Raw genomic sequence first — 56,627 nt, 5'->3', positions numbered from 1 at the left:
TGCTCGACGAGTACGGCATCGAGCAGGCGGCCCTGGTCGGAGCCTCGTTCGGCGGCCGGGTCGCCGGGGAGGTCGCCGCCTGGCGGCCGGAGCGCGTGTCGACCCTGGCGCTGGTGTGCGCGGCGCTGCGGGGCCACCCGCCGACCCCGGCCATCGCCGCGTTCGGCGCGCGCGAGGACGAGCTGCTGGAGGCGGGCGACGTCGACGCCGCCACGGCGCTGAACGTGGAGACGTTCGTCGGCCCGCGCGCGGACGAGGCCACCCGGCACGCGGTCTACGCGATGCAGCGCCACGCGTTCGAGGTGCAGCTCGCCGGCCCCGAGGTGGCGGGCGACAACACCGAGCCCGACCTGTCCGCGATCACCGCTCGCACCCTGGTCGTGTCGGGAAAGCTCGACGTCGACTACTTCGGCGAGATCGCCGAGGTGCTGACGGCGCGCATCCCCGGCGCCCGGCACGTGATCCTCGACTGGGCCGGGCACCTGCCCAACCTCGAGGACCCGGCCGCCTTCAACCCCGTCCTGCTCGACTTCCTCCGCGGCTAGTCATGTCTCGCGCCGCCACGGCCCACAGGTGGTGAGGCACCGCTGCTGCGGTCGTGGCGGCGCGCGGGACGTGCCCGCCCGCTCACAGGACGGCGCGTACGGCGTCCACGGCGTGCCATGCCAGGACACCGAGCGCCGCGCTGGGCGCCAGTGACATCGCGTAGACGGACCAGCGACGGGGCCTGCGGCGCGACACCAGCAGGGTGACGATCGCGACGGCCAGCAGCACGGTCGCGGCGTACATGGCGAGGCGGGTCAGGTAGAAGGCGTCCGACAGACCGGCGCTCCGCCACGGCTGCATCACCCACAGGGTGTGCAGGCCCTCGGCGGCCAGCAGGCCTCCCGCGACCCCGGCAGCGACCGCCGCGAGCCGGGGCCCGCGCTCGCGGATCAGGTTGCCCAGCAGACCCAGCACCAGCCCGGCGACCACGGACATGGCCAGCCAGAACGCGGCCGCACGGGCCACCGACAGCAGCCCGAGGGGGTCGTGTGACGACCCGTCCTCCTGGTAGCCGCCGCTCCAGCGCCGCGACACGACCAGGATGAGCTGGTAGTACACGGCGGTGGCGACCAGCAGCAGGCCGGTCGCGACCCCGGCCGCCCGCCGCGCGCCCCGCACCAGGTATCCGGTGACCAGCGCGGCCGCGCCCCAGGCGAAGCCGTTGCCGAACAGGGTGAACACGGCGTCCCCGGCCAGGCCCGGCAGCTCGTCGCCCGTGAAGGCGAGTGCGCCCAGCGCCGCCCCGGCCGCGAGGGTCCGGCGCAGCGTCCGGCCGACCTCGGCCGGTGACTCGACCTCGGCCGGCGAGGCCACCTCGGCCGGTGACCTGACCAGGGCCTGCGAGGCGACCTCGGCCGGTGAACCGGTCACGGCCGGTCGTGCGACAACGGCCGTGGCGTTCTCCGCTGTGGCCATCGTTATCCACTCCTCCGCTCCGGCGCCGACCGCTGACTGCGGTTCTACCATCGCCGGTCGTCACGGTGGGGGCGACAAAGGGGTCAGGCGGTGCGCACCGCCGCGGCGACCAGCCGCGCGGCACCGCGCAGGGTCTGCTCGTCGAGGTGCCCGTAGCCGAGCACGAGCCCGTTGCCCGCGCCCGGCCCGGCGTGGAAGTCGGCGAGCGTGCGCACCGTGACACCGCGCGCGGCGAGCCGGCCGGCGACCTCGGCGGCGGGCACGGCCGGATGCAGCTCCAGCACGGCGTGCGCGCCCGCGTGCAGGCCGCGCAGCCGGGCCGTGGGGGCCAGCCCGTCCAGCGCCTCGCGCAGCAGCTCGCGCCGGACCTCGTACGCGCGGGCCGTGCGGCGCTGATGGCGCGCCACGGTGCCGGAGGACAGCAGCTGCGCCAGCGCGTGCTGGGCGGGCGGCGCCGGTTGCTCGCCGGTGAGCTGCAGCAGCTCGCCGATCCGGCCGACCACCTCCTCGCCCGCGATCAGGTAGCCGAGCCGCAGGCCGGACCCGAGCATCCAGCAGAAGCAGCCGAGGTGCACGGCGTGGTCGATCCCGGCCGCGCTGAGCAGGTCCGGCACCGGTGCGGGGTCGGCCGGGAACTCCCAGCCCTCGTCGCTGTGCAGGAGCAGGCCGTGCCCGGCGGCGGCCCAGCCGGCCAGCGCGGCGCGGCGCACCGGCGACAGCGCGGCCCCGGTCGGGAAGTGGTGCACCGGGGTCACCACGCAGGCGTCGACGTCGGCGGGCAGGTCCTCGATCCGGGCGCCGTCGGCGTCCACCGCCAGCGGCACCGTCTCGACGCCGCGCTCGGCGAGGATGCGGCGGGTGCCGGGCCGGGCCGGGTTCTCCACCGCCACCCGCATTCCGGGCTTGAGCGCGGCGCGTACGGCCAGGTCCAGCGCGTGCCGCGCGCCGGAGGTGATCACGATCTGCGCGGCGGTGCAGGCGATGCCGCGTACCCGCCGCAGGTGGTCGGCGACGGCCTCGCGCAGGGCGAGGCTGCCCGCGGCGGGCTGCGCGCCGTCGGCGTGGGGCGGGCGGTGGCAGGCGGCCCGCCAGGCCGAGCGCCACTGCGCGACCGGGAACCCCTCCATCGCGGGCCGGCCGGGCACGAGGTCGACGCGGCGCGCGGGGTCGGCGGCGGCGACCGCGGCCACCGGCCCCGTCGCGGGCCTGGCCACGTACGTGCCGGAGCCGGGCCGCGCCCGCAGGTAGCCCAGGGCGAAGAGCCGGTCGTACGCGGCGACGGCGACCGAGCGCGACACCCGCAGCACCGAGGCGACCGTCCTCGTCGACGGCACCCGACCGCCCGGGACCAGCACATTACGATCGATGGCGTGGACGATCTGCCGCACGATCTGGTCCTGCAGCGTCTCGGCGGCGGCCCGGTCAACCTGGATGCAGACGCTGAGCCGTTCGGGATACCGCATGGTTCGCACCTCCTTCCGCGGGACCGGCCTGTCTCCCATGCTGCAACCGGGTGGGGGCGGCGACTTCAGAGAAACCACTGGTCGCCTCCCAGTGGTGCCGCCGGGCCCTGCCTGAGCGCCACCCGATCCGCCTAGGCTGACCGCACCGCGACGCCGCACGGAGGACCACCATCGACACGGACACCCTGCTGCACGGACGTGACGACGAGCAGAGCGCGCTGCGCCGCCTGGTCGACGGGGCCGCCGCGTCCCGCAGCGGCCTGCTGCTGCTGCAGGGCGAGCCGGGCTCGGGCAAGAGCGCCCTGCTGCGGTACGTACGCACGTACGCGACATCACGGGACGTGCCGGTGGTGCAGGCGCTCGGCGCGCAGTCGGAGTCGGAATTCGCCTTCGCCGGGCTGCATCAGCTGGTTCATCCCCTGCTGAGCCACCTGTCCGCACTGCCCCAGGCCCAGGCCGACGCGCTGCGCGCGGCGCTGCGGCTGGGGCCGGGGCACGGCGACGACCGTTTCCTGGTGTCGCTGGGGGTGCTCACCCTGCTCGCCGAGGCCGCCACCCCGCAGGGGCTGGTCTGCCTGGTCGACGACGCGCAGTGGATGGACCAGCCGACCGTGGACACGCTGCTGTTCGTGGCCCGGCGGCTGCAGGCCGAGGGCGTCGTGCTGCTGCTGGCCCAGCGCGACCCCGGCCTCGACCTGCTGGCGGACCCGGCGCTGCCCCGGCTGAGCCTGTCCGGGCTCGGCGAGCAGCCCGCGGCGGCGCTGCTGGCCGACCGGGCCGCGGCGCCCGCCGACCCGGCGGTGGTGCGCGAGCTGGTGGCGCGTACGCACGGCAACCCGCTGGCCCTGGCCGAGCTGGGCAGCCTGCTGGACCGCGCCCAGCTGGCCGGGCGTGAGGCGCTGCCGGTGCCGCTGCCGCTGGGCGCGGGCGTGGAGCGCGCGTTCCTGGACTGGGTGCGCGCGCTGCCCGCCGCCACCCAGACCGCGCTGCTGGTCGCCGCGGCCGAGGAGCTGGGCGACCTGACCGCGGTGCTGGCCGCCTGCCGCCGGCTCGGGCTGGAGCCGTCCTGCCTGGACGACGCCGAGCAGGCGAACCTGATCGCCATCGCCGGGCCGCGGATCGCCTTCCGCCACCCGGTGGTGCGCACCGCGATCTACAGCGGGGCGCCGTTCACCGCCCGGCGGCAGGCGCACGAGGCGCTGGCCGCGGTGCTGCATCCGCAGGCGGGGGACGGTCGCCGGGCCTGGCACATGGCCGCCGCCACGGTGGAGCCGGACGAGGACGTCGCCGCCGAGCTGCAGCGCACCGCCGAGCACGCGCAGGCGCGCGGCGGCCACGCGTCGGCGGCGGCGCTGCTGGACCGGGCCGCCCGGATCACCCCCGATCCGGACACCCGGGCCGACCGGCTCTACAAGGCCGCACGCTCCAGCTGGCAGGCGGGCAACGCGACGCGGGCGGTGGAGCTGACCGACGAGGCCGAGGCGCTGGTACGCAGACCCGCCACGCTCGCGGTGATCCTGCGCCTGCGCGGCATCATCCAGCTGCGCACCGGGGTGCTCACCGACGCCGAGCGCACGCTCACCCGGGCCGGGGAGCTGATGGCCGAGCACGCCCCGGACGAGGCCGCCCGCTGCTTCCTGCAGGCCGCCGACGCCGCCTCGCAAGCCGGTGACCTGGACCGCTTCCCGCGCCTGTACGAGCTGGTCGGACAGCTGCACGGCGGCAGCCCGGTGACCGACTGCACCCGGCTGCTGCTGCACGGCATGGAGCGCATCGCCTCCCGGGACTTCCCGCGCGGCCGGCAGCTGCTCGGCGAGGGCATCGCCGCGGCACGGGCGCTGGGTGATCCGATGCTGGAGGTGTGGGCCGGCGTGGGCGCGCTCTACCTCGGCGAGGTCGGGCAGACCACGGACCTGCTGCACCGGGTCGGCGGCATCGCCCGCTCCATCGGCCACCTGGGCGCGCTGCCGGGGCAGCTGGAGTTCATGTCGCTGGAGGAGATCCTCAGCGGGCGGCTCGACAACGCCGCCTCGCTGATCGACGAGGGCCTGCGGCTGTCCCGCGAGACCGGCCAGGAGAACATGTCCGCGGTGCACCTGTCCCGGATGGCGATGGTGCACGCCGTACGCGGCGAGGACGAGCCGTGCCGGGAGTCCGCCGCGGCCGCCCTGCGCATCGCCACCGCCCGCCGGATCGGGGTCGCGGCGGGCACCGCGCGGCACGCGCTGGCGGCGCTGGCGATGGGCCGCGGCCGGTGGGCCGAGGCGGTGCGGCTGCTGGACCAGGTGGTGGCCCCGGAGGCGGGTTCCGGGCATCCGCTGCTGGCGTTCTTCTCGGTGCACGACCGGATCGAGGCGGCGGTGCGGGCCGGGCAGCCCGAGACCGCCCGCGAGGCGCTGGACAGCATGGAGTCGTGGCAGGCCGGGTCCACCCGGGGCGAGGCGCGCGCGCTGCTGGCCCGCTGCCGCGCCCTGCTGGAGCCCGACGACGACCGCGCGATCGCGCAGTACGAGCAGGCGCTGGCGCTGCACGACGGCAGCGTGCCGCTGGAACGGGCGCGCACCGAGCTGCTGCTGGGCGACGCGCTGCGCCGGGCCCGCCGCCGGCTGGACGCCCGCGGTCACCTGCGCACGGCGCTGGACGCGTTCGAGCGGCTGGGCGCGTCGCCCTGGGCCGAGCGGGCCCGGCACGAGCTGCGGGCCACCGGCGAGACCGCGCGCAAGAAGGAGGCCGCGCCGGAGGAGCGGCTGACCGCGCAGGAGCTGCGGATCGCCCGGATGGCGGCTGAGGGCGCCCCGAACAAGGAGATCGCGGCGCAGCTGTTCCTCAGCCACCGCACGGTGGAATACCACCTCTACAAGATCTTCCCCAAGCTCGGCGTCGCCTCCCGCACCGACCTCGCCCGCCTCTTCTACGAGAACCCCGGCATCCTGTCCTGACCACCGCCCCGCCCTCCCGTGGCGGGCGGGCGGGGCGGGCGGGTCAGCGGACGGATCTGATGGGCAGGATGGTGATCGTGGCCACGGCCGCGAGCGCGATGGCCGTGACGAACAGCGCCTCGTAGCCGCCCAGCGTGCTGATGATCAGGGCGGCGAACAGGGGCGACAGCGACTGGGCGCCCGCGTTGGCGATGTTGAGCACGCCCATGTCCTTGCCGTTGTCGGCGGCGCTGGGCAGCACCAGCGTCATCAGCGCCTGGTCGACGGCGGCGTAGACGCCGTAGCCGAGACCGCAGACGCCGACGAACCAGTACATCGCGGGGAGGGTGGGCCAGATCAGCGGGATCAGCGCCGAGGTGCCGATGACGATCGAGGACACGACGACCATGCCCTTGCGCCGGTCGAGCCGGTCGGAGATCACCCCCGCCGGCAGGATGCCCAGGATGATGCCGGCGACCAGCACCAGGTTCAGCCCGGCGCTGGTCCTCGCGCCGTCGGCCAGCGACATGCCGATGTAGTCGGTGAGGATGTAGAGCAGGTACACCTGGATCGCGTTGAAGCCCAGCGTCATCGCGAACCGGGCGACGAACGCCCAGGCGAAGTCGGGGTGGCGGCGCGGGCTGATCCAGAACCCGGCGGCGAACCGGCGCCAGTGCCAGGGCGTGCGCTCGGCGTCCGCGCTGGACGCGTCGCCGGACCGGGCGGCGAACCACAGCGCGGACAGCACCGAGCCCAGCGCCAGCACGCCGTACCCGAGCAGCGGCCGCCCGACCAGGGCGGCGGCGGCCACCGAGCCGAGCACGACGCCGACGAACGCGGACAGCCCGGTGACCGTGGAGGCCACGCCGCGCCGGTCCGCGGGGACGCGGTCGGGCACGTACGCCAGCGTCGCGGCGAGCGTGCCGGTGCCGAAGAGGTTGGCCACCGCCCACCACCCCGCGATCACGACGAGTGTCGTGCTCAGGCCCATGAGCATGATGCCGGCGGCCGCGCCGAACGCGCCGAGCACGACCCACGGCGTACGCCTGCCGAACCGGCTGCGGGTCCGGTCCGACAGCGCGCCGAGCAGCGGGTTGGCCAGCATCACCACGACCGAGCCGACGGCGGAGATCAAGCCGAGCAGCTCGACCTTGCGGTCCGGGGCGATCTCGGCGAGCTGCGCCGGGATGAGGATGCCGTTCACCCCGCCCTGCAGCATCGCGTAGGCCAGCAACGTGACGAAGATCGACGAGAGCACGGACCCGGACCGGACCCGCGGCGGCGCAAGAGTGGTGGCGGTCATCGATACCCTTCCTTGTCATCAGAGAGAGGAAGGGCACCTCCTCCACGCGGTGCGTATGGGAAGGCGCCCTTCGTGACGGCGTTCAGGCGGGGAGGTTCACCAGCCCGGCCAGGGCGGCGCGGTGCCGGTCGGCGGTGCCCAGCGCCAGCGACGTGCTCTTGGCCCGCTTCAGGAACAGGTGCATCGGGTGCTCCCAGGTGAACCCGATGGCGCCGTGCAGGTGCAGCGACTCCTCGGCGGTGCGCACGACCACGCCGGACACGAACGCCTTGGCCAGCGCCGTCTCGGCCGCGACGCCCGGCGACCCGTCGGCCAGCGCCGACGCGGCGTTGCGGGCCACCGCGCGGGCCTGCGTCACGCCGATCCACAGGTCGGCCAGCCGGTGCTTGACCGCCTGGAACGAGCCGATCTGCCGGCCGAACTGGTAGCGCTCCTTGGCGTAGCCGACGATCGCGGTCAGGCACCACTCCGCGACGCCGAGCATCTCCGAGGGGAGCAGTGCCGCGCCCGCGGTCAGCCCGGCCCGCACGGCCCGCTCCGCGTCCGGGCCGAAGGCCAGCGTGGTGTACGGCGTGCCGGCGAAGTCCAGATCGCACAGCGGCCGGGTCAGGTCCAGCGAGGTCACCGGCGTACGCAGCACGCGGGCCGCCTCGACGGCGTGCAGCGCACCGCCCGCGTACACCAGCAGCAGGTCGGCGTGCCGCGCGTCGGCGACGCCCTGGACGCGCCCGGTCAGCGTGCCGCCGTCGATGCTGAGCCGGTCCGGCAGCGGCGCGTCCGGCCAGGTGGCGAACGGCAGCGCCAGCGCGGCGATGCGCCGCCCCGCGGCGACCTCGGGCAGCAGCTGGGTCTCCCCCGCCGCCAGCAGCACCGCCGTGGCGATGACGCTGCTGCCGAGGTACGGCACGGGCGCGAGCGAGCGGCCCAGCTCCTCCAGCACGACGGCGGTCTCGCGCCAGCCCGCCCCGGCGCCGCCGAGGTGTTCGGGCACGGCGAGCCCGGCCACGCCCAGCTCGCTGCCGAGGCCGTGCCAGACCTTGGCGTCGTGCAGGTCGGGCTGCTCGACCCGGCCGAGCAGGGCCTCGGGCGCGCAGTGCGCCGCCAGCAGGGCCCGTACGCTCGCCCGCAGGTCCTCCTCGACCTCCGAATACAGCAGCGCGCTCATGCCTTCTCCTCGCTGCGCCCACCGGCCGCATCAGGCGCGGTCATCCTCGACTCGCTCATCGCGGCAGGTCCTTCCACGGGACGTTCTTGTCGGTACGGATCTCCGGCGGCAGTCCCAGCACCCGCTCGGCGATGATGTTGCGCTGCACCTCGGTGGTGCCGCCCTCGATGGAGTTGCCGCGGGCGCGCAGGTAGTGGAAGCCGAACGGCCGGTGCTCGGCGGCGCCCTCGGAGTGCAGGTCGGGGCGGCGGAACGTCCAGTCGTCGTAGCCCAGCCCCTCCTGGCCGAGCAGCTCCAGCGCGAGCCCGGTCAGGTGCTGGTTGACCGTGCCGAAGAGCAGCTTCGCCGCCGAGCCCTCCGGGCCGGGCTGCCCGGCCACCAGCTGCTGGCGCAGCCGCTCGGCGGTGAGCCGCAGCGCCTCGGCGTCCACCCAGGCGCGCAGCACCGCGTCGTGCAGGCCGGGCGTACGCAGCTCCGGCCGCTGGCGCCACAGGTCCATGAGCGCGCCGATCACCCCGCCCTCGCGCGGGATCGGGAGCGCGCCGATGGCGACGCGCTCGTTCATCAGCGTGCCGGTGGCGACCTGCCACCCTTCGCCGACCGCGCCGAGGCGGTGCGCGTCGGGGATGCGCACGTCGGTGAGGAACACCTCGTTGAACTCGGCCTCCCCGGTGGCCTGCCGCAGCGGGCGCACCTCGACGCCGGGGGCGTGCATGTCGCACACGAAGTAGGTCAGGCCCCGGTGCTTGGGCACGTCCGGGTCGGTGCGGGTGACGAGCATGGCCCAGTCGGCCTCGTGCGCGATGGACGTCCACACCTTCTGGCCGTTGACCACCCACTCGCCGGTGTCCTGGTCGTACACGGCGCGGGTGCTCAGCGCGGCGAGGTCGGAGCCGGCGCCGGGCTCGCTGAACAGCTGGCACCAGACCTCCTCGCCGGTCCACAGCGGGCGCAGCCAGCGGTCGCGCTGGGCGTCGGTGCCGAACGTCAGCACCGTCGGCGCGCCCATGCCCAGCCCGATGGTGTGCAGGGTGTGGTTGTGCTGCGGCGCGCCCGCCGCCTCGAACCCGGCGTCCACGGCCGGCTGCAGGTCACGGGAGGCGCCCAGGCCGCCGCGGCCCGGCGGGAAGTGCACCCAGGCCAGGCCGGCGTCGTAGCGGGCGCCCAGGAACGCGGCGGCCGGCATCGAACGGGGATCGTGCGCGGCCAGGAACTCGTCGACGGCGGCGCGGAGCCGCTGCGCCGTCCACGGTGTGGTGACTTCCATCGAATACTCTCCTGGAGGGGTGTCGGCGGTCTTAAACGCTCGCAGAAAGCCGCCCGACCCGACCCGTCCACTCAGCCACGAATAACTTCTCAGAGTGGCCCGGTAATACCCTTGAGCTGCACAGATGATCTATTTCACGTCTGCCGGAAGGGCTATACAAAGGCCCTGTCGGCCCCTAGCATTCCGAAACATCGCTGAAGTCGGGGGTGCTTTTCCAGGACATGTCGCGTCCGGCCGGCCGTGTGACCGTTGCCGCGTCGCGGCCGCGGGCGAGCCGTGCGACGATCTTCTTTCATGACACTGTCCGAGCTGGCCCGTGAGGTCGACGCGCGATGCCGCCTGAGCGGTGAGTTCCTGCTCCGGTCCGGGCGCACCGCGACCGAGTACTTCGACAAGTATCGCTTCGAGGCCGACCCGGTGCTGCTCGACGCGCTCGCCGGGCACCTGGCGGCGCTGGTCCCGCCCGGCACGCAGGTGCTGGCCGGGCTGGAGATGGGCGGCATCGCCGTGGTCACCGCGCTGGGACGGCACACCGGGCTGCCGTGCGCGTTCGTCCGCAAGACCGCCAAGGCGTACGGCACCGCGCGGCTGGCCGAGGGCGCGGAGATCGCCGGGCGCCGGGTGCTGATCGTCGAGGACGTCGTCACCTCCGGCGGACAGATAGCCGTCTCCACCCGGCAGTTGCGCGAGCTGGGCGCGATCGTCGACAGCGCGCTCTGCGTCATCGACCGCGCGGAGGGCGGCGCCGCCGCGCTGGCCGCCGACGGCATCGCGCTGCACGCCCTGCTGCACCGCTCCGATCTGGACGGCGCGCTACATTCCTCTCGCTGACTCTGTCGGGAAGGGAGCGGGGATGATCCGGCTGACGCGGCGGAAGCTGGTGGTGATCCTGGCCGCCCTCGCGGTGCTGGTCGCGGGCGGCGGCTACGCGATCCACCGGGCGGCGCGGTTCGACCTGGCGGCCACGGCGGCACGGCTCGACGCGCTCACCGTGCGGATCTACGGCTCGGTCGAGGAGCTGCGCGCCAACGAGCTGCTCAACTACCACCGCGTCGAGGGCGGCACCGCGAACTGCATGCGCGAGCGCGGGCAGCCGTACACGCCCGCGCCGTACTTCAGCGGGTACGAGGAGTTCACCGATGCCGACCTCGGCTACGGCACGGGCGGCGCGACCGTGCTCGACTCGGTCACCGAGCACGGCCGCCGCTTCGCGCTCAACGTGATCGCGTCGGCGTACGCCCCGCCGGGCTACGAGTACGGCGTCACCCGGGCGCCCGCTGGGGCCGACCAGGAGCGCTGGGTGGCGGCGGTCAACGCATGCCGGGAGCCGTACGAGCACCGCGACTACCACGACACCGACCGGCCCGCGGGCACGGACGCGCTGGGCGGCCTGCCCGGCCTGTACGAGCGGGTGACCAGGAACCCGCTGGTGCTGGCGTCCTGGCAGCGGTACGAGCCGTGCATGCGTGAGCGAGGCCACGACGTGGACTGGAACCGGCGCGACGACTTCCTGTTCCGCGACTGGGGGCTGCGGGTCGAGGACGCCCCGGCGCGCGAGCGCCCGGCCACGGCCGCCTGGCACGCCGCCGAGAACGAGATGACCAGGGTGTTCACCGACGACGCGGAGTGCCGGATGCCGGCGTACACGGCCGCGATGCGGCTGGTGTCCCGGGGGCTGGACGGCTGGGAGGCCGACCACCGCGCGGAGCTGGACCGGGTGCGCGCCGACTGGCGCCGCCGGGTGGCCGAGGCCGCGCTGCTCACCCCGGAGATCAGGGTCACCGCGACGCCCCGGCCGTCACCGCCCGCGAGCTGAGCCGACCACAGGACGGCCTCGCCGCCCCACACGGCGGCGGAGCCGGCGCGGAGGCGGCCCGGAGGCGGACTCGCCACGGCCACAACGTTAAGAAGGGCACCTTCTGCTACGCATGGCGTTAAGAAGGTGCCCTTCCTTTCAGTCGTACATGGCGGCGATGGTGGGGGCGTGGTTGCGTTCGACGGCGGCGCGGCGGACCTTCATGCTCGGGGTCAGCTCGCCCTCGGCGAGGGAGAGCTGGCGCGGGAGCACGGTGAACCGCTTGACGGTCTGCCAGCGCTGCAGCGTCGCGTTGACCTCGGCGACGTAGCCGCCGATCAGGGCGTGCACCTCGGATGAGACGCAGACGTCGGCGTAGGGGCGGCCGGGCAGGCCGTGCGCGGCGGCCCAGGCCAGGATCGCGGGCTCGTCGAGGGTGATCAGCGCGCTGCAGTACTGGCGGCCGTCGCCGACCACGATGATGTCCGCGACGTACGGGCACACCGCCTTGAAGCGGCTCTCGATCTCGATGGGGGCCACGTACTTGCCGCCCGAGGTCTTGATCAGCTCCTTGATCCGGCCGGTGATGCGCAGGTAGCCGTCGGGCGTCAGCTCGCCGGAGTCGCCGGTGTGGAACCAGCCGTCGGCGTCGAGCACCTGCGCGGTCTGCTCGGGCAGGTGGTGGTAGCGCATGAGCCCCGGACCGCGCAGCAGGATCTCGCCCAGGTCGCTGATGCGCACCTCCAGGCCGGGCAGCGGCTTGCCGACCAGGCCGGTGCGGTACTCGTACACCGCGATGGTGGCCCCGGCGCAGGTCTCGGTGAGGCCGTAGCCCTCCAGGATGTTCACCCCGGCGCCGCCGAAGAACCCGGCGATCTCCGGCGACAGCGGCGCGCTGCCGGACAGGCAGCCGCGCAGGCGCCCGCCGAACGCGGCGCGCACGCCCCGGTAGACGAGCAGGTCGGCGAGCGCGTGCCGGAGCTTGAGCCCGAGCGGGACCAGGGGTTTCCCGGTCTCCATGCCGCCGCCGCGGGCCGCGCCCCGCTCCTGCGCGACGCGGGTGTACTCGCGGGCGACCCGGGCCGCCCACCGGAAGACCGCGTCGTACGTCCTGCCCTTCGCGCGGGCGTCGGCGGCCAGGGCGATGTAGACCTTCTCGAACACGCGCGGCACCGCCGCGGTCACGGTCGGCCTGATCAGGCGCAGGTTGTCGGCGAACCGTTCCAGCCGCCCGTCCACCGCCATCGCGTACCCGGCGGTGATCTGGTTGTTGAGCTGGCTCTTGCCGAACGCGTGCGCCATCGGCAGCCACAGGTACTCCAGGTCGTCGGCGCGCGCGCCGTCCAGCGCGACCGTCGCCACCGACTGGTACGTCCAGCAGTCGTGCACCAGGCGTACGCCCTTGGGCCGGCCGGTGGTGCCCGAGGTGTAGATCAGCGTGGCCAGGTGCTCGCGCTCGATGCCCTCGATCGTCCTCAGCACGGCCGCCGGGTCGTGGGCCAGCAGCCGCGCCCCGGCCGCCTCCAGCTCCGCGAGGCTGAGCACCCCGTCCTGCCCGACCTCCTCGAAGGTGATCACGGCGGTCAGCTCGGGCAGCCGCTCGCGCTGCCCGGCCACCTTGGCCAGCTGCGCCGCGTCCTCGGCGAACAGCACCCGGCTGCCCGAGTCGGCGAGGATGTACGCCGTCTCGTCGGCGTCGGTGCTCGGGTAGACGGTCGTGGTCGCCGCTCCGGCGCACAGGATGCCGAGGTCGGCGAGGATCCACTCGACACGGGTGCCGGCGGCTATCGCCACCCGGTCCTCCGGGCGTACGCCCAGGCTGATCAGGCCGGCCGCGATCGCCATGACCCGCTGCCCGGTCTGGCCCCAGGTCAGCGACTCCCAGTGCTCGCCGCCACCGGCGGACGGGCGGGGGAAGCGGTACGCCTCGGCGTCGGCGCTGTCGCGGATGCGCGCCAGGAACAGGTGCGCCACCGACGCGGGCCGGGCGGCGATGAGTGCGGCGGTATCGGTCATGGGTCACCTCGGGGACGGAGCGGGGGGAGGGTTCGCCACCGGTCAGGGCGGCCTTGGTCGGGTCGGCGACTCGGCGCCGCAACGGCCGGGTCAGCCCTGCGGGCCGCCGGCGACGTAGAGGACCTGTCCGTTGACGAAGCCCGCACCCTCGCTCACCAGGAACGATACGGCGTGCGCGATGTCCTCGGGGCGGCCCGCCCGGCGCACCGGCAGCTGCGCGGCCAGCGTCACCTGCAGCTCGCCGAAGTCGACGCCCATCCGCTCGGCGGTGGCCCGGGTCATGTCGGTGACGACGAACCCCGGCGCGATCGCGTTCGCCGTGATGCCGAACCGGCCCAGCTCGATCGCCAGGGTCTTGGTGAAGCCCTGCAGGCCGGCCTTGGCCGCGGAGTAGTTGACCTGGCCCCGGTTGCCCAGCGCCGAGGTCGAGGAGAGGTTCACGATCCGGCCGAAGCGGGCCTGCGTCATGTGCCGCTGGGCGGCGCGGGTCATCAGGAACGCGCCGCGCAGGTGCACGTCCATGACGGTGTCCCAGTCGTCCTCGCTCATCTTGAAGATCAGGTTGTCGCGCAGCACGCCCGCGTTGTTGACCAGCACCACCGGCGGGCCCAGCTCGTCGGCGACCCGGGCCACCGCCTGCTCGACCTGTGCCGGGTCGGCGACGTCCGCGCCCACCGCCAGGGCCCGGCCGCCCACCGCCGCGATCTGGTCGGCCACGGGCTTCGCGTCGGCCTCGGTCAGGTCCAGCACGGCCACGGCCAGGCCGTCGGCGGCCAGGCGGCGGGCGGTGGCGGCGCCGATGCCGCGGGCGCCCCCGGTGATGAGGGCGACGCGCCCGGTGCTCGATGACATGGGGTTCCTCCTGGGATTTCGACGACGAGGCCATCCAACGGCGGCCACCGGTGCCGGGCATCAGTAGGACCACTGGTGGCCTCACCGGTCCCCTCCGGAATCCATGGACTGCGTGCTCAGGGCCTGCCTAGATTCCGCCGTGGGCGCCGGAACCGGGCGCCTTCTTCGCACCTGTTAGGAGATCCATGGGACCGTTACACGGCCTGAAAGTGATCGAGTTGGGTGGTCAGGGGCCGGGGCCGTTCGGGGCCATGTTCCTCGCCGACCTCGGGGCCGAGGTGATCCGCATCGACCGTCCCGCGGAGGTCGGCAAGGCGGCCGGCGACCCGGTGCTGCGGCGCGGCCGCCGCTCCGTCGCGGTCGACCTGAAGCACCCGCGCGGCGTCGCGGTCGCCAAGGCGCTGATCGACCGGACCGACGTGCTGATCGAGGGCTACCGGCCCGGCGTCACCGAGCGGCTCGGCCTCGGCCCGGACGTCTTCACCACGAGCAACCCGCGCCTGGTGTACGCCCGGATGACCGGCTGGGGCCAGGACGGGCCGCTGGCCCGGGTCGCCGGGCACGACGTGAACTACTCCGCGCTGGCCGGCGTGATCGGCGCGATCGGGCGGCCGGGCACCGGCCCGGTGATCCCGATCAACCTGATCGCCGACTTCGGCGGCGGCGGCATGCTGCTCGCCGTCGGCGTGCTGGCGGCGCTGCACTCGCGCGCCCACACCGGAAAAGGCCAGGTCGTCGACGTGGCCATGGTGGACGGTGCCGCCGCGCTGCTCGGCAGCTTCTACGCCGCCGCCGCGATGGGGCTGTGGACCGAGCCGGGCACCAACCCGCTCGACGGCGGGGCGTACTTCTACGACACGTACGAGACCGCCGACGGCGGGCACGTCGCGTTCGGCGCGATCGAGCCGCAGTTTCACCGGGCGATGCTGGAGACCCTGGGGCTGGACCCGGCCGACTTCGCGGGCCAGGAGGACCGGACCCGCTGGCCGGCCCGCAAGAAGCAGATCGCCGACGTGGTACGCCGCCGCACCCGCGACGAGTGGGTCGCCCGGTTCGATGGCGTAGACGCCTGCTTCTCCCCCGTGCTGACGCTGGCCGAGGTGCCCCGGCACCCGCACCACGTGGCGCGCGGCGGGTTCGTCGAGATCGACGGCCTCGTGCAGCCCGCCCCCGCGCCGCGCTTCGGCGGCACCCCCGCGGCCCGCCCGGCGGGCGTCGCGCCGACCGGCGGCGCCACCCGGCAGGTGCTGGCCGAGCACGGCTTCGCCGACGCCGACATCGAGCAGCTGCTCGCCTCCGGCGCGATCGGCGCCACTCCACGAAAGGACTCGCTGTGACCACAGAGGCATACGTCTACGAGGCGGTCCGCACCCCGCGCGGGCGCGGCAAGCACACCGGGGCGCTGCACGGCGTCAAGCCGATCTCCCTGCTCACCGGCCTGATCGACGAGCTGCGCCGGCGCCACCCGGGGCTGGACCCGGCCGCGATCGACGACATCGTGCTCGGCTCGGTGATGCCCGTCGGCGACCAGGGCGGCAACATCGCCAAGGCGGCCGCGCTGGCCGCGGGCCTGCCCGACACGGTCTGCGGCGTGCAGCTCAACCGGTACTGCTCGTCCGGCCTGGAGGCGGTCAACACCGCCGCGGCGCGGGTGCGCTCCGGCTGGGACAGCCTGATCATCGCCGGTGGCGTGGAGTCGATGTCGCGGGTGCCGATGGGCGCCGACGGCGGCCCGTGGGCGTTCGACCCGGAGACGGCGCGGGTCGCCCAGTTCGTCCCGCAGGGCATCGGCGCGGACCTGATCGCCACCGTGGACGGCTTCAGCCGCGACGACGTCGACGCGTACGCCCTGCAGTCGCAGCAGCGGGCCGCGGCGGCCTGGTCCGGCGGCTACTTCGCCAAGTCCGTGGTGCCGGTGGTGGACCGCGGCGTGCCGGTGCTCGACCACGACGAGCTGGTCCGCCCCGACGCGTCGATGGCGGCGCTGGCCAAGCTGCCCGCGTCGTTCGCCGCGATGGGGTCCCTCTACGACCCGGTCGCGCTGCAGAAGTACCACTGGATCGAGCGGATCGAGCACGTGCACACCGCCGGCAACTCCTCCGGCATCGTCGACGGCGCGGCGATGGTGCTGGTCGGCAGCGAGGAGGCGGGCCGCCGGCTGGGGCTGACCCCCCGCGCGCGGATCGTCGCCGCGGCGCTGACCGGCAGCGAGCCGGTCATCATGCTCACCGGCCCGGCCCCGGCCACCCGCAAGGTGCTCGACATGGCCGGGCTGACCGTCGACGACATCGACATCTTCGAGCTCAACGAGGCCTTCGCCTCCGTCGTGCTGCGCTTCGTCAAGGAGCTGGACCTGCCGATGGAGAAGGTCAACGTCAACGGCGGCGCCATCGCGATGGGACACCCCATGGGCGCCACCGGCGCCATGCTCGTCGGCACCGTGGTGGACGAGCTGGAACGCAGGCAGGCCCGCCGGGCGCTGGTGACGCTGTGCGTCGGCGGCGGCATGGGCATCGCGACCATCATCGAGCGGATCTGAGAGGCAACCCCATGTTCGACTGGGCACAGAGCGCCGACGGCATCGTCACGCTCACCATGGACGACCCGGCCCACGCCGTGAACACCATGAACGAGACGTTCATCCGCGGCCTGATCGCGACGCTGGACCGGCTGGAGGCCGAGCGGGAGACGGTCCAGGGCGTCATCCTCACCTCGGCGAAGCAGAGCTTCTTCGCCGGCGGCGACCTGAGGTCGATGCTCGCCGAGCGCGACCCGGTGCACCTGACCTGGGCCACCGACATCATGAAGGCGCAGCTGCGGCGCCTGGAGAAGCTGGGCCGGCCGGTGGTCGCCGCGGTCAACGGCGCCGCGCTGGGCGGCGGCCTGGAGATCGCGCTCGCCTGCCACCACCGCGTCGTGCTGGACCGCGGGGACGTCCGGCTCGGCCTGCCCGAGATCACCCTCGGCATCATCCCGGGCGCGGGCGGCGTGACGCGCACCGTACGCATGCTCGGCCTGTCCGACGCGCTGACCAAGGTGCTGCTGGAGGGCCGCGCCTTCCGCCCGGCGCAGGCGCTGGAAATCGGCCTGGTGGACGAGCTCGCCACCGGCCCGGACGAGCTGCTCGCCAAGGCGCGGGCCTGGATCGCGGCGAACCCGGACGCGGCGCAGCCGTGGGACGTCAAGGGCTACCGCAACCCCGGCGGGGACCCGAAGTCGCTCGCCTTCGCCAACAACGTGATCATCCCGATCACCGCGACGTTGCGCGGCCGTAGCCGCAACACCCCGTTCCTGGCCCCGCAGCAGCTGCTGTCGACCGCGGTCGAGGGCACCCAGGTCGACGTCGACACCGCGCTGAAGATCGAGACGCGGTACTTCGCCGACCTGGTCTGCGGCCAGATCGCGAAGAACATGATGCAGGCGTTCCACTTCGACATGCAGCACATCACCAAGGGCCGGGCGCGCCCGGCGGGCTTCCCACGGCGTCCGGTCACCCGGGTGGTGGTGCTGGGCGCGGGCATGATGGGCGCGGGCATCGCGTACCGCTGCGCCAAGGCGGGCATCGAGGTGGTGCTCAAGGACGTCACCCTGGACGCCGCGCAGCGCGGGAAGGAGTACTCCCGCAAGGTGATGACCCGGGCGAAGGTGTCCCCGGACAAGCAGGAGGAGCTGCTCGCCCGGATCACGCCGACGGACCGGGCCGCCGACGCCCTCGGCGCGGACCTGATGATCGAGGCGGTGTTCGAGGACACCGACCTGAAGAAGCAGGTCTTCGCGGACATCGAGCCGCACCTGGCGCCCGACGCGCTGCTCGGCTCGAACACCTCGACGCTGCCCATCTCGGGCCTGGCTGACGGGGTGACCCGGCCGGAGGACTTCATCGGCCTGCACTTCTTCTCGCCGGTCGACAAGATGCAGCTACTGGAGATCATCGTCGGGGAGAAGACCTCGGACGCGGCGCTGGCGCGGGCGGTCGACTTCGCGGCCCAGATCGGCAAGACGCCGATCGTGGTCGGCGACAGCCGGGGCTTCTTCACCAGCCGCGTGATCGGCACCTTCATCAACGAGGCGGTGCGGATGGTGGCCGAGGGCGTCGCCGCGGCCTCCATCGAGCAGGCGGGTCTGCAGGCGGGCTACCCCACCGCGCCGCTCGCGCTCAGCGACGAGATCAACATGAAGCTGGGCCAGAAGGTGCGCAACGAGTACCGCCGGGCGCACGAGGCGGCCGGCGGCACCTGGGTCGAGCTGCCGCACTTCACGGTCGGGGACCGGATGGTCGACGAGTTCGGCCGGCCGGGCCGGCTGGAGGGCGCGGGCTTCTACGACTACGCCGACGGCAGGCGGACCGGACTGTGGCCGGGCCTGAAGGACGCCTTCGGTGGCGGGACGACGCACCTGCCGTTCGCCGACATGGTGGAGCGGATGCTGTTCGCCGAGGCGATCGAATCGGTGAAGTGCCTGGACGAGGGCGTGCTGCGCTCGGTGCCCGAGGCGAACATCGGCTCGATCGTCGGCATCGGCTTCCCGGCCTGGACCGGCGGCGTGCTGCAGTACGTCAACCAGTACGACGGCGGGTTGTCCGGTTTCGTGGCGCGTGCCCGGGAGCTGGCCGAGCGCTACGGCGAGCGGTTCGAGCCGCCGGCGTCGCTGGTCGAGCGCGCCGCCCGCGGCGAGGTCTACGCCTAGACCGGCAGGCCCTGGATCGGCGGGAGCGGGTCCGGGGCACCGGCCTTCGCCGTCCCCGTCGACAGTGCGGCCGGCGGTCGCTCACCCCCGTTAGCGACCGCCGGCCTTTTCACTGTCCGGGTGGACGCCGTCCCCCAACGGCATCTGTCCACCCATCCCCCTGTGCACTTCGCTCGGCGCCTCCTGACGGAACATCTCCGTCCGGGCCGGCCCGCTGGGACCCCTGGGGCCTTCATCGAGCGTCGCGCCACTGGGGATCACGCTACGTCGGCCGACCGGCCCCCGTCCAGGGCAAACTCAAGATTTTTTCACTGAACGTAATCGGCCCTCTACGCTCCGCACTTGCCGGTGATCGCGGATTTCGCACCGCCGCGCCCATCCGGAGTGCGCGATTCGCACCAAATGCCGCTCCCGCGCCACCGGAACGCGTCCCGGTGGGCGGTTTCGCCTAGAGGCGCTGGTACATCACGTGCAGCCCGACGCGGCCGTGCACCGGATGCGCGAACGCCTCCGGCACCGTGGCGAGGATCTCGAAGCCGATGGCCTGCCACAGGTGCACCGCCGCCGCGTTGGTCTCCACCACCGCGTTGAACTGGATCCCGTGGTACCCAGCCGCCCGCGCCCACTCGATCATGTGCGTGCCGAGCGCCCGGCCCACGCCGCGCCCGCCGTGCGCCGGGTCGACCATGAAGCTGGCGGTCGCGATGTGCGCGCCGCGACCCGGGCGGTTCGGCCCCATCTTGGCCGAGCCGAGCACGGTGTCCCCGTCGGCGGCGACCACGGTGCGCCCCGGCGGCTGCTCCATCCACCACGGCCGGGCCTGGTCGGGATCCATGCCCTCCGGGAACGCGTACGTCTCCCCCGCCTCGACGATCTGCCGGAAGAACGGGTAGATCCGCGGCCAGTCCTGGGCGGTCGCCTCACGAATGATCATGCCGGGACCCTACCGGCCCCCGCCGCGTCCGCGCGACGCCGTTACCGGCCGCCGACCGCAGCTCCACCTCGCTGCCCGCGCGATGGAGCCCCGGTCGGCGGCACCGCGTCCGCGGGACACGAGCGGCTCACTCCTGCGGGGCGAGGCCGTCGCCGGCCGGGTCGGCCGGGTTCAGCCGGCGGGTCGCCCGGCGGGCGCGCATCTGCGCGGTGTGCGCGGCGGCCCGCAGCGACTGCGCCGCGGCCGTCGCCGCCTCGGTCGCCAGCCACGCCTGCTTCTCCGTCTCGGAGGCCCGGCGGTACGCGGTGCGCAGCGAGGCCCGCGCCATCTTCGACAGCATCGCCTCCTGCTCGATCGGGTGGCGGCGCGGGTCCCAGCCCTCGCGGTGCGCCAGCGCGTCGCTCAGCTCCAGCGCGGACAGGCGGTTGTGCGAGCACGCCGACATCGCCGAGCGGTGCAGGTAGCGCTCGCGGAACGCGTACTCGGCGGGGGTCTGCGGGGTGCGCGGCAGGGGCAGCGCGGACGCCGTCAGCACCCGGCGCGCCTGCGAGTCGGCCTCGTCGTAGTTCTGCCAGGCGCGCTCGGCCACCTCCTGCGCGGCCAGCCACTCCTCGCGGCGGCGCCGGGCCGCCGCGGCGGCGCGCTCGGCTGCGGCGGTCGCCTCGCGGGCCTTGCGGACCAGCGTCTGGGCGTGCGCGGTCAGCAGCTCCTGCTGCCGCTGCAGCAGCTCGGGCGCGGGCGCCGGGGCCTGCGGCTCGGACTGGCGGGTGTACGCGGCCAGCACGCCGATCGACGCGACGGCCAGCAGGGCGAGCACGGACCAGGCCAGCAGGGCGCTGGGCAGGTCACGCACGAAGATGTCCAGGACGACGTTCATGAGCAACACCTCGGGGTGGCTGAGGGGTGGGCGCGACGAGATGTGTCGCGAAGGCGGAAGGGTGTTCGCGGCGCACGGGCAGGGAGCCTACGAAGCTGCGCCGACCGGCGGGCATACCGGTGTCATCACCGGAAAGCGCCGGGACGAAACCGGCGGAATGCCGCGGAACTCGGCTGTCGGGTGTTACCGCACCGGCGGCGCGCGGCAGCCCTGCGCCCCGGGATGGGCCGGGTCGAGCGGCGCCGCGACGGCCGGAAGCGGCCGGGCGGCCTCGACGGCGGCGACACATCCGATGTGGACGGCGGCGGCCGGGCGGGCGGACGGTGCCCGCTCCTCCTCGACCCGCGCGGTGACGGCGGACTGCTCGGCGCGCGGCTGCGGGGCGGGCTCGGCGGCACGGGCCGCGGCCGGCGCCAGCAGCAGGCTCATCAGCGCCAGCGCGGTCAGCAGCCGTGCGGAAAGGCGCGCGACCCACCGGATTGGACCGGTGAGCGCGCTGAATGTCACGAAACGAAAACTACCCCTTCCGGGCGACCGTCGCATCCGGAGTGATCGACGCCACACTCAGGTGCCGCCCGGCTGCGCGACCGAATATCGATGGCCACGGTCGGATGCTGCGGCGGGACTGCGGATTCCGGCCGCAGACCGCGATCTCCGACCGCTGCCCGTCCGCCTCAACGGGCAGGTCCCCGCTAGTCGGCGGGGTAGCCCAGCCGCTCCGCCAGGTCGCCGTACCGCGCGCGGAAGGCCTTGCGGTGCCGCTCGGTGAAGTAGTTGCGCCAGTCGCCCGGGACGCCCTTGCGGTAGTGGTTCATCTCGTCCGCCTCGCCGGGCCGCCGGTCGGAGTACGACAGCCGGGTGAAGGTGTGGTAGCCCACCGCGAGCGGCACGTACGACGCCGGCAGCCGGCGCAGCCGGGGCGCGGGCAGCACGCGCCGCAGCCGGGCGGTGCCGGGCTCGGCCCGCAGCGCGCCCAGGCGCCACTTCACCGCCGCGGTGCGGATCCACCCGCCGACGGTCCGCTGCGGGACCAGCAGCCCGTAGTGCTCGAAGATCCGGGTCCACACCGCCACCTGGTCGCCGATCTGGTCCTCCATGCGCAGCTCGAGGACCTCCGGCTGGTGGTAGTCCCAGGTGTCCATGTGGTCGAGGAAGTACCCGCTGAACTCGATCTCCTCCAGCAGCCCGTCCGCGACGTCCAGCTCCAGCAGGCGCGCCCGGTGGCCGATCAGCTCGTGCCAGGTCACCCCCAGCGCCTGCACGGCGTGGGTGTTGCGGTGGCTGAAGTATCCCGAGACCACGATGTCGCGCGGGTCGCGGATGACGTTGACGGTGCGCCGGGGCGGCAGCGTCGCGTAGTGCCGCTGCTGGATGTTGGTCAGCGACAGCAGGTCGACCCGCTCCTGCCTGACCAGCTCGGCGAGCGAGCCGTACGGCGCCCACTGCTCGGGCGCGATGACGGTGACCATGTTCAGGCCGAGGACGGCGGCGGCCTCCCGCAGGATGGCGCGGGACCAGCTGGACGCGGCCTTGTGGCGGCCGGAGTAGACGAGCAGCACGCGGCGGACCCCCTGGACCGTTCCGGCGCCGCCGGGCTCCGGGCGGCCCGGCATCGAGACTCATCGAAGACGCCATCTTGCAACATTCTTAACTGACAGACAAGCGACAGCCGGTACGCGGTCCCCGCCTGGCCGGGACGGGCGGGGATCTAGGCTCGGACCATGGAGTTGCGCGTCTTCACCGAGCCCCAGCAGGGCGCGTCGTACGAACAGCTGCTCGCGGTGGCCCGCTGCGCCGAGGACGCCGGGTACGGCGCGTTCTTCCGGTCCGATCACTACCTGAAGATGGGCGACGTCAGCGGCCTGCCGGGGCCGACCGACGCCTGGATCACGCTGGCCGGGCTGGCCCGCGACACCCGCCGGATCCGGCTCGGCACGCTGATGACCGCGGCGACGTTCCGGTTCCCCGGGCCGCTGGCGATCAGCGTGGCGCAGGTCGACGCGATGAGCGGCGGCCGCGTCGAGCTGGGGCTGGGCGCGGGCTGGTTCACCGAGGAGCACGAGGCGTACGGCATCCCGTTCCCCGAGGTCGGCGAGCGCTTCGACCGGCTGGGCGAGCAGCTGCAGATCATCCAGGGCTTGTGGAGCACGCCCGCCGGGGGCAGCTTCGACTTCCACGGCAAGCACTACACGCTGACCCGCTCCCCCGCGCTGCCCAAGCCCGCGCAGCAGCCGCACCCGCCGATCCTGCTCGGCGGCGGCGGCAAGCGGCGCACCCCGGTGCTCGCGGCCCGGTTCGCCGACGAGTTCAACATGCCGTTCGCGAGCGTCGAGGACAGCGCGGCCCAGTTCGGCCGCGTCCGGACGGCCTGCGCGCGGGCCGGGCGCGATCCCGGCACGCTGCGGCTGTCCAACGCACTGGTGCTGTGCTGCGGGCGCACCCCGGCCGAGGTGAGACGGCGCGCGGCCGCCATCGGCCGGGCCGAGGACGAGCTGCGGGCCAACGGCCTGGCCGGTTCCCCGGCCGAGATCGTCGACAAGATCGGCCGGTACGCCGCGATCGGCGCGGAACGGATCTACCTGCAGACCCTCGACCTGACCGACCTCGACCACCTGGAGCTGGTCGCCACGGAGGTCGCCCCCCAGCTGCGGTGATCGAGGCCCCGCCCGGCGGTGCGGGCGGCGCACCGATCACGGTCGCGGCGTCAGCCCGCCCAGGCGGGCAGGGGTTCCCGCGACGCCAGCCACTGCGCGGGGATACCCGCGATCCCGGTGTACGCGGCCACGACGCCGCCCACGATCGCGGCGGTGGTGTCCACGTCCCCGCCCGCCTCGACGCAGGTGCGGATCGCCGCCGGGTAGTCGTGCAGCAGCCGCGCCGCGACCCAGATGGTGAACGGCACGGTGTCCTGGGCGGTGATCGCGGCGCCGTTGCCCAGCTCGTACGCGGCCTCGGCGGCGGGCAGGTGCAGCATCCGGCGCGCCCGGCCGAGCCCGCGGTGCACCCGGCCCGGCGGGGTGAGCGCCCGCACCGCGTCGATGAACGGGCCCGGCTTGGGCCGGGTGCCGGACAGCCGCCCGGCGCAGGCCTGACCGGCCGCGACGGCCACGGCGACCGCCCCGGCGACCCCCTCCGGGTGGGCATGGGTGACCATCGCCGAGGCGACGGCCTCCTCGGCCGCCCGGCGCGGATCGTCCGGGAAGTACGCCCCCACCGGCGCGACCCGCATCGCGGCACCGTTGCCGCACGAGCCCTGCCCCTCGAACGCCTCGGTCGCGGCCTGCTGCCAGGACGCGGGGCCGCGCACCCGCCGCAGGATCACGAACGCGCCCACGCCGTACCCGCGGTGGGGCTCGCAGCGCTGCGCGAACGCCTCGGCGAGCCGGTCCGGGTCGATCCGCCCGGCCTCGTTCAGCATCCAGGTGACCGAGCAGGCCATCTCGGTGTCGTCGGTCCACTCCCAGACCGGCGGCGGGACGACGCCCGCCACGAGGTCGGCGACCCTGCGCCCGACCATGAAGTACTGCGCTCCCAGCGCGTCCCCGACGGACAACCCCGCCAGGCTCTCGGCGGCGAATCCACGCCGCGTCTTGTCATGTAGGACGAACCTCATCGTGCGTCGATCCTGACCCGCCCCACCCACCCCGGCAACCCCATTAAGGCAAGGAAGGGCACCTTCTTAACGCCCTGCGTAGAGGAAGGGCACCTTCTTAACGCGCCGTTGCTCGGCGCGCCAGGTCACGATCCGCGCGCCGGTCGGCCTGCGTGTGCCGCGAGCGTCGCGGCCAGCACGGCGTTGCGCCCGGCGAACTCCCGCCAGGGCGGCGGGGTGGCGTCGAGGTGCTGCTGCGCGGCCCGGGCCGAGCAGGCGCGCTGCCGCCAGTCCCGCATCCGGCCGCCCCGGATGGTGAACGACACCAGCGTGCCCTCATGCCAGCCCGACACGTCGAGGTCGTACGCCGTCGCGACGGTGACCCGCTGCGGCGCGACCGTCCACTCCAGCGCCTCCAGCTCGCCCTGGATGCGCCCGGCCAGCTCGTACGCGGCCTCGTCGGAGGCGGCCTGCCGCCGCCGGACCAGCTCGGCGCGCAACGCCGCGACGGCGGCGGGATCGCGGTCCAGCACCGCGCGCACCGCCCCGACCAGCTCGTCCCGCCGCTCGGGGCCGACGCCGCGGGCGCGGGCCATCTCCCGCTCGGCGACGGTGAGCGCCGCCCCGGTGTAGTGCAGCGGGAACGCCCGGTGCAGCGCCGCGACGGTGGTGCGCGCCCGCTGGCCGCCCAGGTACGGGCCGAACCAGGCGGTGTCCCGGCGCGGCGTGGGCAGGTGCACGACCTTCAGCCCCGGCGTCGCGGCCGAGCTGTCGAGCCGGATGTGCACCGGCGTCTCCAGCCCGCCCGGCACCCGGTTCGCGGGCGGCATCCGGTGCTCCAGCACGTTGCGTTCGAGCCAGGCCGCCTCGTGCTCGGAGTCGCAGACCACGGCCTCGATCCGGGCCACCGCCCGCACCATCCGCGCCAGGTGCGGCCGGTCGCCGAGGTCCCGCCAGTACGAGCCGACCCGGCGGCGCAGGTCCACCGCCCGGCCGGCGTACATGGCACGCCCGCGCGCGTCGCGGAACCGGTACACGCCCGGCTCACGCGGCAGCGCACCGACCGCGGCCCGCACATCCATCCCCACCCACCCGCTTCCACGACAGTTGAGGCGGGTCACCTCGATGACCCGCCACCGGCCCCGCCTCAGCTCCCGCCGGACAGCACGCCCTCGATGAACGGCGCCTTGCCCGCGCGGTAGGCGGGCCGGTCGTGCCGGTCGCGGGCCGCCAGGTCCGCCTTGAGCGCGGCGTACCGCCCGGCCGCGGCCGGGTCGGCGCGCAGCCGGTCACGGAAGGCGAGCCAGGTCGGCCAGCCCGTGGACGCGTGCTCGACCACGTGCAGGTGATGGCTGCGCCGGGCGGCGTCGGGAAAGCAGTACGACCAGCGCCGCAGCTGCTCGTCGGCGGGCTCGGGGGCGTGCGTCCAGCCGATCCGCGCCATCGCCGCCCGGCACGCGGCCGCCTGCCGGTAGTCGGTGACCCTGGCCAGCATGTCGATGATCGGCTTTGCCGCCAGGCCGGGCACCGACGTGCTGCCGATGTGCTCGACCGGCCCGACCAGCACCGGCGCGAGCGCCGCCGCGACCGCGTCCCGCTGCTGCGCGAACAGCTCCGGCCAGCGCGGGTCGTAGGGCACGATCACGATCTCGTCCAGCCGGACCTCGGGAGTCGTCACCCCGATACCGTGCCGCGCCGGGCGGCGCAGGGCAAGCAGCACCGGGCCCCGCCGGGCAGGAGTGCCATGCGGTGGCCAGTACGAGACGTCGTGCTGGATCAGGGAGATGGCGAGCCCGTGGCCGCGTCACCGACCGGCGAGCCCGCGGGCGGGTCACCGACCGCGACCCGCACCCGGTCGAGCAGGTCCGAGGCCGCGTCCAGGTCGGTCAGTGCCGTCTCGGCGCGTTCCCCGAACCCGGCCGGAGCCAGTGGCAGTCGGGCCGCGGACGCGACGAGGCCCTTCTCGTTGATGGTCCAGCGGCCGGCCCGGCCGTGCAGGGCCTGCGCCATCACGCCGACCGCGCGGAACATGCACCCGGCGACGTACACCCGGTCACCCGGCACCTTGCGCGCTCCGGCGATGGAGAACTCCGCCTCCCACAGGCCGCCGACCAGCGCGTCCCCGAGCGGGGCGGGGTAGGTCAGCGTCTGCTCGCGCAGTTCGCCGAGCTCGCCGGTCGGATCGGCGAGCACCCGGCACAGGGCCAGCTCGCCCGCGTAGGCGTGGCTGTAGAAACCGAGCGGGTGGCCGGCCTGGCGCTCCACGGTGTACCGGCCCGCCTGGCAGTCCGCCCACACGGCGCGTACCCGGTCCAGGTCGCGGTAGATCCAGTCGACGGCGCGGCCGTCCACGGTGAGCCAGGCGCCGCCGTCCACCCACGGACCCCAGTCGCCCGGGCCGTAGACGTCATGCTCGGTGGCCACCTCGGCGGCCAGCGCCCGCAGCGCGTCCACGTCGAGCCTGCCGCGGTAGTACACACCGAGGTCGGTGTCGCTGTCGGGACGGTGCTCGCCGCGGGCCCGGCTGCCGCCCAGCACCACGCCGACGACGCCCGGCACGGCGGCCAGCCGCTGCGCGAGACCCTCTGCCACGGCGGCGATGCTACCGGGGCCGGCCACTCGCCGAGGCCGCCGCGTGCCGGATCTTGTGCAGTTCGCGTCGCCCCGACGACACGAACCGCACAAGATCGCCCACACGGAGCGGCAGCCAAAAAGGAGATTGGCGAATTTATGCGACTTATGCCGTCATAGCCTGGTGAGTACGTCCGCACCAGCGCGCCGGCAGAAAGGCGGGAGCATGACGGCCACTCCGGCGGCGTCCGGCACCGCCCCGGCGCGCCAGGCACTCGTGCTCGGCACGCTGATCCTGGTCGCCGCGGTGGCCAACCTCAACCTGTCCGTCGCCAACGTCGCGCTGCCGTCCATCGGCCGGGCGTTCGACTCCTCGCAGACCGCGCTCAACCTGGTCGCGGTCGGCTACTCGCTCGGCCTGGCCGCCTCGGTGCTCTACCTCGGCGCCGTCGGCGACCACTACGGCCGCAAGCTGCTGCTGCTCGTCGGCACCGGCCTGGCGATCCCCGCCAGCCTGCTGGCCGCCTACTCCGTCTCCGACGTCATGCTGGTACTGTCGCGCATCCTGGGCGGCCTCGCCGCCGGCATGGCGTACCCGACCACCCTCGCCCTGATCACCGCCCTGTGGTCGGGGCCGCAGCGGACCCGGGCCATCGCGCTGTGGTCGGCCATCGGCGGGGCCATCTCGGCGACGGGGCCGATGCTGTCCGGCCTGGTGCTGCAGTGGTTCTGGTGGGGCTCGGTCTTCCTGCTCACCCTGCCGCTGGCGCTGGTCGCGCTGTTCCTCGCGTCGCGCAACGTCCCCGCGCACGTCAACGAGACCACCGAACCCGTCGACAACCTCGGCGGCATCCTGTCCGTGCTGCTCGTCGCGGCGCTCGTGCTGGGGCTCAACTTCGCGCCCACGCCCGGCGCCGGGGCGGCCGTGGCCGGGCTGTTCCTGGTCGCCCTGGCCGCCGCCGTCGCGTTCGTGCTGCGCCAGCGCCGCGCCCCGAACCCGCTCTACGACCTGAACGTGGCCTCGCGGCGCACGTTCTGGGTGGCCGCGCTCGCCGGGATCATCGTGTTCGGCTCGCTGATGGGCTCGCTGTTCATCGGCCAGCAGTTCATGCAGAACGTGCTCGGCTACACCACGCTGCAGAGCGGGGCCGCGATCCTGCCCTCGCCGCTGCTGATGACGATGGTCGCGCCGCGCTCGGCCAAGCTGATCGAGCGGTACGGCTCCCGCTTCACCCTGCTGTGCGGGTACGTGTTCCTGCTCGCGGGCTTCCTCACCATGCTGCTGCTGTGGCAGGAGGGCATCCCGTACTGGCGGGTCGCGCTGGCGTACGCGCTGGTCGGCATCGGGATCGGGTTCGCCGGCACGCCCGCCTCGCGCGCGCTCACCAGCTCGGTGCCGGTGCAGCGGGCCGGCATGGCCTCGGGCACCGCCGACCTGCAGCGCGACCTCGGCGGCGCGATCATGCAGTCGCTGCTCGGCGCGCTGCTGACCGCCGGGTACACCAAGTCGTTCGCCACGCAGATCACCGACTCGCCCGAGTCCCAGCAGGTCAGCCAGGCCACCGAGGCGGAGCTGCAGAAGTCCTTCGCCAGCGCCGCGCAGACGGCGCAGCGTTACCCGGAGTACTCGACGCAGATCATCCAGGCGGCGAAGGAGGCGTTCCTGGCGGGCGACCGCTGGGCGTACTCGGCCGCCGCGCTGGCCATCGTGGTCGGCATCGTGCTGGTCTCGCTGGCGTACCCGAAGCACGCCGAGGAGAACCGCCTGCTGGCGTCGTACCAGTCCGGTCCCTAACGCAGGTGCAGCCGGCGGGCCACGGCGCGGGCCAGCTCGCGGGGATGCCACAACTGCTGCAGCAGGCGCACCAGGCGGAAGCTGCGCGAGCCGCGGATGCGGCGCAGCTGCGCCCGCTGCTCCCGGATGTGCCGCTCCCGCACCTGCAACTGCTCGTCGCGCAGCCGCAGCGTCCGGGACAGGGCCCCGATGTGCTCGGACAGCTCCGCGGTGTGCTCGCGCGCCGACGCCGCCACCGTCAGCGCGGTACGCAGATCCGCCGGCGTCGCGGGCACCCCCTCGGCGGCCCGCAGCGCCGCGGCGATCCGCCGCCCCTGCGCCAGGATCTCGGGTCCGGGCGGCTCGCCCGCCGCGTCCAGCCATACCGCGACCAGGTCGTCCGCGCTCATCCACGGCGGCCACGGATGCGGGGCCCCCGCCGCCGCGAGCCGCTCGTGCCAGCGGAACCAGGCCGCGGCCAGCACCTCGCCGGACCCGACCGGCTCGGCCCACGCCCAGCCGAGCACCCCCGGCACCAGCGCGGGCCCGGCGGGCACCAGGTCGTCCAGGCACACCAGCGCGTCCGGCCGCACGGCGTGGTACGCGCGCAGCCACGCCCCGATCTCCGCGGCCAGCACGCGCACCGCGGTCACGTCGCCCGCCGCGGCCTGCCCGCGCAGCAGCCGCTCGACGGTCCCGCCCTCGGGCACCCGCGCCGGAACACCACCGGCGGACACGTACAGCGGCGACACGGCCTCGGCGCGGACGGCCGGCGGCGGCGCGGTCTCCGCGTGGGCAGGTGGCGGCGACGTGGTCTCGACGCGGACAGGCCGCGTGGCCTCGGCGCGGGCGCGCAGCGGCGGGACGGCCGGGTCGGGCACCGCCCGGCCCTGCGGCGGGACGTCCACGTCACCGGTGACCCGCCAGCCGTCCGGCTCGGGGTCCGCCGCGACGACCAGTTCCGCCCCGCCCCGGGTGTAGAGGGCCCGCGCCCGCGCGCCGGACACGGCGAGCCACCGCGCGGGCACCGCGGCCAGCAGCCCGGCACGCACGGCGGACTCGGCCGCCTCGGCGACCGGGCGGAGCAGCGGCATCCCGCTCGCGGCGGCCTCCATGCCCCGAACGGCCGCCCGCGCGGCGAACCCACCGGGGCCGAGCACGGTCGCGGTGTCGAGGATCGTGTGCGGTTCACCGTCCGGCCCGAACGCCGCGTACACCGCGCCGTCGGCGATCCCGGCCTCCGCCAGCGCCGCGGCCAGCGCGCCGGGTGACGCGGGCCGCGCGGCGAGGTCGCCCGTCACCGGTGACGATGTTTCGGGCGGGTCTGCGGGGCGCTGCCCGAATGGGCGGGCGTCAAGCAACCTGACCAGCGAGAACGCGTTCCCGCAGCCGACCACGAAGACGGGTACGCCCACCCTGTCCGGCTCGGTCCGGCACATCCCCGCGGCGTAGCCAGCCAGCAGGCGCAGCCGGTGCGGCCAGGACAGGCCTGGGCCGTCAAGTCCGGGCACGCGGTCGAGTCCGTCGACGGCGAGCACGACGTCGAACGGCGGCTGGTCGACGGGTTCGCCGACGGCGCCCGTACGCAGGTCGACGCTGCCCGGATACGCCGCCGCGGCCGCCTCCCGAGCCTGCCCCGCGTCGCCCACCAGCACGGTGGTGTGGGCGCCACTCCGGGCGACCAGCGCGATCACGTCGGCGGCGTGCGGCCCGGCGAGCAGCACGCGGCCGTGCGGCGGCAGCACGTCGCGCAGCAGGCGTCGCAGCACGGCCCCGGTGCAGGCGGGGCGGGTGTCGTCGGCGTCGCGTGCGGGCGCGGCTCCGGCGACCTCCGCCGGCCGCGTGTCCGCCGGGCCGGGCCGGGTGTCGGTCATGGCGTCCGGCCCCCCGCGCCCCCGTCGTGGACCTCGACCCGCAACCGGTCGGCCAGCGGACGCAGCACCAGCTCGACCCGGCCCGCGCGCAGGGTGACCGCGCTGCGCCCGGCCAGGAATCCGTCCGCGACCACCGGGTACGCCATGCCGTCGGCGGGCTGGGTGAACAGCGTCCACTCGCCGCTGCCGCCGCCGTCGCCCGCGCCGAGCAAGTCCCGCCAGGCCAGGGTCGCGGTCCAGCGGCCGGCGCCGGTGGACACGGTGCACGGCAGGTCCGGGGTGCCCCGCGACGGGCCGGTGCCGCGCCACACCAGGGTCATGCCGTCGGCGGGCACCCACAGCCGTCCCCCGGCCGCGACCGTGCGGTCGTCTCGCAGCGCGGCCTCGTCGGCGAGCAGCCGCGGCGGCCGTTCAGCGAGCACGGCGCGGCCCTCGGCGCCCCGGCCCACCGTGTAGAGGCGGCCGTCGTGCAGGCAGCCGACCGTCTCGTGCAGGCCGGTGGCCAGCAGCGGCCGGCCGCTGGCGGTGATCTGGACGGGCCACACGGTGAGCCCGGTGACCGGGTCGTCGGGCTCCCGGCCGGCGTGCAGCCGGGCCAGTGGCAGCCGGACGGTGAACGCGGTGCCGCCTGCGGCGGGGCGGACCTCGCACGGCAGCGGGCGCGGGCCGCCCCAGCGGCCGGTCAGGTGCAGCCGGGTGCCCGCGTCCGGCGGCAGCCGCCCGGCCAGCACGAGCTGGCCGTCGCGGATGGACGCCGAGGTGAGCCGGCCCGGGTCGCGCTCGTGGCGCAGCAGCAGCCGCCCGTCCGGCGCGGCGTACGGCTGCAGCCAGCCCGTGCCGCTGACCCACGCGCCCGCGGCGGCCTCGGCGTTGCCCGCCCGCAGGTGGCGCAGCACGCCCCGGCGGTGCACCCGGCCGTGCGTCACCTCCACGGCCAGGTGCGCGGCCCGGCCCGGGGTGATCCGGGCCAGCACCGGCCCCGGTATCCGCACCGTGAAGCCGCAGTCGCTGCGCTCGCCGTGCGAGTCCACCGCCACCGACCGCTCGACCGGCAGCGGCGTGCCGGGGTCCTGCCCGCTCAGCAGCGTCACCCGCACCGCGGCCCGCTCGTCCATGCGCAGGTGCCGGATCTCCGCGGTGCCGCTCACCACGAGCTCGCCGTCGCGCCAGTCCACCTCGGTGACGGTGGTGTAGAGGTACAGCGACCGTGCCGTGAGCCGGGCCAGCCGCCGCGGGCCGCCCAGCTCCGGGTAGCGCAGCTCGTACGCCCACGGCACCACCGGCCGGCGCGCCGCCCGGGGAGCGCGGGCCGGGTCGGCCGACTCCCGGAACAGGGCCAGCCGCCGCAGCAGCTCGACGTCGCCGGCCCGCAGCGCGTGGTGGTGCAGCCGGTCCAGCGGGGCCATCGTGGCGACGACCCGGCTGTCGAGCCGGTCGGCCAGCCGCCGGCCGAGCGCGGCGAGCTCGGCGGTGTCCGGCCCGTCGGCCGCACCGAACGCCTCCACGAGCGTGACCAGATCGATCTGGGCGAAGTGGCGGTGCACCGGCGGGCGCAGCTCGGGCGCCTGCGCGTCCACGACGTCGAGCACCAGCTCGGCCGACACGACCCGGTCGCGCAGGTTGGCGTACTCGTACCGCCGCTGGGTGATGGACCCGCCGCCGTCGCGCTCGCGCCAGTAGTAGACCGGCGCGGCCAGGCAGTCCACGGTCACCGCGTCGAGATGCGCCCGCAGCGTGACCGGGTAGTCCTCGTAGCGGATCGCCGGGAAGGCGTAGCCGAACTCCTCCCAGAAGGAGCGGCGGAACACCTTGTTCCACACCATCCGGTCCAGCGCCAGCGCGGGGAAGTCCAGCACGTGGCAGGCGCGCCGGTCGCGGGCGAACGGCACCCGGTGCAGCCACGACTCCCACACCCCGAACGAGCCGTCGAAGCGCCGCGCACCGCCGGCCGCCAGCGACGAGCCGGTGCGGTCCAGCGAGCCGACCAGTGCCTCGTACGCGTGCGCGGGCACCACGTCGTCGCTGTCGACGAAGGTCAGGTACTCCCCCGCGGCCTCGCGGGCGCCGGTGTTGCGGGCCGGGCCGAGGCCCTGGTTCTGCTGGCGGACCAGGCGGAAGCGCGGGTCGGCGGCGCAGAAGCGCTCGGCGATGCCCGCGCTGCCGTCGCGCGAGCCGTCGTCGACGACGATCACCTCCAGCTCGCGCAGGGTCTGGCGGCGCAGCGACTCCAGGCAGTCGCTGATGTACTCGGCGACGTCGAAGAACGGGACGACCACACTGAGCCGCGGTGTCACCCTGCCTCCTCCGGCTCGGCGATCCGCCCCATTATGGGCAGATCGTGAGGAAGTTTTCGGGTGTATGGCTCAGCTGCCGCCCGCTCCGCGCGGCGCCATCGCACCCGGTCGGATCGCCACCCTCAAGACCGCTGCCTCTGATCCGTGCCGTCGCCTGCCGGACGCCGCGGTTTACCGCGCTGTCCGGCAGGCCGCATGATGTGCTGATGGACTCGTGGCAGGACGGCGCGCTCCATGCCGGATTCGAGGAGCGGCTCGACGAGCTGCTGGCCAAGTTCCTCCCGAGGTGGCAAGACCCGTCGCGCCCGCTCGATCCCGACGAGGCTGCGGTGTCGGCCCGCCGACGTCGCGACAAGCGCGCCCTGCTCGCCGCGCAGCTGCGCGAGCAGCGGGCCAGAGCCGTCGAGCTGGCCGAGCCCCTGCTGCACGCGGTCGTGCACGACGAGGACGAGTCCCTCAACCGCCAGCTGGTCGAGCCGCTCGTCGAGGTGGTCGGCCGGCGCCGGGTGCAGACCCACCTGATCCAGACGGTCGCCTGGGGGCATCCGCACCTGAAGGTCTGTGCGGTGCGGGCCTGGCACTGGTCGCAGGTGACGCTGGTGTACGACTCCGACGAGGCGCTGCTGGACGGGCGGCCCACCGCGGCGAGCCGCCTGGCGGACGACCGGGTCGCCGACCTGCGCGGCTGGTATCGGGCGGCCTGCCTGGAGGCTTTCGTCACGACCGAGCACGCGCCCACCCGCGACTGGCTGGCCCGCGGCTTCCTGCTGGACGAGGGCCACTACCTGCCGGACCAGCACCACCTGGTGATCCAGGCCAGGGCGATCGCCGAGGCCGACCCCGGCCGCTACCTGGCCCTGCTCACCCGCACCGAGGACGGCACCAGCCTGGCCTCGTTCCGCTCCGCCGACGACTGAGACGGCGTTCCGCCCGGCCGGACGACCGAAGCGGCGTTCCGCTCCGCCGACGACTGAGGTTGGCGTTCTGCTCCGCTGACAATGGGGGTGGCTGGGCGGGCGGTCAGGCCGGAGCGGGGCCGGTCGAGGCGCGCACCACCAGCTCGGGCTCGAACAGCAGCTCGTCGTCGGGCACCTGCTCGGCGTCGATCTGGCTGATCAGCAGCGCGACCGCGGCCTGCCCCATCGCGACGACCGGCTGGCGCACCGTGGTCAGCGGCGGGTCGGTGAACGCCATCAGCCCCGAGTCGTCGAAGCCCACCACCGAGACGTCGGCCGGCACCTGCTTGCCGAGCCGGCGCACCGCCCGCATGGCGCCGATCGCCAGCACGTCGCTGGCGCAGATCAGCCCGGTCGCGCCCTCGGCGATGAGCCGCGCCGCGGCGGCGTGGCCCTCCTCCATCGTCAGCGCGCCGTGCGCGACGAACTCCGCCGCGCCCGCACGGGCGGTGCGGTACGCGGCGAGCTTGCGGGCCGAGGGCACGTGGTCCGGCGGCCCCAGGACCAGCCCGACCCGCTCGTGGCCCAGCGCCGCGAGGTGGGCGTACGCCTGCTCGACCGCGTGCTCCTCGTCGGTGCACACCCGCGGGAAGCGCAGGCCGTCGGCGGTCGCGTTGATCAGCACCGTGGGCAGGCCCCGCTCGCGCAGCCGGGCGTAGTGCTCGTGCGCGGCCTTGGTCTGCTGGTAGAGGCCGCTGGCGAAGATCACGCCGGAGACGTTCTGCTCCAGCAGGATGTTGACGTACTCCGACTCGGGCACCCCGTCGATCGTGCGGGCGCACAGCACCGGGGTGAACCCGCGCTTGGCCAGCGCCCCCGCCATGACCTCGGCGAACCCGGGGAAGATGGGGTTCTGCATCTCGGGCAGCACGATCCCGACCAGCCGGGCGCGCTCGCCGCGCAGCTTGGTGGGCCGCTCGTAGCCGAGCACGTCGAGCGCGGACAGCACCGCCGCGCGGGTGGCGTCGGAGATGCCGGGCTTGCCGTTGAGCACCCGCGAGACCGTGGCCTCGCTGACCCCCACATGTTTGGCCACCTCGGCCAGCCTCCGCGCCATCGCGCAAGTGTAGAACACTCACATGCAAGCCACTTGCACGCGACGGTCCCGGCCCCGTCGGCAAGGGGACGGCCCCGGCCGGGGAAGGGGACGGTTCCGGTCACGGCCGGGGAAGATCGCTGTTCCTGGTCAGAAGATGGAGCCTGACAGCACTTCCTGACCGAAACAGCGATCTCCCCCGACGAAGCCGCCGAGCATCCCCGTCGACGAGGCCGCCAGCGATCATCCTCCGGCGGCGGGGAAGCCGCCGAACGGTCTTCCCCGCCGACGAGGCCGTCAGTACCGATAGACCGGCGTGGCGAACGGCCCGCAGTAGCCGGGCGCGAGCGGGGTGCCCGTGACGGTGAACGCGACGGCGTCGGCGCAGTGGAACAGCGGCTGCCCGCCCACACCGTCCACGGCCAGACCGGTCAGCGCGAGCGACCCCGCGGCCTGGACCTGAAGCACGTGCGTGCCCGCACCCCGCACCCGCAACCCGTCGATCCGCACGCCGCTCACCGACGACCCGAAGGCCTGCACCGCGGCGTACGCGCTGTCCAGCAGGTCGTTGTCGCGCACCAGCACCTCCCCGGTGAGCGGGGCGTCCTTGGCGTAGAACCACAGCGCCCCGATCGGCGTGGTCAGGAACGGGTGATCGGCCCCGGCCCGCAGCGTCGTGTTGCCCTCGATCACCGTGGTGCCGCGCAGCAGCACGGCGGAGAACCGGTTGCCGACGTGGATCCCGCCGCCCTCGACCTGGATGTCGGCGACGACGTTCGCCCGCACCGTGTTGTCGTGCCCGCCGTAGAGGGCGATCCCGTTGGCCAGCATCGGCAGCTGCACGGTGTTGCGCTCGATGGTGACGTGGTGGTCGGCGCCGTAGGTGCCCTCGAAGCCGTCCGGCCCGGCCTCGGACCACAGCGCGATGCCGTCGTCGCCGGTGTTGCGGACCAGGTTGTCGCGGATGGTCACGTCGCTGACGCCCTGGTGCAGGTTGATGCCGTCGGCGGTGACGTCCAGGATGCGGCACCCGGTGACGGTCAGCCCGGTGAACGGGCCGTCGAGCCACATCCCGACCTTGACGTGCTGGATCCACAGGCGCTCCAGCACGGAGCCGCCGCCGAGCGCACCGCCGACGCCGGCCAGCGCGGCGTGGTCGTCGCGCTCGTCCACCTCCCCGATGATCGCGAGGTCGGCGACGCGTACCCCCTGGGCGGGTTGCGGGGTGGCGGTGCCGTAGAGGCCGACGCCCGCGCCGCGCAGCTCGGTGTGCCACATGCCCGCGCCCTGGACCGTCACCCCGTCGAGGGTCAGGTGCCGCGCGACGGCGTACCGGCCGGCGGGGACGTAGAGGGCTTTGCGCTGCGTGCGGGCGGCGGCCAGCGCCGCGGTGAACGCCTCCCCCGCCGGGGCCGCCCCGGTCGGGTCCGCGCCGAAGTCGGCGACCGACAGCGATCCGGCGGGCCGCGGCAGCGGGCCGGCGACCTGCTCGAACTCGATCAGGTCGAGGGTGGTGGGCACGGCGTCGGCGCGCAGGGTGACCGTCGCGCCCGCGGGCAGGTCGGCGCCGAGCAGCGTGCGCGCGCTGTCGTAGAGGTGCCGCGCCCCGCCCTGCTCGGGGAGGTTCGTGAACGGGAAGCCGCCGTAGAACCAGCTGTACCGCGAGGTCAGCGCCAGCGGCGGCGGCTGCGCCCCGGCGGCCTGCACCGCGAGCGCCGCGTCCTGGCCGGTGCCGTCGGCGCTGTCCGGGATGGAGAACCGCACGTTGACCGCGTTCGCGGGCGCGGTGAGGGTGATCGTGAGCGACTGGCCGGGTTGCAGCGTGACGGCCATCCGGCCGGAGGCCTCGCCCGCGAGCGTGCCGTGGCGGCGGTCCGGGCCGAGGACCGTCCCGTCGGTGCGCGCGTGCTCGGCCTCGTACGCCGTCACCGGCAGCGTGGCGCCACGCCCGGCGATCTCCGCGACGGTGGTCAGCCGGGGCGGCACCGGCGGGGCGGTCTGCTCCCCCGGCCAGGCGACGGCGACCGTGACCGCGGCCGCCACCAGTGCGGCCGCCACGAGGGAGAACATCAGCTTGCGCGACATCGGGCCTCCAGGAAGAGCCGCCCGAGCGTTAAGAAGGGCACCTTCCTATACGGAAACCGTTAAGAAGGTGCCCTTCCTTTCGGGCGGGTGGGGACCCGCGGCGGCGGTCCGCTCAACCGCTGCCCGATTGTGTGTCTTGGTTGGCACGGGCGGTAACGGCAACGCGTTGTCTTGCAAAGATACAGGTAGGGGCCTAGCTGAAGCGATCTTCAGCTAGGCCCCTAAGTCGTACGCATGTCCTACTGTCACCGGCCAAGGATGGCAGTCCACGGTCGTCTGCGGAAGATACGCGGAAAATTCCGTGAGCACCCCTGGATCAGTTGACGTGACCTAGGCCGCAATCCTTGTGGAGTCGCCGGTCTCGTCGTCGTTGTCGCCGTACCAGATGTTCGTACACTGGAGCGCGCCGGAACGGCGCAAACACACTCGGATCCATCGGTGGGCACCGTCGATGCCCGCCAGCGACCCAGAGGTACCGGTCAACGTCTTTTCACAGTAGTCCCACGTCCCTGTGCCGTGCGACTGGACCCAGCTGGTCGTCTGAAAGTAGGACTCCCCCGTACCCGTGACCAGGTAGTTCGATCGGTCGATAGAAACGACGTCCCCGACTCGGCCGTTATCCACGGTCACCTTGGCGCTGGCATCGGCAGTGTGCGAGTACAGCGTGAGCGTCGCACCATGCAGGGTCGCGGGATACCTCATGTCACCCGTCGAGCCGGTTTTCTCGACCGGCAGGTAAGCTCCGGTCGCCGCCACGTTGTTGTAGTGGCAGTACGCTGCCGCACTAGCCGGAGGGGCGGCCACCGCGTCCGCCACTACGACAGTGCTGCTGGCCAGCAGCACTAGAGCAGCCACGCGTCTCATACCTAGCCACTGAGTCATTCGACATCCGCCTTTCGGGATTGGATTGAGGGGATTCCCTGGCGGAGCCAAGTTAACAGTCCAATGCGCTAGTCGCAGTCCCGTACTTCAGCTTGCAGCCTTACGTACTAAGTTGCGTTCACCTGTTTGTCTTTATTGGACACCTCGGGAGCCGCAGCTCAGCTCATGATTGCAACCGTCGCACTAGCCAGGCTGCGAATCGGCAGTTGGTTCCGAAAAACTGCCTTGCTCTGACCGGGTCGCCCGTTCGATCCGCTTGCGCGCTTCCTTGTCCTGGCCGACGATGCACTTGGCGTAGACCCGCAGGAGGACCGCAACACTGTGACCGGCCCACTCGGCGACCTGAGTCGGCGGCACACCAGCGTTGAGCCAGGTGGACACCGCCGCGTGCCGGAGGTCGTAGGGTCGCTTCGCAAGCGGCGAGGCAACCTCAGCCGGGGACAACGCGTTCCGCCGCGCGACCCTCCACACGTGCAGGTAACGCGACTCGTCGAGCAGACCGCCTAGCGGGCCGACGAACAGGCGACCACCCTGCCCAGGGTCGAATCGCTCCACATGGTTATTCAGGTGCGTGACCAGCCGGGGATGCGCGGGCACTGGCCGCGTGTCGTCTGCGGCCCGATGCTTCAACCCGCGCTCCTCTCGACCTCTCCCGTTGTTGCTCCACGCCGTACCCGAACGCGGCGTGGATCTAGCCAATAGCAGCTCTCCCCACCCCGACTTCGGCAGATCAGCCAGGTTGGCCCGAGTAAGGCCGATGGCCTCCGCAGGCCGGAGGGCGGCGTAGTACATGCACGCGTAGAACGCGACCAGCCGTTGCCCGATGTCGCCCTGCCTGGCGACAGCTTCCAGCAGCCGTTCGGCCTGTTCAGCGTTCACCACGACTCGGCGATCTACCGTCTCCGCCGACTTCGGAATCTTCCACGCAATGAAGTCGATCGGGTTGGCGGTGAGCACGCCTAGCTCCACGGCGTACTCAAACACGTTGTAAAGCACGGCCCGCCGTCGAGAGATCGTGTTCGCTGCCGCAGGCTCGCCTTTGACCGTCCTGGCAAGGACATCGAGGGTGGCCCGCACCAGTGCCGGGCCGCTCGTGCGGTCTTCCAGGGCGGACAGGGCGACCGTGTTGCGCTCAAGCCACCGCACTGCGGGCGCAAGGTGCTCCGGCAACCCCGCAGCGCGCTCTGCCGGCCGCGTCACCCATCCGTACACTGCCGCTCGTAGATCGGCGGCGGGCGGGGCCGCCCGGTCGTCCTTCACCAGTGCGGCCGTGGCCGTGGCTAGTGTCTCGGCGATGGACTTACGGGACTTCGGCGCGGCGTTCGGCCACTTCATGTCCACGTACTGCGCCACGTGCTGATACCAAGTGCGCTCCGCCTGTTCCTTCAGCATTGGCTCAGGCAGGCCGGTCGCGATGTCGAACGCCGTCCCTTTCTGCTGGTAGCCGATCAGCTTCGCTCGGAATGCGTCGGCCAGCGTGTACGTAGCGAACGTGTCGTGGTGTTCCCGCCCGCCGACCTTCCAGCGCACGCCGTACGTCTTGCGCTTCTTGCCCTCCATGGTGCGGATCTTCCAGACGCGGACGTCATGCGACAGCTTCCGGTCGCCCTGGTCTGGCCGCGCCACACCTCGTTGACGGCTCATTCGTTGTCCTCCAAGCTTTCAAGCCAGCGATCAAGGTCGGACCGGCGAATGCGCAGGTCACCGTTCGGAAGTCGGAAACACTTGGGGCCTTTACCGGCGGCTCGCCAGCCGTAGAAGGTGCTGCGCGAGACCTGCAACTCAGCGATCACCTGAGGCACGGTCAACTGATCGGTCGGCCGGTTCCTAGTCGGCGTGGTCGTGGCCATGGACAGCCTCCTATTTGGAAGGGGTGGGGGTTCAGTGCCACCAGAAACGGCCTGAGAGCGTTTCTGAGCCAAGATCTGCGGTGGATTGGTAGCTCGCGATGGGTGTGCCGCCCGCGCTGGGCACGGGCGGCACACTGTGCGGTCGTTAGTTGGTGGTGACAGCCGGGGGCGGTGACAGCGGTGACACGGTGACAATCACGTCTGCGGTTAGGTGTTTGCCCTGGTCAAGTGGCCCGAACTGCTGTCACCGCCGGGCGGTGACAGGCGGTGACAGCAGTGACAGGGAAGATCAACGGCCGGTAGGGGCTGCTCCGTTGATGTAGGTGTGGGCGACGGGGTGCAGCTCGTAGTCCCCTTCCGCCGTGGTGCGGACCCATCCGTGCTGAGCGAGGGTGGCCAGCACCGACATGACCTGCTCGGCGCGCGGGAGCTTGCGCTGGACGCGGCGGTGCAGCTCCCGGCGGGTGAAGGTGCGCATGTCCTTGGCGACCAGCACGGCCAGCACGTCATGCGCGGTCTCGCCCGCAGGGTCACCGTGGACCAGGGCGACGGCGGCTTGGTAGTGCGCGATGAGCCATGCCGTGACCTGCGCAGCCTGGCTCATCGTGTCGTCGCTGATCTGCCGCTGCCACGCGTCGGTGGGGTGGTGGGCCAGGTGCAGCAGCCCGGCCAGCCGCAGCATGGCCCCGAACAGCTTGTTGGCCCATTCACGGACGTCGTGCAGCGCGCCGCCGGGGCGCAACTGCTCCTCGATGGTCGCCGCAGCGGCAGCACGGACGCGGCTCGCCTCGGCGGTGAGGGTCAGCACGCGCTGCTCGTCCCATCCAGCGAGGGTGACGGCCATGGTGCGAACGGTGGACTCGTACCGGTCGGCGACCGAGGCCGGGACGGGTGGGGAGTCCTGGTCGCGGTATCCGGCCAGGCTGCGCGGCATGATGAACCAGAACCGCGCCGGCAGTCCCCTGCCGAACAGCTCGGCGTTGCTGCCGAACTTGCGCAGCGCCGCAGGTTGCGTCATGACCCCGACCGTGAGAGCCGGATCCTCGATCGTCTCGCCCGCCCTGGTCTGCCGGTCGGTGGACAGGTGCCCACCGCTGTACCCCTTCAGGTAGGGGTCCAGGTTCGGCGTGCCGGAGTACCGCCCGGCCAGGGTGTCGAAGATCCCGCCCTCGTCGGAGATGACCGCGATGCGCCCGCCGTTCTCGGCCATCCGCGATACCAGCGCCTCAGGCGTGTGGTCGTCGATGATCAGCCGTGGCATTGTCGGCACGGTGATCTCCTCCACCGCCAGCACGGCGGCAAGCGCTTCGGCGGTGGCCGCATCGCGCTTGTCGGCGTCGGCCTTGGCGGCGGTGGCGCGGGCCTGCTCGGCGGCGCGCTGGGCGATGTCGCGCCGCGCGGCTTCCTGCTCGACCAGGGGCTTCACCTGGTCGGCCATCTGCTTCTGCGCCTGGAACAGCGGACGGGTCATCGCGCCGTGCACGGGCGTCTTGCGCTCACCCGGCCCCGCCACGGCCGCCACGTAGGAGTTGACCGGCTCGCGCCAGCCCGGCTTGCCCTCCACGACCAGGCGGCGCGCCCCGCAGGTGGACAGCACCGACAGCAGCACCCCGGCGGCCATCGACGTGTCGGTCTGCGTGAACACCGCGACCGCTTCCACCATGTCGCGCGCCCAACCAGGCAGCACGTGCAGCGGGAATGGCGGCGGCGCGGCGGTGTTGGTGCCGACCGGGACCGGCGCGTCCCAGCCTGCCTGCGCGGCCTGGTCGGTGGGGACGGCGGCCAAGTGCCGGACGGTGGCGCTCATGCTGCCACCGTCCGGGGGCGGACGGCTCCGGCGCGCAGGCCGGAGGCGATGGTGCGGGCGGTCTCCATCGGCCGCAGGCCGATGCGGTGGGCAGCCTGCGTCAGCAGGCCCTCTACCTGGTCGGCGCGGATCGCGCCGCCCGCGACGAGCTGCCCGAGGGCAACCGCGGACGTGTAGAGCGCGTGATTACGGGTGCCTTTGGCGGCCTGCTCGAGGTGGCGCACCTGGGCGTCGATCGCGGCGGCCACGTAGCGGCCGGCACGGTCGGCTCCCAGCTCGACCACCACGGGAGCCTGCTCCGGCAGCGGCGCCGGGGCGAGGGCGATGGCCAGCCACGCTGGCAGCCCGGCCACGGGCAGGTCGGCGGCAACCGGGTACGTGCGGCCGGCCACGACGCTGCCCGGTCCGACGACGTAGCCGCCGTGGGCGCGGGTGTCGATCAGCGGCCCTAGCCTGCCCTGTGTGTTGCGCAGCTCCGGCCCGGCGGGGTGCCGGTAGTACAGGTGCGTGCCGCCGCTGCCGGTGGCCACGGTGTGGGTCGGGACCTGCTCGGCGTGGGCGCGTCGGCGCAGCTCGGCCAGGACGTCACTGCCGTGCTGGTAGAACGCCCACGGCGCGGGCAACGGGTCGTCGCCCTTGAGCCGGTCGAGGTCGACCACGACCAGCTCGGACGGGCCGGTAGCGATACCGATGTTGTACGGGCCGGACGACCAGCAACGCCGGATGCGGTCCGGGTCGGTGGTGGCGCGCGTCTCCCAGCCGCGCACGGCGGGCTCTTTGGCGTTGGGCACCAGCGGGAACACCCGCCAGCCGCGCATCGCGCACGACAGCGCGGCCTTCACGTGGTCGTTCACTATCCCTCCCAGAGTCGGTCGTTGCGTTGACTTGCAGCGCTAATGTCGGCGCGTGGCCGATTTTTGGAGCGTTGTAGACGCAATCGGATCGTTTGGTGGAATGGTTCTTGCAGGAATTGCCGGATACGTCGCCTATCGGCTATTCATGGTCGAGTCTGAGCGCGATAGAAAAGCTGATGCAATTCAGCGCCAGCAGATAATCGATAAGCTTCGGGAACAAGCGGCAAGTATCGGTTTCTGGCAGGACATAAAGACAGGACATCTCTGCATCTTTAATGCCTCACCACTGCCGATTTACCGAATAGTCACCGGTCGCAGTGTCGAAGGCGGTGTTCTCGACGTGAATCTGTGCTCTGCCCTGCGACCGAACGAACTCCTAGAGGTCCCCATGTACAAAACCGAAGCCTCAGCGAAGTCGGATCATCGGCACCATCACCTGGTGCGGCGGCCCAAAAAGGGTGAGTGGACGCTCTGGTTTGCCGACAATGCAAACACCTATTGGTCCCGCAATTTTCGGGGGGAACTCAGTGAAAGCGATCCACCGTGGGCGATAACTGCCGCAAACGCTGCGGCTAAGGACTCCCCCACGGCGATCAGGATCGAGATTCCCGAATAGGGGTCAGCATCGTTTACCGAGCACCGGCACCCTCGCTCCGGCCAAATGCGCGACAGACGACTTTGTAGGCCAGGGCCATGAGGTGGCGGCACTGGGCTTGGGCGATGTCGTCGTGGTCGTCGAGGTTCAGCACGATCCGCAGTTCCATGTGGTCGCGGCCGTCGCGGTAGCGGGTGCCGATGAACCGGCCCACATCGGTGAGCCAGATCTCCGGGCGGGAGGCGTGCTCCCCGGTCGGCAGGGTCAGCGCCGTGCAGTGGTGCCCGCCCTCGCACCAGTCGGGGTGCCCGCCGCTGTGGCGGCGGGCGGGGCGGCCGTCGGTCAGTGCGCGGGTCATGACCTCACCTCCATGATGTTGAGCAGGTGCTCTCCGATGTGGTGCGTGAATGCCGGTGGGATGGCTTGTGAGATGGCTTCGCGGTCGGTGGTCCAGTCGATGCCCATGGCCTGCTGCCACTGGTCGGTGGTGCCTTTGCCTCCGCCGTCGCCGTAGACGGCGACCATGTCTCCGTCGTGGCGCACGCCGTGCCGCCAGCCGGCGACGCGGTGCCCTCGGTGGCTGGGGTGTGGTGGGGTGAGCGCGGCGAAGCCGTGGATCTCGAACACGCGGTGGCGGAACACGCGCAGGCCGAACATGAGCCCGCACAGGATCAGGTCGGGGCGCAGGGGTGCGCCGACGACGTTCTCCATGACCCACGGCCGGCCGGAGGTCAGCAGCGCGGCGCGGGTGGGTGGGATGAGGTTGACGTGCCCGTCGCTCCAGCCGGGGCGTTTGCGGTTGGACACGGTGAGCAGGCTGTGGTCCTTGCAGGGCGGGCTGGCGTGGATCGCGTCGAACCGGTGCCCGTGGGCCAGGGCGAACGCGACCGCGTCGCCCTCGTGGAAGTCGTCGCCGCAGTAGTCGGGACGGGGCACGTTGTCCACGCCGGTGACGTGCCATCCGGCCTGCTGGTAGCCGCGCGTGGCTCCGCCGGAGCAGCAGTACAGGTCGAGCAGGTGGGGCTGGTTCATCGGGCACCGTCCTTGGCGCGGGCGGCGGTGTCGGCCTGGGCGCGGGCGTCGGCAACCGCGTTGTAGACGCGGCGGCCGATGCGCAGGCGCAGCCCGGAGCCCTTGCAACGGCGGCAGAATGTGACTCTGCGTAGAAGCAGGGTGGTGCGGGTGCCGGTGCCGGAGCAGGCGTGGCAGCGCCCGAACGGCAAGATCCAGCACAGCAGGACATAGATGAACGTTGCGGCTATGAGGGTGGCGGTAACGATCAGTTCGGGTGTCACGAGGTTCCTCCACGGGCTGTTTCGGGGCCGGTTTCGGGCGTGGCGTTACCCGTTACCTGGTCGGAGTCGTCGCAGGCAGGGAACGGGATGAGGGGTAACGGCACGGGTAACGCAGGCGTTACCTTCACCCGTGCCGTTACCGCTGGCGTTACCTCTGCTCGGGCTGCGCTCGCTGTGCGAGGATCTTGGACAGTTCGTCGCGCCGGTACCCCTTGAGCACCTTCCCCGCGACCTTCACTCCCTGTGACGGGACGCCGAGGGCGCGCGCCATCTCCGACAGCGCGTCGGCGGTCATCACGGGGTAGGACTCCGGCCACCGCTCGGTCAGCGCCGCAGCGGCCACCGACCAGTGCTGCCCGTTCTCGACAGCGACGGCCAGCAGGTCACCGAGCAAGTCACGCGCCGGCGGCAGGTCGTTGCCGACCGGTCGGCGGCCACCGCGCAGCGCGATAGCGCGGGCGATGATCGCGGCGGCCTGCTCGGGGGTCGGGTACTGCGACAGCACCGACACCGGCGACGGCCCGCCCGTCATGACTCCCCAACCCGCATCGACCACCGGCCGGTACACGGTGCCGGTGATCCCGCGCTTGTAGGCGCCGGTGCCGAGGATCATGTCGTTCTCCACCTGCCCCTGCACCGACAGGCACCACCGGTTGGTGACGCACCGGGTGATGTTGGGCGGCAGCGACGTCTTGTCCGGAATCTGGGTGAGCAGCACGACGATGATGCCCAGCGCCCGCGCCCGCTTGATCAGCCGCTCGGCCGCGTCGGCGGCGTCCTTGTCAGCGGCGAACAGCTCGTGCGCCTCGTCGATGAGGATCACGATCGGGTGCAGCCCGGACCCGCGCTTGCACGCGAGCTCCGGCGTGACCTTGCCCTCCGGCGCGAGTCCGGCCTGCTTGGCGGCCAGGATCCGCTTGCCGCGCCGCTCGGCCTCGGCCAGCGCCCACGTCAGGATGGCCCCACCCTGCCGGATGGCCTCGTCGTCGACTCCGACGACGTAGGTGGAGCACAGCGGCTCGAAGTCGATGAAGTCTCCGGTGCCCTTGAACTCGGCAATCTTGAACTCCACCGTGGGATCGAGCGACCAGGCCAGCGCCAGGGACCGCCCGGCGTAGCTCTTACCCGAACCGGGCTGGCCACCGACCAGGAACGAGCGGGCGAACCCTGTGGTCTTGACCGGCCGCTGCCGCTCGTCGCTGGCGAACTCCTCCTCAGCGAACACGCTGGTGACGGCGTTGTCGGCCAGCAGCGACCACCGCGGCTTGCCCATCTTGGAAGCGGGCTGGTAGCCGACCCACAGGTCGAGCTGCCCGGCGTGCTCCGGCCCGGCCGCCGGCCACACCTGGTCGACCGGCAGCCGCAGCGCCGACGACAGCGCCGCCCGCTTCTCGATCGCTTTGACCGCCTCGATGCCCAGGGGCAGGTTGACCCTGGCGAGCCAGCCCGGCCCGTCGCGGTGGATCGGCGTAGGGAACTCCACCTGCGCGGGGTCGGTCAGCCCGGCCAGCCGCAACGACACCAGCGCCGCCCGCACCTGCTCGGCGGTGAGGCGGGTGAACCGGGGGGTGTTGGACACGCGGTCGGTGATCGGCCGGTCGGCGGGCTTGCCCGCCTGCGCCGCCAACGTCACCGCTGCCGCAGCGGCGGCGTACCAGCCGACCGGCGGCAGCGCCTGCGATGCCGACAGCACGGCCGCGCCGACACCGGTCGCCGTGGTGGCCGCACCCAGCAGCATCCACCGGGGCTTGGACTCCTTGGCGCGGGTGCGGTTCAACGCCTGCCAGGTGTGGGGGTCGTTGCGGTCGGCGGCGTGCTGGCGCAGCTGCCAGTTGCCCTCCTCCGCGCTGGCCCACCGCAGCACCTGCCGCGCCAGCCGCCACGCGCCGCGCGGGGCGTAGAACGCGACCTTGAGCCCGTACCACGGGGCGCGCAGCGTGTGGAACGCCGCGTAGTACCCGGCGTCGTTGACCAGGGCGCGGACGGTGGCGCGGCGGGTGTGCGCCGACAGCATCCACGCGGGCACCAGCGGCACCCGGCGCTTGTCGCCGCTGGTCACGTCCTTCCACGTCAACGTCATCTCGCCGTCGTTGGGCACGTCGACCGGCGCGCCCTGGTCGGGCCGGTACACGGTGTATGACTCGGCGTCCACCGGCGCGGCCGGACCGGGCACGGTGGCGCGGTTGGTGGGCTCGTCGTCGTCGCTGAACACGATCGGGGTCAGTGCCATCGGTCTACCTCCGCTCGACATCGATCAGGGCGTTGATCAGGCGTTCGTGGATCTGCGACAGCAGCCGGCCACGCGGAATCGTGGGCTGCTCGGCCTGCTCGCGCATGAGCGTCTCCACGCCCATCACCGCCGAGTACAGGCCGTTGAGCCGCTCCCGCAGCCACGCCACCGTGGCGTTGAGCTGGGCGATGATCGCGGCCTGCGCCTGAACCTCGGCCTGCAGGACCGGGCACTGCCCGCAGGGCTGGTCACTCATCGCGGGACCGCCTTGAGGCTGGTCATACTGAGTTGCTCCCTTCGAGGGGTGAGCAGGACACGGCCGGTTCTTGGCAGGGCGGGCCGTGTCCCGCCGAATCGACGGATGTCTCCAGTGGACGGAAGCTGCTCCAATGAACGCGTGATTAAGAACGACTTCGCGGAATTGCTCGCACAGGTAATCCCGGTGTTCATGCTTGGAGCGATCCTAGAGATTCGTACGTTGACAAAGACCGAACCGAAAGAATTCGTATCGAAAACGCTTCAATCACATCCGGGCAGGGAATGGCTGGTTGTCGCCATAACCACATGCAGGGTCATGATCCTGATCATGTCGGCAAGCCTTTTACCGCTCTTGCTGGCAGCAGAGCTAGAGGCATTGCAGCAAGCCGCCGGCCGCTCGCTCCTCAATAGCGACGATGTGGTAAGCCTCGCACTTCCAGCAGGAATGGCATTGGTCGTCACCGTGCCCACACTTCAGGTGCTTTGGCATGCCTTCGCCACAACCGCCCACCTGGTCGGCAGCATGGATCTTCGGGAGAGCGAAACCAAGTCCATCTGGACCGAACATCGCGTGGCATGGGCGTTTGCCGTATTAGCTATGGCCTTCTTTATGGTGCCAGCAGCGGCCTTTGTAGTTCTGGGCGTGATCGATCAACTAGTCCGCAGGTGGGGGCCGCTATTTGACTGGATCGCGGGCGCGAGTTAGTTCACTAACACCAAGACACTGGTACTGAAGAGTCACGAGTACACGTTGGCCTGCGTAGATAGCTATCAGTTGTGGTCGGCGACGCCCTCTCCGCCGGTCGCGACCAGGTGGGCGAGGGTTGCAGCCAGGCCCAGCACGATCACTGGGAGGCAAGCGACGGCGGTGGTGATCTGCCAGGGGGCGGCCGTGACGCCGTTGGCAGCCATGAGGTGGTAGGCGACCTGCCCGGCCATGCCGACCAGCAGCGCGACAATGGTGGACCAGCGGGCGAAGTGGCGCGCCCGCACGGGGATGGCCGTGGACATCCACACCTTGAGCGCGTATGCCGCGTACGCCTCCATGCCCAGCGGCAGCGTGATGGCGGTGTTGAGGCTGAAGTCGTCGGCGATGCCGGGCAGGGGGTGTACCTCGCCAAACCCCGTGAGCTTGCCCAGCTCCACCCAGCCGGACCAGATCCCGACGAACGCGCCAAGGCCGATGACGAACACCGGCCACGACCGAATGCGCTTCTTCGACTTGATCCGCTCCGCCGCAGCGGGGGCCGTCTCGGCGACCGCCGGAGCGATCTTCGTGCCCAGGTCTGCGCCAGCCGCCGTCTGCGGCGACGCCGGGACCGTGATCGGCTCGGCAGGCACGGTTGGGACCGGTGCGGTGACCGGGCTCGGCGGGGGCTCCGTGGCCGGGGCGGTGGGCTCGCCGGGCGGCTGCTCGGCCGGGATGACCGTGAACCGCTCGTCGGCGGCGGGGGCGTTGAGGGTGGCCAGCAGCGCGCGGGCCTTGTCGGTGCCGACCTTGAACTTGGCCTTGGTGGCGTTCTGTGAAGGGGTGGTGCCCAGCTCGGCGGTCCACTTGCGGAAGTCGTCGACCAGGTCGGCGACGGCGGGCGGGTAGGCGCTGGTGGGTGCGGTCATGGCGAGGTCTCCGATCGAGGAAGTCTGTGAGGGTCGCCGCATCGCGGCCGGGGCGGCGGGGGTGTGCTGGGTGGTCATCGCGCACCATCGCTGGCCTGGCGGTCGATCTCGTGCGGCTTGCACAGGTGCGTCTTGCCGGTCGTGGTCTCCCGCAGGCTGGTCGCCCGGCGCCGCAGCGGCACCGGTCTGCGCTCAGTGGCAGCCGCGGACTGTGCGGACCAGCAGTCGTCACAGTCGCGCTGGCCAGCGAACGTGCGGTAGCGCACTTGCCCGGCTTCCAGCGGCGGCAGTGCCGCCCGCTGTGCCGGCGGCGCGGGGGCGGGCAGCTCGGCGGCCTCGCTCGTGAACAGGTCAAGCTGCCCGCGCATGGACCCTCCCCGGCACGCCGGCCAGGGCGTTGCGGTCGGAGGCGGGCAGGTCGAGCAGCTCGGCCAGCGCGCGCAGGCGGCGGCGCTCGGCGCGGCGCAGCCTGCGCCAGTCCAGCTCGGTCGGATGGTCGGCGGTCAGGACGGTGATCTCGGCGCTGGTCAGTTCCAGCTCGGCCGCGATCAGCGGCCATTCCAGCTCGATCGCGGCCAACTCGGCCTCAGTCGGTTCGTCGGCGTGCGCCGACGCGATAGCCTGCACAGGCATCGCTGACTTCCCTTCGCAGGTGGGATGGGATGCGAAAGGTCCCGGCGGGGATGCACCCCCGCCAGGACCGCTTGCTGTTCGGACCTTCTTCACCGCGACATGGCGGCTACCGCGAGGGCCGGGCACAAGTCCCGGCCCCACGGTCTTCGTCAGTTGCAGTAGGTGATGCAACAGCGCTCGCTATCCGCTCGTCCGCCCCGCTCGCCCGAACACGTCGGGGTCGGCCACCATGTGGCTCAAGGCAGGGATTCCCGGAGCGGCCGTAGCCAGCGCCTTTACCTGTCGCTATGAAGTTCTCAAGGATCAAGCGGTCATCGACAGGAGGGCGCGCGGCGCTAGCCGCCTTCCCCGACCCACCAAGCCTCAGCTTTGCCTGTCTGCCGGCCTGTATGCAGACACGCAAACATGCTGAACACCGTAAACGCGGCGGGCGGCGCACGTCAAGCCCTCTGTATGCAGACCTTCAAACCCGCGATAAAGTGGCTGCATGACGGCATCTGGCTACACCGATGCGCGGCCACTACAGGTCCGCGTGGCGGACGAGATCCGCGCTCGCATCGAGAGCGCCGAATATGCGCCTGGTCAGCAACTCCCGACCCTTGATGACCTCGCCGGCACATACGGTTGCAGCCTGGCAGTGATCCGGAAGTCATTGGACCTGCTTCGCCAACAGGGTCTCGTGGTTACCGTCCAGGGCAAGGGATCGTTCGTCCGGGAGCGGCCCACCGCGAGACGGCACGGCATCGACAGGTACTCGCGCAGCACGTGGAAGAACGGCAAGCCGATCCTGACCGCCGAAGCCGACATGCAGGGTCACACGGCGAGTCAGGTCATCCGGGAGCTAGCCGAAGTGCCGGCACCCGCCGTCGTCGCGAAGAAATTCGGAATCGCGGAAGGCACACCGGTGTGGGTACGTCGGCGAACGACGCTCATCAACGACCGCCCCAATCAGCTCGCGGACTCGTACTACGAGCTGAAGGTGGTTGAGGGCACGCTAATCAGGGAAGAGAACACAGGGCCGGGGGGTGGCTTCGCCCGACTTGAGGACGCTGGATACCGACTCGACCGGATCTCTGAGGAGTGGACGGTGCGGATGCCCACCGGCCCCGAGACGGTCGCCCTTCGACTCCCCGCAGGTACGCCTGTCGTGAACCTGGTACGCACGACATTCGACACCACCGGCAAGGCGGTGGAGGTAATGCTCGCGACGCTGGCAGGCGACATGGTCAGCTTCGCCTACGAGTTCCCGATCCCTGATTGAGGTAATGTGCCGTGCTCGACGCTGTGACGGTCTCGGAGCCCGCTCCGGGCGGTACCAATGACGATTTCCTGCTGGTCTCCGGGCAATGGGCCGTGGTGCTCGACGGTGTGTCGAGCTATCCCGTTCCCGACGTGGGCTGCCAGCACACAGTGCGGTGGTTCGTTAACCGACTCGGGCTCAACCTCGGCGATGGACTGGTGACAGCCAGCGAGCACACGCTGCCCGACATACTTGCCTACGCAATCGAGCGCACTGCGGGCGACCACGGTGCTGCCTGTGATCTACGCCATCCACTAACGCCAGCCGCAACAGTTGCAATCGTGCGAGTGGTCGACAGCCAGGTTGAGTGGCTCGTTCTGGGCGACGCGACGGTCGCATGGCTGCTGGCCGATGGGTCGACCGGCTCTGCTACTGACGACCGGGCCGACCACCTTCCCAACGCGCCCGTGATCGTCGCCGACGTGCGTCGATACGACACAAACTTCGTCGCCAGCGTCCGCAATAAGCCTGGCGGTTTTTGGGTGGCTGCAACCGACGGCGCCGCCGCGTACGAGTCGCTTACGGGTACGCTCGCCCGCCAGGACGTGCGGCGAATTAGCCTCATGTCGGATGGCGTGACGAGGCTGGTTGAGCGGTACGGCTGGAACTGGGCTGACGTCTTCTCTCAAGTCGACCGGTGCGGGCCGCGCTCCCTTGTCGAGGCCGTGCGTACGGCAGAAGCCGACGATCCCGATCCGGGGCGGTGGCGCGGCAAGCCACACGACGATGCGACGGCCGTAGTCGCCCGCCTCGTCGCATGAGTCTCCTTGATCCACCTCCTTAAGATCCGCACATGGGAATCAACCCAACTTCAAAGTCAAGCGTTGGGGTCGCCATTGGCGGCCTCTTCGTGTTCATGGTGGCGGCGTGTGGTGGAGGCCTGGCCGGTGGGGCGCTCGGGCTGCTGAAGTTCTTCGGTGAGACGAAGCTAGGTGAGGTTGGAATCTTCGCGGCGTGTACCGCGCTGGTGGTCAGCGGTCACGCGGTGGTGTGCTGGTGGGCGTTCGCCGGTCGGCCGGCGCGTGCGCGAGTCGCCGTTACGCAGATGCCATTCCTGTTGACGTACGCGGTGTTCAGCCTGGCGTGGATGCGCGATCCGTCGTGGCCCTGGGGGTATCTGCTCTGGGGGTGGGCGGTACTCGCGGTGCTGGGCGGGCTGACCGCCTGGCGCATGGGAGCCAGCCGTGCGACCGCAAATCTTCCCTTGGCGCAGCTGAAGTTCGCACCCTTCGGCAACAAATCTTCCGGTGGCGGCCTCCGGCGGTGGTGGTCGGCGCGACTACGCCGCAGGAAGGCCTACCTGGTGGCCGTGCTCGTGCTGCTCGGCGGCAACCTGGTGGCGCTTGGGGATCACTTGTGGACGCGTACGCGCAGGTTCGGCTTGGTCGGTGGGCAGTCGCCGGAAGCCGCGATAAACGCGCTGGAAGCTACGTCGTGCCTGTCAGAGCTGGGCGAGTGGCACCACAAGGCTGGGCACCTGTCAGAAGCTGACTGCCCGGAGGGGGAGAGCTACGGCCTGCGTTACCAGGGCGTTCACGACGATGACTTTGACTCGCTGATCACGTCGGAGCAGCCGCGGGGAGCCTTCGCGCGCTGGTGGGATGTGCAGCGCGACTACGGCTACCACGTGACGCTGCGGCTCCGACCGAAGGATCGCAGCACTGACGGCGGTCGGGCCGTGCTGACGTACGAAGTCGAGTGGGCATCGGAGGGCCGGTTCATGCCCGGTGACCGGCGCTTCAAGCTGGACAAGTCCACGGAGACGTGGGTCGTTACGGCGGTCAAGGTGCCGCTGGGCGGCTGGAAGGTTGCAACCATCGACGTGCCCGACCCAATTGGCATCGTGGACCAGGGCGTGATGCCGCAGAACCGTGCCGAGCCGCCCAGCAATGTCAGCAACCAGCCGGACCTCCCGTCTTCCACAGTGATGTACGCCGAGCGGCTCACGAGTTATGTCAAGAGATTCGATTGACAATGATTCCGATGACGATCGAGGCAGCCAAGGTGAGAAGGTAGGGTGCGACGCGATTGCCCTTCGGTATGCCTTCGCTGCCCGTTATTTCGAAGGTGGGAAAGACCCAGAGACGCAAACGTCCCGCGATTCCTGCGATCGCAAATATTAGAAGCGTGGCAAGGCTTATTAGGATGCTGTAGTTTTCGCGCTTAATCATAGGCCAGAACAACAATGCTAACGTGCAAAAGATAACTGCGTAATTCAGCCCAGCGAAAATCGCTGCACCCGTCGTAGAGTGCACTTTGTGCCACCAGGGTATGCCACGTTGCACCTGGTCCGACAGGTGGGCAAACGCTTCGCGCGCCCATCCACTATTGTGTGACCTTACATGCAAACGTACTGCTTGGCTAGCGTACGGGTTGCGGTTGCGTCGAAGCGTAACACTGAGCGAATCCTTACCATAATTGAGTTCTGCCTCAAACAAGACCTCAGTTGTAGTCCGCCTGTCCATTTCACGTCGGACCTCGTTTATTTCGCCTGATACACGGTCGTGACCGTCAGCAGCAGTCATCCGAAAACGCATCTGCTCACGAAGGATCCTGCGACGGAACGCTCCTTCGTCGCCATTTCGTGGCTCTGGTAGTGCGGCCAGGGTTTCCTCAAGGTCTGCAGCAGCTATATCGCAGAGCTTTTTATAGAGGGCCTCGACCTCGCTCCCGAGTCGGGACAGGTCATCTAGGTCGCCTGCCCATGCGTGCCATTCGCGGACACGTTCAGTAACTCGTTCGGCCATGCGTTTCCTTTCAGCGATAGGGGCGACTAGCTTAAGAAAACCAGACTGCAGGTGCAAGTCGACCGTTTGACTCGATCATCAAATACCGGTGGGCTCGTGGCGGTAGAGCTGGGTCACCTAATTGCCCGCCAGAACAACGTCTGAGCGATCTTCGCTGTCACCATTGTCATCGCCTGTCACCGCCGTGCGGTGACACCTCCACATGCGCATTTACCAGGGACTACACCGTCGGGTCGGGCCGATTGTCACCGTGTCACCGCTGTCACCGCCTCAGCCGCTAGCACACCAGCTCATGATCAGGCACTTATCCACAAGCGCCGCGTTATCCAGGCCGTCGTGGTGCGGGGATGACTCTGGCCGGGTGGGCTGTGAGGCTGTGCGGGTCGTCGGCGTGGTCACTCCGATCGGCGCCGGCCACGGCTGCGGCAGGTGGGGCGCTGAAAGCAGAAGGCACCGGCGGCTCACACCGCACGGAGGTGCCGTTTGGCGGTGGCGTCCGGGGCGATCGATCCGGCCGACAGGGGCAGGCGGACGTGGGACGTCTGCGGCCGGCCCGCTGAGCCTTTACCGCAGCTGTCCACGGTGACGTCGGTGTGGCGTAGGCGTCCATGGCCCTTGTCGAGCCCGTGCCACTGCCGGGCGGTGACCGACAGCGTCAGGTCACCGCCCGGCCAGTCGGCGCTCATAGGCAGCAGTACTGCGCCGCGCTGGCGGGCACGGGCGGCCAGCGCAGACGCGAGCCGGACGGTGGGCCGTGCCGGGGGCCGGATCATCACCGCATCGAATCCATCCAGCAGCGCACCAACCACATCCACCCATTGCGAGCCGGGGTGCGGGACGAGGGCGAAGCGGCTGACGTCCAACCCTGCCTCCGCCGCCGCGATCAATCCCAGGTCGGGCATTCCCACGGCCGCACACCATGAGCCCTGCTCCGATGCCGCGCCCAACAGGGCCAGGGCCAGCAGGGTGGAGCCGACGACCGACACCACCGATCCACGGCGTAGTCCGCCCTGCCATGGCAGCAGTCCACTCAGCGCATCGTGCACGGGAAGCGCGGGGGCGGTGCGGCTCTGGTCCAGTGTGGCGGCCGGCGCTACTGGATGGCTCATGTCCGTGGTGTTGGCTCGGCCTGCGGCGCGCTCACGGACGACAGTGAGAGCGCGGGCTACGTCGGTGGGGTCAGTGACCCTGACTCCGGCGCGCCATGAGGCGGGTGCGGACATGGCGAACTCCCTGCGTAGCGGTGCGGCGGGGAAGTGTCGTTAGAACTTATGTTCGAGCAGGCTAGCAGATCGCGCGGCCGGGGTTGGCGAGGACCGCTGACCGGCGATGATCTTTCCTGTCACCGTTGTCAACGCCTGTCACCACCGTGCGGTGACAGGCGTATAGGCGTGCTGACCTGCTGCTACAGCCGTGGGGCGAGGCGCCTGTCACCGTGTCACCGCTTCGCGGGCTCTGGCGCCCCGGACGGCCGCCGATGGACAGGCAAGAGCAAAATGGGCCGCTGCTGACTATCCTCCCAGGAGTAGCATGGCGCTCCGTCTGCCGCCGTCCGGTTGTTGGAGAATGTCCGACCGATCGGACAACAGGATTTTCACCGCACGAATGGCGATGTCTAGAGCTTCATAGCATGTAGCGAATTCAGTGCGCTTGAGGGGTCGATTCCCGTGCACGACGTCGCTTCGAAGCGTATAGATGGCGGAAAGTTTGGTCCTCAGGGCGAGCCGCTTCTCAAGCGTGTCTTCAAGGAGGCTGGCGAGACACGCTGTGATTCGGAATGTAGGTTCGCCCTCCTTGGTGCCAAATATATTTTCCCACGCGATAACCGAGTCGACCAGTAGGTCTGATGGCTCACGCCTCTCGGCTACAGCTCGGAGAATGCGGCTTAGTGCCACGTCGATTTTGCTAACGTGCGGCGCGCTTAGCTTCTCGCACCAACCACTCCAAGCTGTGAATTCGTCCGCCGTCAGTGCGACCGGCATTATTCCGACGCCATGCCTGGGGTCATACCAAGAGAGCGAGGAAGCAGACTCCAAAGGTGCCTGATATAACCGCCACGTTGGAACAAGCTGAGCCCGAGATTCCCGCTCTATAGCCAGCATCAAGCCGAATCTAAGATGCAGGATGATGGCGTCGATCTCGGACGGGGGATAGAGGTCGTTCGGCCATCCGCCAGTCATGTCAATTGGCTCGCTACTTACCCGCGCCGAATATGGAAAGTTGTACTCCATTAGTACGTCGCCGTCATAGTTGACGGTTGCGTGGTTACCAGCTGCGTCTTCGCCCGACAACTTCCCCTTAAGCGCGGCAGGTGCGTAACGTCGATCCGCCTCGGAGACTTCGCGGATGATAGCCCCAGCGAAGTCTAAAGTCGCGCCAGGTGGCAGTAAGATGCCGGTAAACGCGACCTTCGCTGCTACTGTCGCTCCGTGATTCTGGCCGCCGCCGAGAATGGTCCGCGATAGCTTCAACTCGTCCACAGCAGCCTCAACGAACGCTATCGGATCCAACGCGGCGATCTTTAGGCGTCGTAGCGCGTTCATCATGATGATTTCCGGCAGCATCGCCAACTGCTGGCCGCCTCCGCGCCCTACATTGCTGTAGACATGGGTGTAGTGGCCAAGTTCATTTGAGGTTTTGACGAACTTCTTGCCAATTTTCGGGTCACTAAGTATTGCGCTTAGAAATTGTTTGTACTGCGGATGCTGGTGGATGATGCGTGAAACATTGATGTTAGGCCTGTCTGAGAATGGCCACTCCGTTTCTTCATTCGGGTAGAGGAAGGCCGGGTAAGCATCAAACGCAAGTGCCGCCATATGTTGTTCTAACCCAGGCTCGGCGGTAACGGGCACAGCCTCATCATCTCTCACCTGTGCTCTCAGGCGAGCCGCCATTGTGCGGCCGTCTTCGACCTGAACCAGCAAATACTGAATGGCATTGGTCTTTAAATCAGGGGCGAGGTCAGCAGGAAGGAGGTTCAGAGTCGCTGACATACGCCGCACCACAGGTAGCTGTTTAGCGGAAAGGTTACGAGTACCGCTCAGAAGTTCTTCAGCAGCGTCAGGAGTGCAAGCAAGAACGTATCCGAGGAACCGAGCACCTACGGCTTCCCTTAGTTGCGACAAGGCCGTGATGTCCGCCGTCGTAACGGTGTCCGGTTCAACCATGCGGGGCAGCGTACCGCAGCTCCACCGTCGCGGCCGTCGTCAGCGCGGCCAGAGTCATATACCCAGCAGTATGGCAAGCGCGACCGGGCGCGGGTTCAGACGGCCGGCTTCACTATCGCGATGTGACCACTTCGCGGTTCTCACGCCACGGATGAAGGTCCGTCGCCAGCAGGCAAGAGAAGACGACTCGCTTCGCGAGCCTCACTACCGAGGGACGCTGCGCGGACGGTGGCGGACACGACAATGCCTGGACCTTTGGCTGAAACAACAGGGCACACTGTTGTTTCAGCCAAAGGTCCAGGCATCGCGGAGATCGACGAATATCTACTTCATCAACTTAATATATGGGTCTGTAGGAAGGGTGCCCGGATCGGAGCCAGTAAAGGCGGTGTGGAAAATGCGCGGAAGCGATTCGGAAGGAATCTTTGTTGTCCCAGCTCACAAAGACCCGCGGCGGCGGTCCGCTCAACCGC

Annotated in this window: 50 protein-coding genes (1 of these 50 running past the window's edge); 15 read left to right on the top strand and 35 right to left on the bottom strand. The window is 71.6% G+C overall.

What is annotated here, in order from left to right; genetic code table 11:
• Window positions 1-545: the 3' portion of an alpha/beta fold hydrolase gene (locus AB0J67_RS05830; RefSeq protein ID WP_363476672.1), read on the top strand. Its footprint begins 208 nt before the window's first position; only the last 545 of its 753 coding nucleotides appear in the window; its start codon lies off the left edge, out of view; its stop codon occupies window positions 543-545.
• A gap of 82 nt (window positions 546-627) precedes the next feature.
• On the opposite strand, the gene AB0J67_RS05825 is transcribed toward AB0J67_RS05830, so the two are convergent.
• Window positions 628-1,416: a DUF1388 domain-containing protein gene (locus AB0J67_RS05825; protein WP_363476670.1), complete on the bottom strand. Its 789-nt coding sequence runs from the start codon at window positions 1,414-1,416 to the stop codon at window positions 628-630.
• 128 nt (window positions 1,417-1,544) lie between these two features.
• Window positions 1,545-2,924 carry a PLP-dependent aminotransferase family protein gene (locus AB0J67_RS05820; protein WP_363476668.1) on the bottom strand — a complete coding sequence of 460 codons (1,380 nt, stop codon included), beginning with the start codon at window positions 2,922-2,924 and terminating at the stop codon, window positions 1,545-1,547.
• 170 nt (window positions 2,925-3,094) lie between these two features.
• Between AB0J67_RS05820 and AB0J67_RS05815 the strand changes: the two genes are divergently transcribed.
• Window positions 3,095-5,863, top strand: a complete 2,769-nt coding sequence (locus AB0J67_RS05815) for an AAA family ATPase (protein ID WP_363476733.1) — start codon at window positions 3,095-3,097, stop codon at window positions 5,861-5,863.
• Between the two features lie 43 nt (window positions 5,864-5,906).
• On the opposite strand, the gene AB0J67_RS05810 is transcribed toward AB0J67_RS05815, so the two are convergent.
• The 3 genes from AB0J67_RS05810 to AB0J67_RS05800 all read right to left on the bottom strand — a co-directional run bounded on the left by AB0J67_RS05810 (window position 5,907) and on the right by AB0J67_RS05800 (window position 9,577).
• Window positions 5,907-7,145 (bottom strand): MFS transporter, encoded by a 1,239-nt coding sequence (locus AB0J67_RS05810; RefSeq protein ID WP_363476666.1) that lies wholly within the window; start codon window positions 7,143-7,145, stop codon window positions 5,907-5,909.
• A gap of 82 nt (window positions 7,146-7,227) precedes the next feature.
• On the bottom strand, window positions 7,228-8,310 hold the full coding sequence (locus AB0J67_RS05805) for an acyl-CoA dehydrogenase family protein (protein WP_363476664.1): 1,083 nt from the start codon (window positions 8,308-8,310) through the stop codon (window positions 7,228-7,230).
• Between the two features lie 55 nt (window positions 8,311-8,365).
• On the bottom strand, window positions 8,366-9,577 hold the full coding sequence (locus tag AB0J67_RS05800) for an acyl-CoA dehydrogenase family protein (RefSeq protein ID WP_363476661.1): 1,212 nt from the start codon (window positions 9,575-9,577) through the stop codon (window positions 8,366-8,368).
• 294 nt (window positions 9,578-9,871) lie between these two features.
• On the opposite strand from AB0J67_RS05800, the gene AB0J67_RS05795 reads away from it, so the two are divergent.
• Window positions 9,872-10,408, top strand: coding sequence for a phosphoribosyltransferase family protein (locus AB0J67_RS05795; protein WP_363476659.1), 537 nt, complete (start codon window positions 9,872-9,874; stop codon window positions 10,406-10,408).
• Between the two features lie 22 nt (window positions 10,409-10,430).
• Entirely contained in the window at window positions 10,431-11,393 is a 963-nt protein-coding gene (locus AB0J67_RS05790; protein WP_363476657.1) for a hypothetical protein, read from the top strand.
• 138 nt (window positions 11,394-11,531) lie between these two features.
• On the opposite strand, the gene AB0J67_RS05785 is transcribed toward AB0J67_RS05790, so the two are convergent.
• Window positions 11,532-13,388 carry a long-chain fatty acid--CoA ligase gene (locus tag AB0J67_RS05785; RefSeq protein ID WP_363476655.1) on the bottom strand — a complete coding sequence of 619 codons (1,857 nt, stop codon included), beginning with the start codon at window positions 13,386-13,388 and terminating at the stop codon, window positions 11,532-11,534.
• Window positions 13,389-13,478: 90 nt separating this feature from the next.
• Window positions 13,479-14,240 carry a 3-oxoacyl-ACP reductase FabG gene (gene fabG / locus AB0J67_RS05780; protein ID WP_363476653.1) on the bottom strand — a complete coding sequence of 254 codons (762 nt, stop codon included), beginning with the start codon at window positions 14,238-14,240 and terminating at the stop codon, window positions 13,479-13,481.
• Window positions 14,241-14,425: 185 nt separating this feature from the next.
• Here fabG and AB0J67_RS05775 point away from each other — a divergent pair, with 185 nt between their 5' ends.
• Genes AB0J67_RS05775 through AB0J67_RS05765 form a run of 3 tightly spaced genes read left to right on the top strand, consistent with a single transcriptional unit; the run spans window position 14,426 to window position 18,926 of the window.
• A complete protein-coding gene (locus AB0J67_RS05775) occupies window positions 14,426-15,577 on the top strand; it encodes a CaiB/BaiF CoA-transferase family protein (RefSeq protein ID WP_363476651.1) in 1,152 nt (383 codons plus the stop codon).
• A complete protein-coding gene (locus AB0J67_RS05770) occupies window positions 15,574-16,779 on the top strand; it encodes an acetyl-CoA C-acetyltransferase (protein ID WP_363476649.1) in 1,206 nt (401 codons plus the stop codon). Before AB0J67_RS05775 ends, AB0J67_RS05770 begins: the two co-directional genes overlap by 4 nt.
• Before the next feature lie 11 nt (window positions 16,780-16,790).
• The gene (locus AB0J67_RS05765) at window positions 16,791-18,926 is read left to right on the top strand and encodes a 3-hydroxyacyl-CoA dehydrogenase NAD-binding domain-containing protein (RefSeq protein WP_363476647.1); all 2,136 of its coding nucleotides are present in this window, start codon (window positions 16,791-16,793) and stop codon (window positions 18,924-18,926) included.
• 448 nt (window positions 18,927-19,374) lie between these two features.
• Here AB0J67_RS05765 and AB0J67_RS05760 read toward each other — a convergent pair whose 3' ends face one another.
• The 4 genes from AB0J67_RS05760 to AB0J67_RS05745 all read right to left on the bottom strand — a co-directional run bounded on the left by AB0J67_RS05760 (window position 19,375) and on the right by AB0J67_RS05745 (window position 22,350).
• Window positions 19,375-19,860 (bottom strand): GNAT family N-acetyltransferase, encoded by a 486-nt coding sequence (locus tag AB0J67_RS05760; RefSeq protein ID WP_363476645.1) that lies wholly within the window; start codon window positions 19,858-19,860, stop codon window positions 19,375-19,377.
• A gap of 127 nt (window positions 19,861-19,987) precedes the next feature.
• Window positions 19,988-20,737, bottom strand: coding sequence for a hypothetical protein (locus tag AB0J67_RS05755; RefSeq protein WP_363476643.1), 750 nt, complete (start codon window positions 20,735-20,737; stop codon window positions 19,988-19,990).
• A gap of 183 nt (window positions 20,738-20,920) precedes the next feature.
• Entirely contained in the window at window positions 20,921-21,244 is a 324-nt protein-coding gene (locus AB0J67_RS05750) for a hypothetical protein (RefSeq protein WP_363476641.1), read from the bottom strand.
• A 185-nt stretch (window positions 21,245-21,429) separates the two neighbouring features.
• Window positions 21,430-22,350, bottom strand: coding sequence for a sulfotransferase domain-containing protein (locus tag AB0J67_RS05745; RefSeq protein WP_363476639.1), 921 nt, complete (start codon window positions 22,348-22,350; stop codon window positions 21,430-21,432).
• Between the two features lie 108 nt (window positions 22,351-22,458).
• On the opposite strand from AB0J67_RS05745, the gene AB0J67_RS05740 reads away from it, so the two are divergent.
• Window positions 22,459-23,391: an LLM class F420-dependent oxidoreductase gene (locus AB0J67_RS05740; protein ID WP_363476637.1), complete on the top strand. Its 933-nt coding sequence runs from the start codon at window positions 22,459-22,461 to the stop codon at window positions 23,389-23,391.
• 50 nt (window positions 23,392-23,441) lie between these two features.
• On the opposite strand, the gene AB0J67_RS05735 is transcribed toward AB0J67_RS05740, so the two are convergent.
• From AB0J67_RS05735 to AB0J67_RS05720, 4 genes are all read right to left on the bottom strand, one after another.
• Entirely contained in the window at window positions 23,442-24,350 is a 909-nt protein-coding gene (locus tag AB0J67_RS05735) for an ADP-ribosylglycohydrolase family protein (protein ID WP_363476635.1), read from the bottom strand.
• A gap of 125 nt (window positions 24,351-24,475) precedes the next feature.
• The gene (locus tag AB0J67_RS05730; protein WP_363476633.1) at window positions 24,476-25,411 is read right to left on the bottom strand and encodes a GIY-YIG nuclease family protein; all 936 of its coding nucleotides are present in this window, start codon (window positions 25,409-25,411) and stop codon (window positions 24,476-24,478) included.
• 65 nt (window positions 25,412-25,476) lie between these two features.
• Window positions 25,477-26,007 carry a GrpB family protein gene (locus tag AB0J67_RS05725; protein ID WP_363476631.1) on the bottom strand — a complete coding sequence of 177 codons (531 nt, stop codon included), beginning with the start codon at window positions 26,005-26,007 and terminating at the stop codon, window positions 25,477-25,479.
• A 98-nt stretch (window positions 26,008-26,105) separates the two neighbouring features.
• A complete protein-coding gene (locus AB0J67_RS05720; protein WP_363476629.1) occupies window positions 26,106-26,921 on the bottom strand; it encodes a nucleotidyltransferase domain-containing protein in 816 nt (271 codons plus the stop codon).
• 205 nt (window positions 26,922-27,126) lie between these two features.
• Between AB0J67_RS05720 and AB0J67_RS05715 the strand changes: the two genes are divergently transcribed.
• Window positions 27,127-28,695 (top strand): MFS transporter, encoded by a 1,569-nt coding sequence (locus tag AB0J67_RS05715; protein ID WP_363476627.1) that lies wholly within the window; start codon window positions 27,127-27,129, stop codon window positions 28,693-28,695.
• On the opposite strand, the gene AB0J67_RS05710 is transcribed toward AB0J67_RS05715, so the two are convergent.
• Window positions 28,692-30,548 (bottom strand): hypothetical protein, encoded by a 1,857-nt coding sequence (locus AB0J67_RS05710; RefSeq protein ID WP_363476625.1) that lies wholly within the window; start codon window positions 30,546-30,548, stop codon window positions 28,692-28,694. The genes AB0J67_RS05715 and AB0J67_RS05710 overlap by 4 nt on opposite strands.
• Window positions 30,545-32,842, bottom strand: a complete 2,298-nt coding sequence (locus AB0J67_RS05705; protein WP_363476624.1) for a glycosyltransferase family 2 protein — start codon at window positions 32,840-32,842, stop codon at window positions 30,545-30,547. The genes AB0J67_RS05710 and AB0J67_RS05705 overlap by 4 nt, the downstream gene beginning before the upstream one ends.
• A 206-nt stretch (window positions 32,843-33,048) precedes the next feature.
• Here AB0J67_RS05705 and AB0J67_RS05700 point away from each other — a divergent pair, with 206 nt between their 5' ends.
• Window positions 33,049-33,759 (top strand): hypothetical protein, encoded by a 711-nt coding sequence (locus tag AB0J67_RS05700; protein ID WP_363476622.1) that lies wholly within the window; start codon window positions 33,049-33,051, stop codon window positions 33,757-33,759.
• A gap of 103 nt (window positions 33,760-33,862) precedes the next feature.
• Here AB0J67_RS05700 and AB0J67_RS05695 read toward each other — a convergent pair whose 3' ends face one another.
• The 7 genes from AB0J67_RS05695 to AB0J67_RS05665 all read right to left on the bottom strand — a co-directional run bounded on the left by AB0J67_RS05695 (window position 33,863) and on the right by AB0J67_RS05665 (window position 42,312).
• Window positions 33,863-34,855, bottom strand: a complete 993-nt coding sequence (locus AB0J67_RS05695) for a LacI family DNA-binding transcriptional regulator (RefSeq protein WP_363476620.1) — start codon at window positions 34,853-34,855, stop codon at window positions 33,863-33,865.
• 276 nt (window positions 34,856-35,131) lie between these two features.
• A complete protein-coding gene (locus AB0J67_RS05690; protein ID WP_363476618.1) occupies window positions 35,132-36,919 on the bottom strand; it encodes a glycosyl hydrolase family 28-related protein in 1,788 nt (595 codons plus the stop codon).
• A gap of 330 nt (window positions 36,920-37,249) precedes the next feature.
• Window positions 37,250-37,774 (bottom strand): hypothetical protein, encoded by a 525-nt coding sequence (locus AB0J67_RS05685; protein WP_363476616.1) that lies wholly within the window; start codon window positions 37,772-37,774, stop codon window positions 37,250-37,252.
• 210 nt (window positions 37,775-37,984) lie between these two features.
• A complete protein-coding gene (locus AB0J67_RS05680) occupies window positions 37,985-39,445 on the bottom strand; it encodes an integrase (protein WP_363476615.1) in 1,461 nt (486 codons plus the stop codon).
• Window positions 39,442-39,651, bottom strand: a complete 210-nt coding sequence (locus tag AB0J67_RS05675) for a helix-turn-helix domain-containing protein (RefSeq protein ID WP_363476613.1) — start codon at window positions 39,649-39,651, stop codon at window positions 39,442-39,444. Before AB0J67_RS05675 ends, AB0J67_RS05680 begins: the two co-directional genes overlap by 4 nt.
• Window positions 39,652-39,940: 289 nt before the next feature.
• A complete protein-coding gene (locus tag AB0J67_RS05670; RefSeq protein WP_363476611.1) occupies window positions 39,941-41,458 on the bottom strand; it encodes a YfjI family protein in 1,518 nt (505 codons plus the stop codon).
• Window positions 41,455-42,312, bottom strand: coding sequence for a bifunctional DNA primase/polymerase (locus AB0J67_RS05665; RefSeq protein WP_363476610.1), 858 nt, complete (start codon window positions 42,310-42,312; stop codon window positions 41,455-41,457). Before AB0J67_RS05665 ends, AB0J67_RS05670 begins: the two co-directional genes overlap by 4 nt.
• 52 nt (window positions 42,313-42,364) lie before the next feature.
• Here AB0J67_RS05665 and AB0J67_RS05660 point away from each other — a divergent pair, with 52 nt between their 5' ends.
• The gene (locus AB0J67_RS05660) at window positions 42,365-42,928 is read left to right on the top strand and encodes a hypothetical protein (protein ID WP_363476608.1); all 564 of its coding nucleotides are present in this window, start codon (window positions 42,365-42,367) and stop codon (window positions 42,926-42,928) included.
• Window positions 42,929-42,941: 13 nt separating this feature from the next.
• On the opposite strand, the gene AB0J67_RS05655 is transcribed toward AB0J67_RS05660, so the two are convergent.
• From AB0J67_RS05655 to AB0J67_RS05635, 5 genes are all read right to left on the bottom strand, one after another.
• On the bottom strand, window positions 42,942-43,265 hold the full coding sequence (locus AB0J67_RS05655) for a hypothetical protein (RefSeq protein WP_363476606.1): 324 nt from the start codon (window positions 43,263-43,265) through the stop codon (window positions 42,942-42,944).
• Window positions 43,262-43,939 (bottom strand): DNA methylase, encoded by a 678-nt coding sequence (locus AB0J67_RS05650; RefSeq protein WP_363476604.1) that lies wholly within the window; start codon window positions 43,937-43,939, stop codon window positions 43,262-43,264. Before AB0J67_RS05650 ends, AB0J67_RS05655 begins: the two co-directional genes overlap by 4 nt.
• Complete coding sequence (locus AB0J67_RS05645; RefSeq protein WP_363476602.1) at window positions 43,936-44,202, bottom strand: hypothetical protein; 267 nt, start codon at window positions 44,200-44,202, stop codon at window positions 43,936-43,938. The genes AB0J67_RS05650 and AB0J67_RS05645 overlap by 4 nt, the downstream gene beginning before the upstream one ends.
• Window positions 44,203-44,350: 148 nt before the next feature.
• Complete coding sequence (locus AB0J67_RS05640) at window positions 44,351-46,432, bottom strand: cell division protein FtsK (protein ID WP_363476600.1); 2,082 nt, start codon at window positions 46,430-46,432, stop codon at window positions 44,351-44,353.
• A gap of 4 nt (window positions 46,433-46,436) precedes the next feature.
• Window positions 46,437-46,688 (bottom strand): hypothetical protein, encoded by a 252-nt coding sequence (locus AB0J67_RS05635; protein ID WP_363476598.1) that lies wholly within the window; start codon window positions 46,686-46,688, stop codon window positions 46,437-46,439.
• Window positions 46,689-46,829: 141 nt separating this feature from the next.
• Between AB0J67_RS05635 and AB0J67_RS05630 the strand changes: the two genes are divergently transcribed.
• Window positions 46,830-47,396 (top strand): hypothetical protein, encoded by a 567-nt coding sequence (locus AB0J67_RS05630; protein ID WP_363476596.1) that lies wholly within the window; start codon window positions 46,830-46,832, stop codon window positions 47,394-47,396.
• Between the two features lie 65 nt (window positions 47,397-47,461).
• Here the strand turns inward: AB0J67_RS05630 and AB0J67_RS05625 are convergent, their stop codons facing one another.
• The 3 genes from AB0J67_RS05625 to AB0J67_RS05615 form a co-directional block, all read right to left on the bottom strand.
• Window positions 47,462-48,307, bottom strand: coding sequence for an ABC transporter permease (locus AB0J67_RS05625; protein ID WP_363476594.1), 846 nt, complete (start codon window positions 48,305-48,307; stop codon window positions 47,462-47,464).
• Window positions 48,308-48,381: 74 nt separating this feature from the next.
• A complete protein-coding gene (locus AB0J67_RS05620) occupies window positions 48,382-48,675 on the bottom strand; it encodes a hypothetical protein (RefSeq protein ID WP_363476592.1) in 294 nt (97 codons plus the stop codon).
• Window positions 48,659-48,940, bottom strand: coding sequence for a DUF6284 family protein (locus AB0J67_RS05615; protein WP_363476590.1), 282 nt, complete (start codon window positions 48,938-48,940; stop codon window positions 48,659-48,661). The genes AB0J67_RS05620 and AB0J67_RS05615 overlap by 17 nt, the downstream gene beginning before the upstream one ends.
• Before the next feature lie 487 nt (window positions 48,941-49,427).
• On the opposite strand from AB0J67_RS05615, the gene AB0J67_RS05610 reads away from it, so the two are divergent.
• Genes AB0J67_RS05610 through AB0J67_RS05600 form a run of 3 tightly spaced genes read left to right on the top strand, consistent with a single transcriptional unit; the run spans window position 49,428 to window position 52,212 of the window.
• Complete coding sequence (locus tag AB0J67_RS05610; RefSeq protein WP_363476588.1) at window positions 49,428-50,201, top strand: GntR family transcriptional regulator; 774 nt, start codon at window positions 49,428-49,430, stop codon at window positions 50,199-50,201.
• Window positions 50,202-50,212: 11 nt separating this feature from the next.
• Window positions 50,213-51,001: a protein phosphatase 2C domain-containing protein gene (locus AB0J67_RS05605; RefSeq protein ID WP_363476586.1), complete on the top strand. Its 789-nt coding sequence runs from the start codon at window positions 50,213-50,215 to the stop codon at window positions 50,999-51,001.
• 32 nt (window positions 51,002-51,033) lie between these two features.
• Window positions 51,034-52,212 carry a hypothetical protein gene (locus AB0J67_RS05600; protein WP_363476584.1) on the top strand — a complete coding sequence of 393 codons (1,179 nt, stop codon included), beginning with the start codon at window positions 51,034-51,036 and terminating at the stop codon, window positions 52,210-52,212.
• Here AB0J67_RS05600 and AB0J67_RS05595 read toward each other — a convergent pair.
• The 3 genes from AB0J67_RS05595 to AB0J67_RS05585 form a co-directional block, all read right to left on the bottom strand.
• A complete protein-coding gene (locus AB0J67_RS05595; protein ID WP_363476582.1) occupies window positions 52,196-52,987 on the bottom strand; it encodes a hypothetical protein in 792 nt (263 codons plus the stop codon). The genes AB0J67_RS05600 and AB0J67_RS05595 overlap by 17 nt on opposite strands.
• A gap of 461 nt (window positions 52,988-53,448) precedes the next feature.
• Window positions 53,449-54,096, bottom strand: coding sequence for a hypothetical protein (locus AB0J67_RS05590; RefSeq protein ID WP_363476580.1), 648 nt, complete (start codon window positions 54,094-54,096; stop codon window positions 53,449-53,451).
• A 402-nt stretch (window positions 54,097-54,498) separates the two neighbouring features.
• Window positions 54,499-56,154 carry a hypothetical protein gene (locus AB0J67_RS05585; protein ID WP_363476578.1) on the bottom strand — a complete coding sequence of 552 codons (1,656 nt, stop codon included), beginning with the start codon at window positions 56,152-56,154 and terminating at the stop codon, window positions 54,499-54,501.
• Window positions 56,155-56,627 lie beyond the last annotated feature (473 nt).

Origin of the sequence: Catellatospora sp. NPDC049609 (assembly GCF_040675365.1) — a bacterium.
GTDB lineage: Bacteria > Actinomycetota > Actinomycetes > Mycobacteriales > Micromonosporaceae > Catellatospora.
Note: the sequence above shows the minus strand (reverse complement) of the source record. Positions and strands in the feature narration are given on the sequence as shown.

Bases quoted from the DNA above. Each gene is read 5' to 3' on its own strand.
- AB0J67_RS05820 (WP_363476668.1), bottom strand. From the start codon at position 2,924: ATGCGGTATCCCGAACGGCTCAGCGTCTGCATCCAGGTTGACCGGGCC.
- AB0J67_RS05810 (WP_363476666.1), bottom strand. From the start codon at position 7,145: ATGACCGCCACCACTCTTGCGCCGCCGCGGGTCCGGTCCGGGTCCGTG.
- AB0J67_RS05805 (WP_363476664.1), bottom strand. From the start codon at position 8,310: ATGAGCGCGCTGCTGTATTCGGAGGTCGAGGAGGACCTGCGGGCGAGC.
- AB0J67_RS05800 (WP_363476661.1), bottom strand. From the start codon at position 9,577: ATGGAAGTCACCACACCGTGGACGGCGCAGCGGCTCCGCGCCGCCGTC.
- AB0J67_RS05795 (WP_363476659.1), top strand. From the start codon at position 9,872: ATGACACTGTCCGAGCTGGCCCGTGAGGTCGACGCGCGATGCCGCCTG.
- AB0J67_RS05790 (WP_363476657.1), top strand. From the start codon at position 10,431: ATGATCCGGCTGACGCGGCGGAAGCTGGTGGTGATCCTGGCCGCCCTC.
- AB0J67_RS05785 (WP_363476655.1), bottom strand. From the start codon at position 13,388: ATGACCGATACCGCCGCACTCATCGCCGCCCGGCCCGCGTCGGTGGCG.
- fabG (WP_363476653.1), bottom strand. From the start codon at position 14,240: ATGTCATCGAGCACCGGGCGCGTCGCCCTCATCACCGGGGGCGCCCGC.
- AB0J67_RS05775 (WP_363476651.1), top strand. From the start codon at position 14,426: ATGGGACCGTTACACGGCCTGAAAGTGATCGAGTTGGGTGGTCAGGGG.
- AB0J67_RS05765 (WP_363476647.1), top strand. From the start codon at position 16,791: ATGTTCGACTGGGCACAGAGCGCCGACGGCATCGTCACGCTCACCATG.
- AB0J67_RS05760 (WP_363476645.1), bottom strand. From the start codon at position 19,860: ATGATCATTCGTGAGGCGACCGCCCAGGACTGGCCGCGGATCTACCCG.
- AB0J67_RS05755 (WP_363476643.1), bottom strand. From the start codon at position 20,737: ATGAACGTCGTCCTGGACATCTTCGTGCGTGACCTGCCCAGCGCCCTG.
- AB0J67_RS05745 (WP_363476639.1), bottom strand. From the start codon at position 22,350: ATGCCGGGCCGCCCGGAGCCCGGCGGCGCCGGAACGGTCCAGGGGGTC.
- AB0J67_RS05740 (WP_363476637.1), top strand. From the start codon at position 22,459: ATGGAGTTGCGCGTCTTCACCGAGCCCCAGCAGGGCGCGTCGTACGAA.
- AB0J67_RS05735 (WP_363476635.1), bottom strand. From the start codon at position 24,350: ATGAGGTTCGTCCTACATGACAAGACGCGGCGTGGATTCGCCGCCGAG.
- AB0J67_RS05730 (WP_363476633.1), bottom strand. From the start codon at position 25,411: ATGGATGTGCGGGCCGCGGTCGGTGCGCTGCCGCGTGAGCCGGGCGTG.
- AB0J67_RS05715 (WP_363476627.1), top strand. From the start codon at position 27,127: ATGACGGCCACTCCGGCGGCGTCCGGCACCGCCCCGGCGCGCCAGGCA.
- AB0J67_RS05710 (WP_363476625.1), bottom strand. From the start codon at position 30,548: ATGACCGACACCCGGCCCGGCCCGGCGGACACGCGGCCGGCGGAGGTC.
- AB0J67_RS05700 (WP_363476622.1), top strand. From the start codon at position 33,049: ATGGACTCGTGGCAGGACGGCGCGCTCCATGCCGGATTCGAGGAGCGG.
- AB0J67_RS05695 (WP_363476620.1), bottom strand. From the start codon at position 34,855: ATGGCGCGGAGGCTGGCCGAGGTGGCCAAACATGTGGGGGTCAGCGAG.
- AB0J67_RS05690 (WP_363476618.1), bottom strand. From the start codon at position 36,919: ATGTCGCGCAAGCTGATGTTCTCCCTCGTGGCGGCCGCACTGGTGGCG.
- AB0J67_RS05680 (WP_363476615.1), bottom strand. From the start codon at position 39,445: ATGAGCCGTCAACGAGGTGTGGCGCGGCCAGACCAGGGCGACCGGAAG.
- AB0J67_RS05675 (WP_363476613.1), bottom strand. From the start codon at position 39,651: ATGGCCACGACCACGCCGACTAGGAACCGGCCGACCGATCAGTTGACC.
- AB0J67_RS05670 (WP_363476611.1), bottom strand. From the start codon at position 41,458: ATGAGCGCCACCGTCCGGCACTTGGCCGCCGTCCCCACCGACCAGGCC.
- AB0J67_RS05655 (WP_363476606.1), bottom strand. From the start codon at position 43,265: ATGACCCGCGCACTGACCGACGGCCGCCCCGCCCGCCGCCACAGCGGC.
- AB0J67_RS05650 (WP_363476604.1), bottom strand. From the start codon at position 43,939: ATGAACCAGCCCCACCTGCTCGACCTGTACTGCTGCTCCGGCGGAGCC.
- AB0J67_RS05640 (WP_363476600.1), bottom strand. From the start codon at position 46,432: ATGGCACTGACCCCGATCGTGTTCAGCGACGACGACGAGCCCACCAAC.
- AB0J67_RS05635 (WP_363476598.1), bottom strand. From the start codon at position 46,688: ATGAGTGACCAGCCCTGCGGGCAGTGCCCGGTCCTGCAGGCCGAGGTT.
- AB0J67_RS05625 (WP_363476594.1), bottom strand. From the start codon at position 48,307: ATGACCGCACCCACCAGCGCCTACCCGCCCGCCGTCGCCGACCTGGTC.
- AB0J67_RS05620 (WP_363476592.1), bottom strand. From the start codon at position 48,675: ATGCGCGGGCAGCTTGACCTGTTCACGAGCGAGGCCGCCGAGCTGCCC.
- AB0J67_RS05615 (WP_363476590.1), bottom strand. From the start codon at position 48,940: ATGCCTGTGCAGGCTATCGCGTCGGCGCACGCCGACGAACCGACTGAG.
- AB0J67_RS05610 (WP_363476588.1), top strand. From the start codon at position 49,428: ATGACGGCATCTGGCTACACCGATGCGCGGCCACTACAGGTCCGCGTG.
- AB0J67_RS05600 (WP_363476584.1), top strand. From the start codon at position 51,034: ATGGGAATCAACCCAACTTCAAAGTCAAGCGTTGGGGTCGCCATTGGC.
- AB0J67_RS05595 (WP_363476582.1), bottom strand. From the start codon at position 52,987: ATGGCCGAACGAGTTACTGAACGTGTCCGCGAATGGCACGCATGGGCA.
- AB0J67_RS05590 (WP_363476580.1), bottom strand. From the start codon at position 54,096: ATGAGCCATCCAGTAGCGCCGGCCGCCACACTGGACCAGAGCCGCACC.
- AB0J67_RS05585 (WP_363476578.1), bottom strand. From the start codon at position 56,154: ATGGTTGAACCGGACACCGTTACGACGGCGGACATCACGGCCTTGTCG.